The sequence below is a fragment of the Chryseobacterium sp. GP-SGM7 genome, assembly GCF_049166575.1.
GTDB lineage: Bacteria > Bacteroidota > Bacteroidia > Flavobacteriales > Weeksellaceae > Chryseobacterium.
On sequence record NZ_JBMHFF010000005.1, the window covers coordinates 115,344 to 164,760 of the forward strand.

General features: G+C 34.0%; 42 protein-coding genes (1 of these 42 running past the window's edge). 28 read left to right on the forward strand and 14 right to left on the reverse strand.

What is annotated here, in order from left to right:
• The 7 genes from ACOOWA_RS17290 to ACOOWA_RS17320 all read left to right on the forward strand — a co-directional run.
• Window positions 1-810, forward strand: partial view of a gliding motility-associated C-terminal domain-containing protein gene (locus tag ACOOWA_RS17290; protein ID WP_421377085.1) — the 3' portion only. The gene continues 2,007 nt to the left of window position 1, outside the view; the window shows 810 of its 2,817 coding nt (coding positions 2,008-2,817); the start codon falls outside the window, past its left edge; its stop codon occupies window positions 808-810.
• Between the two features lie 129 nt (window positions 811-939).
• Window positions 940-3,765 (forward strand): T9SS type B sorting domain-containing protein, encoded by a 2,826-nt coding sequence (locus tag ACOOWA_RS17295; RefSeq protein ID WP_421377086.1) that lies wholly within the window; start codon window positions 940-942, stop codon window positions 3,763-3,765.
• Between the two features lie 113 nt (window positions 3,766-3,878).
• Window positions 3,879-7,298, forward strand: a complete 3,420-nt coding sequence (locus ACOOWA_RS17300; protein WP_421377088.1) for a T9SS type B sorting domain-containing protein — start codon at window positions 3,879-3,881, stop codon at window positions 7,296-7,298.
• Between the two features lie 136 nt (window positions 7,299-7,434).
• Window positions 7,435-8,223 (forward strand): hypothetical protein, encoded by a 789-nt coding sequence (locus tag ACOOWA_RS17305; RefSeq protein WP_421377089.1) that lies wholly within the window; start codon window positions 7,435-7,437, stop codon window positions 8,221-8,223.
• 166 nt (window positions 8,224-8,389) lie between these two features.
• The gene (locus tag ACOOWA_RS17310) at window positions 8,390-9,169 is read left to right on the forward strand and encodes a DUF6759 domain-containing protein (RefSeq protein ID WP_421377091.1); all 780 of its coding nucleotides are present in this window, start codon (window positions 8,390-8,392) and stop codon (window positions 9,167-9,169) included.
• Between the two features lie 86 nt (window positions 9,170-9,255).
• On the forward strand, window positions 9,256-9,933 hold the full coding sequence (gene trmB / locus ACOOWA_RS17315; RefSeq protein ID WP_421377093.1) for a tRNA (guanosine(46)-N7)-methyltransferase TrmB: 678 nt from the start codon (window positions 9,256-9,258) through the stop codon (window positions 9,931-9,933).
• Between the two features lie 111 nt (window positions 9,934-10,044).
• The gene (locus ACOOWA_RS17320; protein ID WP_421377094.1) at window positions 10,045-10,503 is read left to right on the forward strand and encodes a DUF6759 domain-containing protein; all 459 of its coding nucleotides are present in this window, start codon (window positions 10,045-10,047) and stop codon (window positions 10,501-10,503) included.
• Window positions 10,504-10,603: 100 nt separating this feature from the next.
• Here the strand turns inward: ACOOWA_RS17320 and rpsB are convergent, their stop codons facing one another.
• From rpsB to ACOOWA_RS17340, 4 genes are all read right to left on the reverse strand, one after another.
• Complete coding sequence (rpsB, locus tag ACOOWA_RS17325) at window positions 10,604-11,368, reverse strand: 30S ribosomal protein S2 (RefSeq protein WP_421377096.1); 765 nt, start codon at window positions 11,366-11,368, stop codon at window positions 10,604-10,606.
• 208 nt (window positions 11,369-11,576) lie between these two features.
• Complete coding sequence (rpsI, locus tag ACOOWA_RS17330; protein ID WP_079465666.1) at window positions 11,577-11,963, reverse strand: 30S ribosomal protein S9; 387 nt, start codon at window positions 11,961-11,963, stop codon at window positions 11,577-11,579.
• Between the two features lie 7 nt (window positions 11,964-11,970).
• Window positions 11,971-12,426, reverse strand: a complete 456-nt coding sequence (gene rplM, locus ACOOWA_RS17335; protein ID WP_066674809.1) for a 50S ribosomal protein L13 — start codon at window positions 12,424-12,426, stop codon at window positions 11,971-11,973.
• Window positions 12,427-12,648: 222 nt separating this feature from the next.
• Window positions 12,649-12,981 (reverse strand): hypothetical protein, encoded by a 333-nt coding sequence (locus ACOOWA_RS17340; protein ID WP_421377098.1) that lies wholly within the window; start codon window positions 12,979-12,981, stop codon window positions 12,649-12,651.
• Window positions 12,982-13,250: 269 nt separating this feature from the next.
• Between ACOOWA_RS17340 and ACOOWA_RS17345 the strand changes: the two genes are divergently transcribed.
• The 3 genes from ACOOWA_RS17345 (at window position 13,251) to ACOOWA_RS17355 (ending at window position 18,289) form a co-directional block, all read left to right on the forward strand.
• A complete protein-coding gene (locus tag ACOOWA_RS17345; RefSeq protein WP_421377099.1) occupies window positions 13,251-16,598 on the forward strand; it encodes a methylmalonyl-CoA mutase family protein in 3,348 nt (1,115 codons plus the stop codon).
• A gap of 75 nt (window positions 16,599-16,673) precedes the next feature.
• A complete protein-coding gene (locus tag ACOOWA_RS17350) occupies window positions 16,674-17,288 on the forward strand; it encodes a transposase (protein WP_421377100.1) in 615 nt (204 codons plus the stop codon).
• Window positions 17,289-17,419: 131 nt separating this feature from the next.
• Window positions 17,420-18,289, forward strand: a complete 870-nt coding sequence (locus ACOOWA_RS17355; RefSeq protein WP_421377102.1) for a carboxypeptidase-like regulatory domain-containing protein — start codon at window positions 17,420-17,422, stop codon at window positions 18,287-18,289.
• 44 nt (window positions 18,290-18,333) lie between these two features.
• On the opposite strand, the gene ACOOWA_RS17360 is transcribed toward ACOOWA_RS17355, so the two are convergent.
• A complete protein-coding gene (locus ACOOWA_RS17360; RefSeq protein WP_421377103.1) occupies window positions 18,334-19,083 on the reverse strand; it encodes a hypothetical protein in 750 nt (249 codons plus the stop codon).
• Window positions 19,084-19,331: 248 nt separating this feature from the next.
• The gene (locus ACOOWA_RS17365) at window positions 19,332-22,064 is read right to left on the reverse strand and encodes a M16 family metallopeptidase (protein WP_421377104.1); all 2,733 of its coding nucleotides are present in this window, start codon (window positions 22,062-22,064) and stop codon (window positions 19,332-19,334) included.
• Window positions 22,065-22,164: 100 nt separating this feature from the next.
• Here ACOOWA_RS17365 and ACOOWA_RS17370 point away from each other — a divergent pair, with 100 nt between their 5' ends.
• The 4 genes from ACOOWA_RS17370 (at window position 22,165) to ruvC (ending at window position 25,179) form a co-directional block, all read left to right on the forward strand.
• The gene (locus ACOOWA_RS17370; protein ID WP_421377106.1) at window positions 22,165-22,875 is read left to right on the forward strand and encodes a diphthine--ammonia ligase; all 711 of its coding nucleotides are present in this window, start codon (window positions 22,165-22,167) and stop codon (window positions 22,873-22,875) included.
• An 85-nt stretch (window positions 22,876-22,960) separates the two neighbouring features.
• Window positions 22,961-24,046, forward strand: a complete 1,086-nt coding sequence (locus tag ACOOWA_RS17375; protein ID WP_421377108.1) for a serine hydrolase domain-containing protein — start codon at window positions 22,961-22,963, stop codon at window positions 24,044-24,046.
• An 18-nt stretch (window positions 24,047-24,064) separates the two neighbouring features.
• Entirely contained in the window at window positions 24,065-24,583 is a 519-nt protein-coding gene (locus tag ACOOWA_RS17380) for a 2'-5' RNA ligase family protein (RefSeq protein WP_421377109.1), read from the forward strand.
• Between the two features lie 38 nt (window positions 24,584-24,621).
• The gene (ruvC, locus tag ACOOWA_RS17385; protein ID WP_421377110.1) at window positions 24,622-25,179 is read left to right on the forward strand and encodes a crossover junction endodeoxyribonuclease RuvC; all 558 of its coding nucleotides are present in this window, start codon (window positions 24,622-24,624) and stop codon (window positions 25,177-25,179) included.
• Window positions 25,180-25,435: 256 nt separating this feature from the next.
• Here ruvC and ACOOWA_RS17390 read toward each other — a convergent pair whose 3' ends face one another.
• The gene (locus tag ACOOWA_RS17390) at window positions 25,436-25,846 is read right to left on the reverse strand and encodes a hypothetical protein (protein ID WP_421377112.1); all 411 of its coding nucleotides are present in this window, start codon (window positions 25,844-25,846) and stop codon (window positions 25,436-25,438) included.
• Window positions 25,847-26,011: 165 nt separating this feature from the next.
• Here ACOOWA_RS17390 and ACOOWA_RS17395 point away from each other — a divergent pair, with 165 nt between their 5' ends.
• Window positions 26,012-27,079 (forward strand): DUF4407 domain-containing protein, encoded by a 1,068-nt coding sequence (locus ACOOWA_RS17395; RefSeq protein ID WP_421377113.1) that lies wholly within the window; start codon window positions 26,012-26,014, stop codon window positions 27,077-27,079.
• A 54-nt stretch (window positions 27,080-27,133) separates the two neighbouring features.
• Here the strand turns inward: ACOOWA_RS17395 and guaB are convergent, their stop codons facing one another.
• From guaB to ACOOWA_RS17430, 7 genes are all read right to left on the reverse strand, one after another.
• The gene (gene guaB, locus ACOOWA_RS17400; RefSeq protein ID WP_421377114.1) at window positions 27,134-28,594 is read right to left on the reverse strand and encodes an IMP dehydrogenase; all 1,461 of its coding nucleotides are present in this window, start codon (window positions 28,592-28,594) and stop codon (window positions 27,134-27,136) included.
• 147 nt (window positions 28,595-28,741) lie between these two features.
• The gene (locus ACOOWA_RS17405; RefSeq protein ID WP_421377115.1) at window positions 28,742-29,242 is read right to left on the reverse strand and encodes a DUF4252 domain-containing protein; all 501 of its coding nucleotides are present in this window, start codon (window positions 29,240-29,242) and stop codon (window positions 28,742-28,744) included.
• 12 nt (window positions 29,243-29,254) lie between these two features.
• Window positions 29,255-30,508 (reverse strand): DUF4252 domain-containing protein, encoded by a 1,254-nt coding sequence (locus ACOOWA_RS17410; RefSeq protein WP_421377116.1) that lies wholly within the window; start codon window positions 30,506-30,508, stop codon window positions 29,255-29,257.
• A gap of 67 nt (window positions 30,509-30,575) precedes the next feature.
• The gene (locus ACOOWA_RS17415) at window positions 30,576-31,235 is read right to left on the reverse strand and encodes a hypothetical protein (RefSeq protein ID WP_421377118.1); all 660 of its coding nucleotides are present in this window, start codon (window positions 31,233-31,235) and stop codon (window positions 30,576-30,578) included.
• Window positions 31,210-31,719: an RNA polymerase sigma factor gene (locus ACOOWA_RS17420; protein WP_421377120.1), complete on the reverse strand. Its 510-nt coding sequence runs from the start codon at window positions 31,717-31,719 to the stop codon at window positions 31,210-31,212. Before ACOOWA_RS17420 ends, ACOOWA_RS17415 begins: the two co-directional genes overlap by 26 nt.
• A gap of 419 nt (window positions 31,720-32,138) precedes the next feature.
• The gene (locus ACOOWA_RS17425) at window positions 32,139-33,299 is read right to left on the reverse strand and encodes a GlmU family protein (protein WP_421377122.1); all 1,161 of its coding nucleotides are present in this window, start codon (window positions 33,297-33,299) and stop codon (window positions 32,139-32,141) included.
• A gap of 200 nt (window positions 33,300-33,499) precedes the next feature.
• Window positions 33,500-33,751: a type B 50S ribosomal protein L31 gene (locus ACOOWA_RS17430; RefSeq protein ID WP_056075185.1), complete on the reverse strand. Its 252-nt coding sequence runs from the start codon at window positions 33,749-33,751 to the stop codon at window positions 33,500-33,502.
• 257 nt (window positions 33,752-34,008) lie between these two features.
• Between ACOOWA_RS17430 and ACOOWA_RS17435 the strand changes: the two genes are divergently transcribed.
• The 13 genes from ACOOWA_RS17435 to ACOOWA_RS17495 all read left to right on the forward strand — a co-directional run bounded on the left by ACOOWA_RS17435 (window position 34,009) and on the right by ACOOWA_RS17495 (window position 48,985).
• Window positions 34,009-35,424, forward strand: a complete 1,416-nt coding sequence (locus ACOOWA_RS17435; protein ID WP_421377124.1) for a hypothetical protein — start codon at window positions 34,009-34,011, stop codon at window positions 35,422-35,424.
• Between the two features lie 99 nt (window positions 35,425-35,523).
• The gene (locus tag ACOOWA_RS17440) at window positions 35,524-35,850 is read left to right on the forward strand and encodes a nucleotide pyrophosphohydrolase (protein WP_089795508.1); all 327 of its coding nucleotides are present in this window, start codon (window positions 35,524-35,526) and stop codon (window positions 35,848-35,850) included.
• A 90-nt stretch (window positions 35,851-35,940) separates the two neighbouring features.
• Window positions 35,941-37,161 (forward strand): 3-phosphoshikimate 1-carboxyvinyltransferase, encoded by a 1,221-nt coding sequence (locus tag ACOOWA_RS17445; RefSeq protein WP_421377126.1) that lies wholly within the window; start codon window positions 35,941-35,943, stop codon window positions 37,159-37,161.
• 35 nt (window positions 37,162-37,196) lie between these two features.
• Entirely contained in the window at window positions 37,197-37,778 is a 582-nt protein-coding gene (locus tag ACOOWA_RS17450) for a Uma2 family endonuclease (protein ID WP_421377128.1), read from the forward strand.
• A gap of 9 nt (window positions 37,779-37,787) precedes the next feature.
• Window positions 37,788-38,366, forward strand: coding sequence for a Uma2 family endonuclease (locus ACOOWA_RS17455; RefSeq protein ID WP_421377129.1), 579 nt, complete (start codon window positions 37,788-37,790; stop codon window positions 38,364-38,366).
• Between the two features lie 86 nt (window positions 38,367-38,452).
• Window positions 38,453-39,247 (forward strand): SDR family oxidoreductase, encoded by a 795-nt coding sequence (locus ACOOWA_RS17460; RefSeq protein ID WP_421377131.1) that lies wholly within the window; start codon window positions 38,453-38,455, stop codon window positions 39,245-39,247.
• Window positions 39,248-39,531: 284 nt separating this feature from the next.
• Window positions 39,532-41,010: a hypothetical protein gene (locus ACOOWA_RS17465; RefSeq protein ID WP_421377133.1), complete on the forward strand. Its 1,479-nt coding sequence runs from the start codon at window positions 39,532-39,534 to the stop codon at window positions 41,008-41,010.
• A gap of 141 nt (window positions 41,011-41,151) precedes the next feature.
• Window positions 41,152-43,497, forward strand: a complete 2,346-nt coding sequence (locus tag ACOOWA_RS17470) for a phosphocholine-specific phospholipase C (protein ID WP_421377134.1) — start codon at window positions 41,152-41,154, stop codon at window positions 43,495-43,497.
• A gap of 238 nt (window positions 43,498-43,735) precedes the next feature.
• A complete protein-coding gene (locus ACOOWA_RS17475) occupies window positions 43,736-44,305 on the forward strand; it encodes a hypothetical protein (protein WP_421377136.1) in 570 nt (189 codons plus the stop codon).
• 99 nt (window positions 44,306-44,404) lie between these two features.
• Window positions 44,405-45,205 carry a WxL protein host-binding domain-containing protein gene (locus ACOOWA_RS17480; RefSeq protein WP_421377137.1) on the forward strand — a complete coding sequence of 267 codons (801 nt, stop codon included), beginning with the start codon at window positions 44,405-44,407 and terminating at the stop codon, window positions 45,203-45,205.
• Window positions 45,198-47,924, forward strand: a complete 2,727-nt coding sequence (locus ACOOWA_RS17485; protein WP_421377138.1) for a hypothetical protein — start codon at window positions 45,198-45,200, stop codon at window positions 47,922-47,924. Before ACOOWA_RS17480 ends, ACOOWA_RS17485 begins: the two co-directional genes overlap by 8 nt.
• Window positions 47,921-48,454: a hypothetical protein gene (locus ACOOWA_RS17490; protein ID WP_421377139.1), complete on the forward strand. Its 534-nt coding sequence runs from the start codon at window positions 47,921-47,923 to the stop codon at window positions 48,452-48,454. Before ACOOWA_RS17485 ends, ACOOWA_RS17490 begins: the two co-directional genes overlap by 4 nt.
• 60 nt (window positions 48,455-48,514) lie before the next feature.
• Window positions 48,515-48,985 (forward strand): hypothetical protein, encoded by a 471-nt coding sequence (locus ACOOWA_RS17495; protein WP_421377141.1) that lies wholly within the window; start codon window positions 48,515-48,517, stop codon window positions 48,983-48,985.
• Window positions 48,986-49,417: the final 432 nt, after the last annotated feature.

The following is a 49,417-nucleotide window of genomic DNA, read 5'->3' on the forward strand; positions in this document are numbered from 1 at the left end:
AATCCCATCGCAGATCCAACACAATACCAGTCTGCGGGAGGTATTGTTTATGTAAAAATTACAACAGAAGACGGATGTTTGACTACAGCAAAAATCACATTAATTACCAAGCCAATAAAAAAATCACCCCTTCTGGTTGACAAATTTATCTGCATAGATGCGAGAACGAGCCTTAATGCAGGATCAGGATATGATTCTTATCAATGGAATACAGGTGCTACAACGTCTTCCATTTCAGGAGTCGGAGTTGGAGAATATACCGTAATTCTTGAAAAAAACGGATGTTTCATCTTACAGAGCGTAAAAGTGGGTAAAGCAGAAGATCCTGTTATCAGTGAAATTCAAATTACTAATAATACGGCAACTGTTATCGTTTCGGGAGGCACTCCGCCATACAAATATGCGGTTGATGGAACGGGAGTTTGGCAGGATTCTAATATTTTCACTGGTCTTTCAAGAGGTCAACACACGTTTCAGGTAAAAGATTTTTATAACTGTAATCCTACTACAGTAGAAGTTACAGTTCCTAATTTACTCAATGCCATTACTCCAAACGGAGATAATAAAAATGACTATATCGATTACAGCGAATTAGCTTATAAGGATAATCTTTCATTTATGATCTATGACCGATATGGAAACAAAACATTTACCGGCGATAAATTCAATAATTATAAATGGGACGGTACTCATTCGAATAAAAAAATCGTTACCGGCACATACTGGTATCATATTAACTGGAATGAACCTAATGCAGCAAAAACTCCAATTAAATATACAGGATGGATTCTTGTAAAAAACAGAGAATAAGCAAAATACTGATAATACTTAACCACAACATAATGTTGTGGTTTTTTTAATAGTTTAGATTATTTTAGCATATTTTAACAATGTATTTGAATTTTTCTTCTATTTTTGCATAATCCTTAATTCCGAACTATGAAAAAACTTCTACTTATTTTTCTGCTGATTTTTATCAATAGTAATTTACTTTTTGCCCAGAGAGATACTGAACACTGGTTTGCTCCTTATTACGATTCTTCGTCAAGTAGCTATATCCATACCCTGTATTTTTCTACCGACTCTACAACACCGTTTCCTGTCACTATTTATAACAACAATGTTGTCATTGGAACAGTAACTATAAGCAAAAGTGCTCCACAGCCTTTTACCGTACCTACAAATTTCATTAGAACAAACAGCGCAGGAATGAGTTCAAGCGTTATTAATTTAGGTCTTTATACTAAAGCAGAAAGACCATATTTTGCATCATTAAGAGCCGCCGTAAGTGCACATGGTGAAATTATAACGTCTAAAGGTAAAGCTGGTATAGGAACACAGTTTTATGCTGCCGCCGCACCTATAACGTACAGCTCTTCTGGTATGAATTTCTCAACAGGAATTTTAGCGACAGAAAACAATACCACAGTAACGGTAAGTGGCTATGATCCTAACATACAATTTATAAATAATACTACTCCGCCCTTAACGACAACTTTTACCTTAAACAAAGGGCAATCATATATTTTTGCAGGTCTGGGAAATATTCTTGCTAACAGAGAAGGTTTTATTGGGGCAAAAATTGTTGCCAACAAACCTATTTCAGTAACAAATGGAAATTCTAATGCCATGTATGCTACTGGTAACCTTACGGCAGGATCCGACCTTGTGATGGATCAATCAGTTCCTTTAGACCGTTTAGGGAATGAGTTTGCAATGGTGCGAAGTACCTCACCTATACCGTCAGACAATACGGAAGGAGGTATTATCATTGCAACCGAAAACAATACTGAAGTATATCTGAATGATGGTCTTGTCCCTGTAGCAACATTGGGAGAGGGCGATTATTATAGAATATTAGAAAACAGATATGTTTCTCAAGGTAATGGTCATTATAACATCTATGTACGTACTACAAAAAATGTTTATCTGTATCAACTTATTGGTGCAAACACAACATCACCTACCAATACAGGCGGATACAACTATATACCACCGTTGAATTGCTTTTTACCTAGAAAAATTGACGAAATCGGTTTAGTTAATGCAATGCCGGGCTCAACAGGTAACATTACTTTGAAACTTAATATTTTAACTGAAGCCGGAGCTGTGGTAACTGTTAATAATGTTACTCCTACCGCAGCTCAAGGCCCGTATCCGCTTACAGGAAATTCTAGCTGGGTAACTTATGCAATCACAGGTGTTACAGGAAATCTGACAATAACTTCCACTAAAGCTGTGACCGCCGGGATAAACGGAGGTTACAGTTCAGCAGGATACGGAGGTTATTTTGCAGGATTTTCTTCAATTCCTCTTATTGCTAAAAAAACAGGAGATTGTATTCCGGGGATGATTCTGGAAGTTGATGACAGCTACGAAACCTACCAGTGGTTTAGAAACAATGTTGTAATACCAGGAGCAAATGCTAATACTTATACCCCGACAACTGCCGGAAATTATACCGTAAGAATAACCATTGGATCTTGTCCGCCGGAAGTAACGCCGGTTTTCAAAGTATTTACATGTTTACAGGAAACTGCACAAACAAAAACAGTTTGTGAAGGCTTTTTAAATATAACTCCACAGTTCACAACCTCTTCACAAACCTACACACCGGGAAGTGTACAGATCATCACGCCTCCTGTAAACGGTGTAGCAATCATTAATCCTGTTTCAGGAGTTATAGGCTACACTCCAACGTCTGGTTTTATCGGAACCGATAAAATTGTATATAAATTCTGTGGAAACGACCCTGAATTTGTAGACTGCGAACAAATAACATTAACGTTAACAGTAGAAGCAGGTCCGAAAGTTTACTCTGCAACATTAAGAAGCTGCTTCTTAGAAGAGAATGTTGCAACCGGATTATTTAATCTGACAACTGCTAATGTAACCTTACAATCTGGTGTTACCAAAAAATATTATCCTTCATTGACGGATGCCAACAACCAGACTAATGAGATATTAAACCCCGGAAATTATATTGCTCCGAATGGTGTAGTGTATGTAAGGGTTAGCAATGCAAATGGATGTTTTAATGTAGCTCAGGTTACACTTGTGGTATTTCCTCCAACCACATCAAGCGTTTTGGTAGATAAGGTAATTTGTATTGAAGACAAAACAGTTTTAGATGCGGGTTCTGGTTTTTCAGGATACGAATGGAGCACAGGAGCTACAACTCAAACGATATCTAATGTGGGAGTGGGTACTTACTGGGTAAAACTTAAAACAGGAGACTGTATCACAAAGCAGGACGTTAAAGTATATGCTTCAGAACAGCCGGTAATTTCAAATATTGACGTTTCAAGCAACAGTATTACTATAGCTGTAGCTGGAGGAGTGGCACCTTATGAATATTCTATCAATAATATTGATTGGCAGCTATCCAATGTATTTACGAATCTTCCGAGAGGAGATGTGAAAGTGTATGTAAGAGACACATTCAATTGTGTGCCAATTGAGGTGACTATTACAATTCCTAATATTATAAATGTAATTACCCCTAACTCAGACGGAGTAAACGATATTTTAGATTACTCGGCTCTTGCCAACAAACAAAATTTAGTATTCGATATTTTTGATAGGTACGGAAACAGAATTCATCAGGGAAATAAAGAAAACCGCTATACCTGGGATGGAACAACCAATGGCAGAAAGAGAGTTCCGACAGGAAATTACTGGTTCAGCATCAGCTGGAATGAAAATGGAAAAGCCAAAACACCAATTAAATTCTCAGGCTGGATTTTAGTTAAAAACAGAGAATAATAATTATTTACTTACATATCATAAAAACCACGATCATAAATCGTGGTTTTTTGTTTATTTTTAAAACTTTTAACGTATTTTATTATTAAATTTGTGATAAAATCAAGTACAAAATGAAGAAAATTATATCTTTTTTTCTTATTTTTTATATATTCTCTACTACGTTCGCTCAATTAGACAGAGATCATTGGTTCGCACCTATGGTAGATCGTACAGGAAACCCCAATCCGTATCAGCGATTATATCTTTCTACAAATCGTACGACTCCATTCGTAGTTACTATTTACAATAACAATGTGGTCATTGGTACAGTGACAATCAGTAAAAATAATCCTCAGAAATTTGATGTACTTCGCGAGTATATTATCACAACCCAACAGACAGATCTCTTCACACCTACTACAAAAGGTTTATATTTAAAAGCAGACTTTCCTTTCTATGCCAATTTAAGATTTTCAGTTTACAACCATGCAGAAATTATTACCTCTAAAGGTATTGCATCCACAGGAACGACTTTTTATGTGGCAACAGCTCCCATTACTGTAAACAATAGCATTCTGAATTTTATGACGAGTGTATTAGCTACAGAAGACAATACAACCGTTACAATTTCGGGATATAAAAATACGGTACAGTTTTCAAACGGAACAAGCGGGGCAACAAGCCCAACTCTTACTTTTACTTTAAATAAAGGGCAATCTTATATTCTTGATGGAATCGGAAATATTACAGGAAATTTTGACGGATTTATCGGTGCTAAAATTGTTGCAACAAAGCCTATAAACGTTACCAACGGAAATTTCAACGGGCAATATGCGGGAAATAATGCTACAAGTTCTGATATATTGATGGATCAATCGATACCTGTAAACCAATTGGGAAATACTTTTGCTCTCGTAAAAGGCAACGGAAATATTGGCAGTAATATGGAAGGCGCTTTGGTTGTCGCGACACAGGATAACACTTTAGTGTATGTAAATAATGAAGGATTACCAATTGCCACTTTGAATACAGGCCAGTATTTTGTAATTCCCGATACAAAATATCAGCTTCAGGGAAGTGGTCATTACAATCTTTATGTGGTAACAAGCAAAAATGCTTATGTTTACCAGTTACTCGCCGGTGCAGCAAGTACAGGAAATGAAGTAGCAACAGGTGGCTTCAATTTTATACCGGGATTAAACTGCTATCTACCAAAACAAATTGATGAACTCGGGTTTATTAATGAAAACTTTGTACATACCAATGCCAATCCTGCAGGAATACTTACAAATCCTACAAAATTAAATCTAATTACAGAAAGGGGTGCATCTGTTCTTGTCAATGGAACTCCTCCTCCCGCAGGAACCGGGCCTTTCGACATGACGGGAAATCTCAATTGGGTAACTTATGGAATTCCCAATACAACAGGAACCATTACAGTAACTTCCACAAAAGCGATCACCGCAGGAATTACAGCAGGAAGTGATGCGGTAGGTTATGGTGGTTTTTTTGCAGGATTTCCAACACAACCCATTATTTTAAAATCCGGAGGTGATTGTGTTCCCGGGATTGTTCTTACCGTAGATCCTATTATCTATGAATCTTATCAATGGTATGTCGGCGGAGTAATTATTACCGGCGCTACTTCCCCCACTTATATTCCTACAGGATCCGGTAACTATACCTGTGCTGTAACAATGGGAACTTGTGCCCCTTTGATTACCGCACCTTTCAAAGTTTTAAATTGTACAAAACAAAGTGCTGCAAGTTATAATATCTGCGACACAAAAGTAATTACTCCGGCTTTCACCACTTCCACTCAGACCCCGGTAGCTTCAACGGTTTCTATCATAACAGCACCAACATTAGGAACAGCAACCGTTAATACTGCAACCGGACTTATAACCTACACAGCCACCAATCCTAATACGGCAGGAACGGATACTTTTGTTTATACATTCTGTGGTAACAACATAGAGTTTCCGGATTGTGAAACAATTACAGTGACGATCAACATTCAACCTGTAACGACAAACAATGCAACATTAAATGCTTGTAATGTAAATGGTCTCGGAACATTCAATCTTACTACGGCTGTTGTGACAAACAATACTCCTGTTACGATAACATACTATCCAACTTTAGCGACTGCACAAAACGAAACTTTAACAGCACTGATCACTGTTCCTACAAACTATTCTGCTCCTAACGGCACTATCGTTTATGCTGTGGTAAAAAATAGTACGGGATGCAAAAGTATAGCACAAATTACTTTAAATCTTTTTCCTCTAGCCATTGTGACACCTGCAAATATGGGAAATCAGTGCGATGAAAATCTTGATGGAACCGTAAATGTTGTTTTATCAGATATTACAGCATTAATTTTAAATAATCCAACCTATTTTACCAATGTAAGATATTATGCTTTGCTGGCAAACGCCAACTTGGGAAACGCCAATACATTACCCAATAACTGGAGCTACAATGCAAATACCACCATTTACATCCGTGTGGAATCTCCTGACGGATGCGCTCCTGTGATTCAACCTGTTAATTTTACTATTGGAACAAAGTTAACGCTGATTAAAAATAATTTTTCCACCATTTTTTGTGATGATGATTTAGATGGAATTAAACCTGTCAACTTATCCACATTTTTGAATGAATTTACTACAGACCCTTTGGTTACAGTAACTTATCATTCAACATTAGCAGATGCTCAGAATGATGTTTCGCCAATAAGCGGAGCGGTAACACTCAGCGGAATTCAGACTTATTATATAAGATTTGAAAAAAATGGTTTTTGCCCTGATGTCGCCACAATCAGAATTACCCTTAAAACTCCGAAAAAATCTGATATTCTTACCAATAAAAACATCTGCCCTAAAACCAAAACCACTTTAGATGCAGGTTCCGGGTTTACAGATTATCTTTGGAGTACAGGAGCTACCACTCCGTCTATTTCTAATGTTTCAGCAGGAAATTATTGGGTTGATCTTACTTTTGACGGTTGTGTCTACAGACAATTCGTTAACGTATCGGAAGCAACGCTACCCGTCATCAACTCAATTGAAATTAACGGAACAACAGTAACAATAGGAGTCACAGGAGGAAACCCTGCCTACGAATATTCGCTTGACGGCTTTATATGGCAATCATCAAATACATTTACCAATCTTGCCATCGGTACATACACAGTTTATGTAAGAGATACTCTCAGCTGTGGTGTTGTAACGGAAGATTTTGTCATTATAAAACTCATTAATACTATTACACCGAACGGAGACGGCAGAAATGATGTAATTAATTACTCATCATTAATGAATAAAAATAATCTTGAATTCAGAATTTTCGACAGGTATGGTGCTGAGGTTTTCAGAGGAAATCCTTCAAATAAATTTTCCTGGGACGGAAATATGAAAGGCAGACCGGTTCCTACAGCTACGTATTGGTATTTCTTGAGCTGGACAGAACTTGGAAATATCACCACTGTAAAATATTCGAGCTGGCTTTTGGTAAAACACAGAAACGACAGTCTTTGGGATAAATAATTCTGAAAATATTATTAAAAAATACTTTCTATAACATACATTAACAGTTTCATTCAAAGTTTAATATAATTTTAACCTGCTGTTGATAAATCTCACATAAAGTTTGACACAATTCTTATGTAATTTTGCACGAGCTATGAAGAAACTTATTATTATAATGCTGTTGGTTTTTATAAGTAAAATTAATGCGCAGAATTTATCGGGAGAGGTATTTTTAAGAGACAATTCTGTTTTGTATCTCAATCAGGTGTATGTCACCAATCTTACTACACTTAAAACCGTTCTTACAACATATAATGGAGATTTCACCATAAAAGCAGATCCGGGAGATATTATCCGTTTTACATCAATTGTTACAGAAAGAAAAGACCTGAAACTTACTCCACAAATGTTTAATTCAAAAAATTTAGTTGAATTAAAAGTGGCCTATCATGATATCCAGGAAGTTGTGATCAGCAGATTCCGTCCTACCGGAAATTTAAGATATGATGTAAACTCTATCCGTAAAGAAGATAAAGCCTATGCTTTAAAAAAAGTAATTGGCTTACCGGAACCAAAAGGTGACGGAACTCCACCCGAACTTCCGGTTGCAGGCTTAAGAGACGGAGGTCTTACTTTCAGCCTTGAAAGTATTTTTGATATTCTTTCTGGTGAGCGCAAGAAAAAACAAAGGTTGGTTGCTTATGAAAGAATGCACACTTCTGTGACCAATATCAAAAATTATTTAGGTAAAGACTATTTCACTAGAATTAAAATCCCTGAAAACCTTATCGACAACTTCTTACAGTTTGTCTACACGTCAGAAAACATCGAAGTTTATTTACAATCCGGAAATATTGATGCCGTAAAATTACCTATCGAAAAATACCTTCCAATTTATCAACGGAGACTTAGAAACTCTCATCTTCAGGAAGTCATCAATTAACCTTTTTGAAGCTTTTTGATTTAAAAATTTAATTAAAAACAAATCTTAACACTTAAATCGGTGATGTTTTTTAAAATTTTCTTTACATTTATTCGAACTAATAATTCACGAAGCTTTAAATAAATTTGAGAAATAGATTCATTACGCATCACCAAATATTTATTCAATGAAAAAGTTAGTTTTACTTTTCACCACATTATTATTCGTATCTTTTTCAGCACAGAAGCAAGGTAAAGATTACAGCAACATCCTTAAAAGCAAAAATATTTACGAAATCAATGCATTCCTGAGAGATGCACACCCAGATGACCCCCGAAGATCCGTACTCAAACCTAGAGTAATGGATTTTATGAAAGACTACATCAAAAATGCCGTTCCCGGAGACAAAAAAGTGCGAGAAATGCAGGATAATCTTGCAAGACTGAGAAGAGGGCCCTCTACAAAAGTTTCTTTTGAAGAAATGAATGCAATGATTAAGCAGAAACAGATTCTAAAATACGAAAAACAGTTACAAGTTGGCCAGTCTGCCGTTGTTTACACACCGAGCTCAGCACAAAATGTTTATGTGACAAACACCACTTCTACCAAAAACACCAAAGCAATAGCTGATACCGAAGCTTCTGAGTTTAATATGCTGATGGGAGACAACCCTACAGAACACAAAAATAAAACCGTAAAAATTTTAAATTCATTATTTGACAATGATCCCAATGCGAAAGAATGCATCGTAATGATTGAAAATAAATCTGACTGTAATATTATCATAAGAATAGAAGGGGTAGGAAATACAAAATACAGGCTTCCGGTTCCTGCTCATGGAGATAATTCAATTGTAGTAGAAAAAGGAGATTATCTTTTGACAAGTATTGTTTGTGGAGCTCAATATGCATCGCAGAAAACAATTCAAAAGCCTTTGATGGTGGCATTGGGAAGCTCTTCAAAATAGATTTTAAAGTATTGCATTTTCGTTTCTGTTTAAAAATTTGAATGCTGCATAATTTTCGTAATTTTGCAGCATTTCATATATATTTCATGGGCAAAAACAAATTAAAAAGATTCGCTGAAAATAAAATACTTCCAAACGTTATTCAACCTTCAAGAGACCAGGCTATAAGCGGTTTTGAACTGAAAGGAAACTGGAGAAAAGATTTCTTTAAAAATGATCAGCCTGTTGTTTTAGAATTAGGTTGCGGAAAAGGAGAATACACAGTAGGACTTGCAAAAACTTTTACCGATAAAAATTTTATAGGAATCGATATTAAAGGTGCCAGATTTTGGTTCGGAGCTAAAGAAGCTGTAGAAAACGGAATGACAAATGTCGGCTTTTTAAGATCTCAAATTGAATTGGTAGATTATTTTTTCGCCGAAAATGAAGTGGATGAAATATGGATTACTTTCCCTGATCCTCAGATAAAATTTAAACGAACAAAACATCGATTAACGCACCCAGATTTTATTGAAAGGTACAAGAAATTTCTAAAACCGGGCGGCATTGTTCACTTAAAAACAGATTCTGAGTTTCTCCACGGTTATACTTTAGGTTATTTACAGGGTGCTGGTTACGAGATTATTTCTGCTCATCACGACATTTACGGAGCTTTGGAATATGATCCGAATACGCCACATTTAAGAGACATTCGAACTCATTATGAAGAGCTGTTTTCAGCAAAAGGAAAAACAATTACTTATATTAAATTTAAGATTAATTAATACTAAAATATTAAGTCTAAAGGCTGCAAAAATGATTTTGCAGCCTTTTTATGGCAATAAAACTAATATTTCAGAGTTTAAAGGTGTAAATTAAGCCTTGAAAAAATCAATATGAAAAGAATTATTTTGCTTTCAGTTTTTATAACTTTATTTATGAAAAGTTGCGGAACGAGCAGCCACAACAACATAAAACAAGCAGTAAAAAAACCCAAGCCTGCCATCTCAAAAACAGGAACAAGCGCAGTCTCTTCGACACAGACAGAAATAGAATATCAGACATTGATAAAGACTTATCAACCGGAAACCGCAGAAGTTTTAAACAGTTTACTGAATGATTCGTCAAACAGCCCCAATGTATCTATTTCAGTAGAAAACAAATCGAACTGTAACATGGTTTTGAGTATTAGCGGAAATAATTATTTCAAAAAAATCCCGATCGGAATCAACAAAACTGGCTCGGTAATGGTTCCAAAAAATCAGAATTATAATCTTTCAGGAATGCTGTGCAATTCAGTTTATCAGAAAGTAAAATTTGTCTCTGGTTCTTTTAGCATTAAGTTATCCAACTAGATAAATATAAACTCTTTGTAAGCTAAAAAAATTAACACATAAAAAACAAAAACCGCCGAATAAATTCAGCGGTTTTAATATTTTAAAGATAATCTTCAGATTATTCAGCAGAATCGAAATCTGCATCTTTATCAGCAGAAACTACTTCACCTTCTTCTTTAGATTTTTCTTTATCAGCTTTTCTCTGAGACTGACCATCTTTGATAGAATCTGAAACTACATTTAAGATCATATCGATAGATTTAGAAGCATCATCGTTTCCTGGGATAACGAAGTCTACTTTTCTTGGGTCAGAGTTTGTATCAACAATACCGAAAACTGGGATACCTAATTTCTTAGCTTCAGTTACAGCGATGTGTTCTCTCATGATATCTACAACGAAGATTGCAGAAGGAAGACGCACCATGTCTGAGATAGAACCTAAGTTTTTCTCTAAGTTAGCTCTTTGTCTGTCAACCTGTAATCTTTCTTTTTTAGATAAAGTTTCGAACGTACCGTCTTTTTTCATTTTGTCGATATGGTTCATTTTCTTTACCGCCTTTCTGATCGTAACGAAATTCGTTAACATACCTCCCGGCCATCTTTCTGTAATATAAGGCATATTAAGTTCAGCAGCGTGCTTAGCAACTACTTCTTTCGCTTGCTTCTTAGTCGCTACGAAAAGAACTTTTTTACCTGCAGAAGTTAATTTTTCTAAAGCACTACAAGCTTCATCCAATTTAACTGCTGTTTTATGTAAGTCTACAATGTGAATACCATTTTTCTCCATAAAAATGTATGGAGCCATATTTGGATTCCACTTTCTAGTCATGTGACCGAAGTGTACACCAGCCTCTAGAAGGTCTTTTACATTTGCTTTTGCCATGTTTTTGTTTTTTGTTAGTTTACTTTCCGCTTTTTAAACAATCAACGTCTTCTTTAGATGGGAGAAGCGTTTGGATGCTAAACGTAACGGGCAAAGTTGCTGTTGGCTGATTGCTTTTGGCAACTGGCTTTCCAGCTGTGGGTTAAAAAATAATTTTTTAAAAATTTTTCTAAAGCTATCTGCCATAAGCCAATAGCCATACGCTTTTTTAACGTTTTGAGAATTGGAATCTCTTTCTTGCTTTTTTCTGACCTGGTTTCTTTCTTTCCACCATTCTTGCATCTCTTGTAAGTAAACCAGCTGGTTTCAATGCTAATCTGAATTCAGCATTGATTTCGCATAGCGCTCTGGAAATACCTAATCTGATAGCTTCTGCCTGACCTGTATTTCCACCACCGAAAACATTTACGGTAACATCATACTGACCAACAGTTTCAGAAAGGATGAACGGTTGGTTTAATTTGTAAACCATCACGTCTGTAGAGAAATAAGTTGCAGCTTCTTTACCGTTTACTGTAATGTTACCAGTTCCTGGCTTTACATAAACTCTAGCTACAGAAGTTTTTCTTCTTCCGATTTTGTGAACTATAGACATAATTTAATTATTTAAATTCGTTAACATTAATTGTTTTCGGCTGTTGAGCTTCATGCTTATGCTCAGTTCCTTCATATAAATAAAGGTTTTTAAGCAATGCAGATCCTAATCTGTTTTTTGGAAGCATACCTTTTACAGATTTTTCCAATACTTTTAAAGAATCTTTTTTCTGAAGTTCAAGAGCTGTCATAGACTTCTGTCCACCAGGATAACCTGTATGCCAGATGTAAGTCTTATCGTTCCACTTGTTTCCGGAAAGAGTAACTTTCCCAGCATTCAAAACAATAACATTATCACCACAATCTACGTGAGGTGTAAAGTTTGCTTTGTGCTTACCTCTCAAAATCTTTGCAACCGTAGAAGCTAGTCTTCCTAATGGTTGTCCTTCAGCGTCTACTACAACCCATTCTTTATTTGCAGTAGCTTTGTTCGCTGAAACAGTTTTGTAACTTAATGTATTCACACGTTTTAGTTAAAGATTAAACATAATTTGCCCCTAAAAGGGTGTGCAAAGGTAAACATATTTTTTTAATCTGGAAATATATTTCAAATTAAAGTCTTGAAAATAATGATTTTAAGGAACTTACCAATTCTGAAACAACTGAAAAAGCAGCAGTTTATAAAAATTACATTCTGATAAAATGAAATATGAAGAAGATTTATGCTAAATAATTACCTATAAAAATTAATTACGTAATGATTTACTTCCCCTGAAACTTGCAAACAAATAATAAGCTACGAAAACTGTGGAAAATTTTATAATAGAAGGAATTGCCAATTCTAAATTAAAAATTAAAGCCCCCACAACAACCAGAAGTGCCATTGTACCAAAAGATAATCCCATTTTTTGAAAAAGAGAAAATTTTACGTCATCTAAAAAATACGCCAATCCCCATGCAAGTCCGAAAGCAATGGAATAATATAATTCCAAACCAAGATCTTTTGTTTCCGTAAACAAATAATTGATTAGAAAAATAATTCCCGTTCCCAACACAAAATAAATCAGCGCTCTTTTCATATCTTAATTATAATGATGCAAAAATAAAGAATTTAATTTTAGACTTTAAAAATCTGATACTCAGAAAATAAAAAAGATTGATCTTCAATTTTAAAGAAATTTCAACCAATGATTTTAGTTGTAATCATCAGAACGAATGTTCGTTAAGTTGGTGAAAACTCAATTCTTTAATAACGTCTAATTACCTGATTTAAAATAAATTAAATATAAAAATCAGGTTGTTATTTTATTATTATATTTGGAAATTCAAGAAATTTTCGAGAACTTATATGGAAAACCCAAAATATACTCCAACAAATAAAGTAAGAATCGTAACCGCTGCATCCTTATTCGACGGTCACGATGCTGCTATTAATATTATGCGCCGTGTCATCCAGGGAACAGGATGCGAAGTCATTCACCTTGGTCACGACAAATCTGCTGAAGAAGTGGTGAATACAGCCATTCAGGAAGATGCGAACGCCATTGCTTTAACATCATATCAAGGCGGTCACAATGAATACTTTAAATACATTTACGATCTTTTAAGAGAAAAAAACTCCCCGCAAATCAAGATTTTTGGTGGCGGTGGTGGTGTAATTCTACCGGAGGAAATTGAAGATATCATGTCTTACGGAATCGACAGAATTTATTCTCCGGACGACGGTCGTGAACTTGGTTTACAGGGAATGATTGATGATTTGGTGAAAAGATCCGATTTCGCAACCGGAAAAGAAGTTGAAGCAAGAGATTTAGATTCAATCTCTTTTGAAAATTCTACAAGCATTGCAAAAATTATTTCTGCAGTTGAAAATTTCTCCGAAGAAAAGCCTGATTTAGTAAAAGCAATCGACGAAAAATCAAAAGATTTAAACATTCCGATCATCGGGATTACAGGAACTGGTGGAGCCGGAAAATCTTCTTTAACGGACGAATTGGTAAGACGTTTTTTACGTTCCAATACTGATAAAAAAATTGCTATCATTTCAATTGACCCTTCTAAAAAGAAAACCGGAGGTGCACTTTTGGGAGACAGAATCCGTATGAACGCAATCAATGATCCAAGAGTTTATATGCGTTCGATGGCAACGAGAGAAAACAACGTTTCGGTTTCTCCGTTCATTCATTCAGCTTTAAATGTATTGAAATTAGCTCAGCCTGACGTTATCATCTTGGAAACTTCGGGTATCGGACAATCAGGTTCGGAAGTTTCGGATTTTGCAGATGTTTCAATGTATGTGATGACTCCTGAATACGGCGCTTCAACGCAGTTGGAAAAAATCGACATGTTGGATTATGCAGACTTAGTAGCTTTAAATAAATCTGATAAAAGAGGCGCTTTAGATGCACTTCAAGCCGTAAGAAAACAGTTTCAGAGAAATCATTTGTTGTGGGAACAGCCATTGGACGAAATGCCGGTTTATGCCACAAAAGCTTCGCAGTTCAACGATCACGGAACGACCGATTTATACAACAGATTGGTTGAAAAAGTGAATGCTAAATTTGAAAATTTAAACTTAAAAGGATTTGTTGAACAGGAAGTTTCGGAAGACATCACGATTATTCCTCCAAAAAGAGTCCGTTATTTATCTGAAATCGTTGAAAACAACAGAATCTACGATGCTAATGTTGAAAAACAGGCAGAATTAGCAAGAAAAATGTATCATATTGAAGGAGTGAAAAACTTCCTTTCCAACGAAACTTTAGACGCTGAATATCAGAAAGCAGAAAAAGAACTTCAACAGGAAAATATCGACTTTCTGAAAACCTGGGATGATACGAAAAAAGCTTTCCACGAAGAATTTTACTCTTATTTTGTAAGAGGAAAAGAAATTAAAGTTGAAACCTCAACAGAATCTTTATCTCATTTAAGAATTCCAAAAATCGCGTTACCAAAATACAATGATTGGGGTGATTTAATTAAATGGAAAGGTCAGGAAAATCTTCCGGGAGGATTTCCTTTTACGGCAGGAATTTATCCCTTCAAAAGAACAGGTGAAGATCCAACGAGAATGTTCGCCGGAGAAGGAGGTCCTGAAAGAACTAACAGAAGATTCCATTATGTTTCTGCGGAAATGCCCGCAAAACGTTTATCAACAGCCTTTGACTCAGTAACTCTTTATGGGCAAGATCCAGCTTTACCACCAGATATTTACGGTAAAATCGGAAATGCGGGAGTTTCTATTGCGACTTTGGATGATGCTAAAAAACTGTATTCCGGTTTTGATTTGGTGAATGCAATGACTTCCGTTTCAATGACGATTAACGGACCAGCTCCGATGTTATTGGCTTTCTTTATGAATGCTGCTATCGACCAAAATGTTGAAAAATATATTGCTGAGAATAAGCTTGAGGCTAAGGTTGAGGAAGTATTAAAAGCAAAATTCGACAATAAAGGTTTGGCAAGACCGAAATATAATGGCGAATTGCCACCTTCTAATAATGGTTTAGGTTTAAAATTATTAGGAATCACGGGAGATGAAGTTATTCCTGCCGAAGCTTATGCTGAAATTAAAGCTAAAACCATCGCAACAGTTCGTGGAACGGTTCAGGCAGATATTTTAAAAGAAGACCAGGCTCAGAATACCTGTATTTTCTCGACTGAATTTGCCTTGAGGTTGATGGGTGACGTTCAGGAATATTTCATTAAAGAAAAAGTAAGAAACTTCTACTCTGTTTCTATTTCAGGATATCATATTGCAGAAGCTGGGGCAAATCCGGTTTCTCAATTGGCATTTACGTTAGCAAATGGTTTCACGTATGTGGAATATTATTTTTCAAGAGGAATGGACATCAACGATTTTGCACCCAACTTATCTTTCTTCTTTTCCAATGGTATCGATCCTGAATATTCAGTAATCGGACGTGTGGCAAGAAGAATCTGGGCAAAAGCAATGAAACTGAAATATGGCGCTGACGAAAGAAGCCAGATGCTGAAATATCACATCCAGACTTCAGGACGTTCGCTTCACGCTCAGGAAATTGATTTCAACGACATCAGAACGACTTTACAAGCGCTTTACGCAATTTATGATAACTGTAATTCATTGCACACGAATGCTTATGACGAAGCAATTACAACTCCAACTGAGCAATCTGTAAGAAGAGCGATGGCGATCCAGTTGATCATTAATAAAGAATTAGGATTGGCGAAAAACGAAAATCCACTACAAGGTTCATTTATTATTGAAGAATTGACAGATTTGGTGGAAGAAGCCGTTTACGCAGAATTCGACAGAATTACGGAAAGAGGTGGCGTTTTGGGTGCGATGGAAACGATGTACCAACGTTCGAAAATTCAGGAAGAATCGATGCATTATGAATGGTTAAAACATACTGGAGAATATCCAATCATCGGAGTAAATACTTTCCTTGGAAAAGACGGTTCGCCAACGGTTCGTCCGGGAGAAGTTATCCGTTCAACTGAGGAAGAAAAACAGTTCCAAATCGAAATGCTTCATAATTTCCAGAATTCTAATGAAGATAAGTCTGAAGAAGCTCTGAAGACTTTACAACACGCCGCTATCAACCAGCAAAATTTATTTGCAGTGATGATGGATGCTGTGAAATATTGTTCGCTTGGTCAGATTACCAATGCTTTGTTTGAAGTGGGTGGTAAGTACAGGAGAAATATGTAATAAAAAACAAACCTTCAAGGTTTTGAAAACCTTGAAGGTTTAATTTGATATAACAAAACACACAAATGATCAAAAATGAACAACAAACCACTTCTCGAAACTGGCAAATACTACCACATCTACAATAGGGGAAATAATGGTCAAAATATTTTCTTTGACACAAAAAATTACAACTTTTTCCTAAATCGGTATGACCAATACATGTCTCCGTTTTGCAACACCATCGCTTGGGTCTTATTAAGAAATCATTTTCATATTTTGGTTTATATCAAACCTTTTGAAGAGATTGATATTGAAAAATTAGAATATACTGCCACTGAAGTTCCGAAAAAGATAGACGTCCATTTACAGTTTGGTCATTTCTTTAATTCTTATGCAAAAGCGATTAACAAACATTATAACCGAACAGGAAGTTTGTTTGAGAAAAATTTCGAAAGAAAAGAAGTTCATTCTTTAGATTATTTTAAAAAACTTATTCATTATATTCACTACAATCCTGTGAAACATAATTTCTCGGAAGAAATATGGGATTATCCATGGAGTTCTTATGGAAGTATCATTTCTCATCAATCAACAAAATTAAATCGGAAATTTGTACTTGAATTATTTAAAAACCAAGAAGAATTCAAACTATATCACTCAGAACATAAAGATTATGATGATATTAGTGAATTTACAATAGAATTCTAACGAATATTTTAAACCTTCAAGGTTTTTGAAACCTTGAAGGTTTGTATAAAAATAAATTTGTATATGTAAATCAAACCTCAGGATTTTCTTTGAGGTTTTTTCGTAACTTGGATTTAAATAAAGCTTTAGTGATGAAAATTATTCAGATAGAAAATCCTTGTGAAGAAAAATGGGACAATATGCAAAATATTCCGGATGGGAAATTTTGTGATTTATGTTCTAAAACTGTTTTGGATTTAACTCAGAAATCAGATGAAGAAATCCTTAAAATCTTAGATGAATCGAATGGAAAAATCTGTGGAAGAACTTTCAAATATCAATCTAGTAGAAACTCCATAGTTTCTGAAAAAAAAATTATTAGTCACGAAAAAAGAAAAGGATATTCCAAACTTGTTGCAGGATTTGTAATTGCAGCAAGCTTAACCGGAATTCAGACTCACGCTGTGACTTTTGAAAAACCTTTAATTCAAATTTCAGAAAATAAGAATTATGAAGAAAGTGATTTAGAAAAAGAAAAAACAGATGATCCTGGCTTTATCATTTCCGGCAAGCTGATTAATTCTGACACAGGAAAACCTTTACCAAATATTGAAGTCACTTTTATCACAAAAGAAAAAATTTTCAAAACAAAAACCAATCAAGATGGAATATACAAACTGAGTGTTTCTGATTTTCACATCCGTAAAAATAATAATGTGTTACACTTTGATTTTGGTGGTTATAATGATAAAGATTTCATCCTCCTCACAAAGGAGGAATTGAAAAATAAGGAATTTTCTTTTGAAAGCTCTGAAATTGATGAGATGGTAGTAATCACCGGAGGTATTTCATCAAGAAAGTTAGAACCTACTTTACTATTAGACGGAGAAGAAATTACTGAAGAAGAATTTCAAGATTTAAATAGAAAAGATTTTAAAATATTTACGTTTTATGGAAAAACAGCAAAAGCTCTGTGTGATGGTTCTTCAAAAGATGGATTATTTTTAATCTTTTCTAAATAACTTTTAAAAAAATGGTTTAAAAAATCTTCCTAAATTTAAGTACTTTAGTTATCTCCCAGCAAAACAATATTAAGCGAAGCATCTGAAACATTTGCCGCTGTTCCGTCAGAATACATGTAAAGCCTTAATACATCATTTCTATTAAAATAAGCAATTCTGTTGTAAAGCATTGTCCATCTGCCTCCTGTATTGGTTTGCCACAATCCTTCAGGTATGTCTGCGTTGGCTGTATTTACTGCCTGAAACACATTCCTACCTGTGCTTCCATCTACCAATCTAATGCTGGATTTTATAAGATAAGTTCCTGAAACCGGTACTGTGTAAGTATTATCTGTTGTTGACCAAACTCCACCACCCGTATTTTTATTAATTGTGGGTAAAGGAACTGTATAGAAAGTTGTGGCAGGAATTGGTGCGTTAGAAGCACCACCATTTCCATTTCCAAGAGAAGCTATAAAAACTACCGAACCTGCTTTTGCAACCACAGATTTCCAGACACTTCCATCAAAATAATAATATCCTGGTGCGCTTACTTTTGCAGTAGATGTTACTGTGGATCCTGAAACGTTTGTTACATAAACCATTGCACCTTCGTGAGTAGAATTATAACCTGTTTTTGCATTAAGCTGAGCCAGCGTTATTCTTGGTGCACGAAGACCATCAACAGCTGAAACTGTTGCAGGTACCCCATTGATGTCAAGAGTTGTCAAAGGAGCCGAAGTATTAATTCCCACATTTTGGGCATTGATAAATCCTGTTAAAAGAACAAGAACCATTAAAAATATATTTTTCATCACTTTAAAATTAGTCGCCGCAAATATATAACATTACCGAATAGTCAACAATAATAATACATTACAAATATCTTAATTATGAAATCAATCACATATTGAAATAATTTCAGCAAAAATAATTAATTATTGTATTAAATATTATAATCTACATTTCTTAACCCGATAACATTAAATACTACCTTCGAAAATAAAAAATCGGTGCAAAATAAATTTTGCGCCGATTTCATTTATAAGTTAATCAATAAAGATTATTTCTTATTAAAATCTCCTGCAAAGATAGACGTCATCTTGTCTTTGCTGATGTATTTTCTAAGAGCATCATTTACCTGGTTGATCTTTAAAGCAGACGCTTTCGCTTCCAAAGTATCATAATCTTCCAAAGCAACGCCGTACTGTAATTTATTATTAACTAAAGACATTAAAGTATTTTCATTTCCCAAGCCAGTTTTTCTTGAAGTCAGCCAGGAATTCAGGTTAGATTTTAATTCATCTTCCGTGAAACCATCTTTTACCGCTTTGTTTATTTCTTCTTTTAAAGCTTTATTCACCGCATCTTTTTTAGTTGGATTGAAATAGGCGTACCAACCCCAAGAAGCAACCGTATTTGAGACAGGAATACTCATATAAGAACCTGCTCCATAACTGATTCCTTCTTTTTCACGAAGTCTCGTAGGAATTCTGGATGTTAAAAAACCTCCGCTTCCCAACATTTCATTAGCAATCAACAAAGCAGGGTAATCCGGACTTTTAGTATCCATTGTGAAACTGATTTTTCCTACCGCTGCTCCGTTTTCTTTATCCGGAGTTATATATTCTTTGTCCTGTTTTTTAGTTGCAAAAAGCTCAGGTTTTATTTGCTCATAAGTTGATTTTGAATTCCATTTAGCAAAAGTATTTTCCATTAAAGACGATGCTGTTTTAGAGTCTAAATCTCCAACCATGGTTCCTACTCCATTATTTCCGCCTAGAATTTTATTATAGAAATCTACCAATTCCTGTCTTTTGATTGATTTGTTTGCTTCAATCTGCTCTTTGAAAGACATCGTGTAAAAAATACTTTCTTTAGGATAATTTTCAGTAATCTTTTCAATTTCTGTGAACGCTAAAGATTCCGGATCGTTAAGTGAACTTTCAAGATAAGTATTGTATTCGTTTACCGTTTTTACGAGTTCAGCTTCAGGGAAATTGGCTTCCGTAAGAATTTCTTTCATTAATCCCATTACTTTCGGCAAATGTTCTTTGTAAGTACTTACACCAATATACAATGCCTGTCCGCCAAAAGAAAAATTGATGCTCGATTTCCATTGATCAAGCATATCCTGAATCTGCTCTTTTGTATGAGATTTTGTACCCGTTTTCATCACCTGAGCCATTAAAGATCCCACCACAGCTTTTCCGCTCAGATCTTTTGCATTACTCACAGGAAAACGAAAGCTTCCCATCACTTTACCTCCTTTTATTTCTTTTTTAATAACGCCGTATTTCATTCCGTTGCTCAGTTTTCCTTCAGAAAGATTCGCTTTCAGATTTTTAATACTTGCTTCAAAAGGTGCTACTTCTTTTTCCAAAGCTTTTCCTTTGTAATCTTTGGTTATAGAAGCAATTTGGTTATCAGAATATTCAATATTTTTTACTCTAACCTCATCTTTTGTCGGAATAAAAACACCTACTGTTCTATTATTTGTTTTAAAATATTTTTCGGCAACTTTTTGCACATCCGCTAGAGTCAGCTTCTCGATATTATCCCGGTAAATCATTCCCAGTTTATAGCTTCCCGCTCCTACAATTTCTGTAAGTCCGATTGCATAATTAATGGTATTGTTTTTTGTGTTTTCAATCTGCTTCAAAATTTTAGCTTTAGCTCTTGAAACATCCTGTTCTGTATATTTTATGGTCGAAACTTTATCTAGTTCTGTTCTGAAATCACTTTCAACAGCTTTTAAATCTTTATCAGCAGGAACTTCAAGCCCAAAATACATAAATGCCGCATCTCTCACCGTCGGCTGATAAGAATAAACCGAAGCCGCTTTGTGAGAATCAATCATCGCTTTATACAGATATCCTGAAGGATCTGAAGTAAGAATTTCCGAAAGCGCATCCAAAGCTGCATAATCTTTATCTGCATAAGGCGCAGTATGATAAAGCGCACCTACAATTTTACTGTCGCCGGAACGTTTCAATTCTACAAAACGCTCACCATCTTGAGCTGGTTCTACAGTATAAGTCTGATCTAAAACTCTCGAAGGTCTCGGAATAACTGAAAAATATTGTGAAATATAATTCAAAGCCTGTTTTTCATCAAATTTTCCGGCTACAACAAGCGTTGCATTATCGGGCTGATAAAATTTTTCATAGAAAGTTCTTAATGTTGGAGCTTTCACTCTTTCCACATCTTCTTTGCTTCCTATTGTGCTGTTTCCGTAATTGTGCCACAAATACGCTGTTGAAACAATACGTTCCATCAATACACTTCCCGGTCTGTTTTCACCGATTTCAAACTCATTTCGTACCACAGAAAATTCTTTATCAAGATCAGTCTGCAAAATAGTTGCATTAATCATTCTGTCGGCTTCCATTTCGAGTGCCCATTTCAGATTTTCGTCACTTGAAGGGAAAATTTCGTAATAATTTGTGCGGTCGTACCAAGTTGTTCCGTTTGCATCACCACCTTTATCCGACAATTGTTTCTTGATATCACCTAGTTTTTTAGTACTTTTAAAAAGCATGTGTTCCAGCAAATGTGCCATTCCTTTTTCACCGTAACCTTCATGTTTAGAACCTACGTTATAAATGATATTAACAACCATATTACTTTGCGAACTATCGGGAATTAATAGAACCTTCATCCCGTTGTTCAGGTTGTATTCTTTTACACCTTCTGTGTTGCTGATAAATTTGGGAGCATCAGTTTTCTGTGCTGAAACAGGATTGGCAACTCCAATAAAGAAAAGGACAGCTGTACCTAATAAAAAGTTTTTCATCGTAATTTGATTTAATTCGTATAAATTTAAAAAGTTTATCGAAAACTTCATCACTTAAATAATACAAGTTGAATAAAATATTTATTACATCCCACTTTTTATGAAACCAAAAGCCATCTTCAACTGGAGCAGCGGAAAAGATTCTGCACTTTCACTATATAAAACTTTAAAAGAAGACCAATTTGAAATCACTTCTTTGCTAACAAGCATTAATCAGGAATTTCAGAGAATTTCTATGCACGGAGTTCATGTATCTTTATTGGAAAAGCAGGCACAAAGTTTAGGCTTAAATTTAATTAAAATGGAACTTCCCAAAGAACCATCAATGGAAGAATACCGTGAAATGATCAGTAAAACAATGACCGAAATTAAATCTCAAGGCGTTACTCATTCTATTTTCGGGGATATTTTTCTGGAAGATTTAAGAAAATACAGAGAAAATCAACTAGAAACCATCGGAATAAAAGCCGTTTTTCCACTTTGGAAACAAAACACAACAGACCTCATCCACGAATTTTTAGATTTAGGCTTTAAAACTATTGTAACCTGCGTGAACGAAACTTATCTTGATAAAAGTTTCGCAGGAAGAATGATTGATAAGGATTTCATTAAAGATTTACCGAAAAATATTGATCCTTGTGGAGAAAACGGAGAATTCCATACTTTTACCTTTGACGGACCCTTTTTTAAAAATCCAATTGATTTTAAAGTTGGAGAAATTGTGAAAAAGACTTATCCCAAACCAAAAACTGATGATAATGATGAAGACGGGGAATATGTTTTTTGGTTTTGTGATTTGATTTCAAAATAGTTTTTCGTAATTGGTTTAAATTAATATATTCTAAAGTTTGATCAAAAAGTCTTTTTTCTTACATTAGAGAAACCAAAAGCACATTATGAAATTTTTGCTAACTATAACTTCTATTTTTCTATTTTTATTTTCCTGCCAAAAAGTTGAAATACCAAAACCAGTTGATAAAAAAGCGATTGTAGATTCTGCCGTAATTGTATTTCAAAAAAAACTGTACAAAACTCAGATCGATTCAGTTTTTAATCAATATCATTTTAACGGGAGCGTTGCTGTTTTTAAAGACAATATTGAAATTTATCGAAGAAATAACGGCTATTCTGATTTTGAGAACAAGACTGAAATCAATAATTCAACTGTTTTTTCTATAGCCTCAATCAGCAAACAGTTTACTGCCGTTTTAATTTTACTTCAAGTGGAGCAAGGAAAATTAAATCTAAATGATAGGGCTTCCAAATATTTTAAAGAATTTCAAAAAAAAGAGTATGAAAACATTACCATTCAACAGTTTCTAAATCACAGTTCAGGTCTAAATAATTTCGGAGAAAAACTGATGTTTGAAAGTGGAAGTGGATTTAATTATTCAAATGATGGTTTTAATGCTCTAGGAAAAATTGTTGAGGCTATTTCAGGAAAATCTTTTGATGAAAATATGCTTGAATTATTCAAAAAAGCAGGAATGAAAAATTCATTGACAGGAACTTCATTTCAAGGCGAAAATTTTGCCAAAACATACGTTGGAAATTCTAAAAGCCAAAAAGCAGTTGAAAATATGCCGAAAAGATTAGGGAACAAGGAAATAGGAATTCCAGCCGGTGGAGTTTTGTCTACTATTAACGATTTACACATCTGGAATAATGCTTTATACAACGGAAAAATCATTAAACCTGAAACCTTAAAAAAATTCATGGCAAAAAGCACTGAAAGGCAGCATCCCGTTCTCGGAACGATGGGTTATGGATTGGGAATCATGATGAATAACAACAAACCCGTTTCTTATTTTCACAGCGGCTATGTGAAAGGTGCGCCTTCGCTTAATATTTATTATCCAAAAACTAAAACTTCGGTCATTATTTTATCAAATATTGCCGATGAAGAGAAAGGCAAATCTGCGTCTTTCCGACCTCATCTGACAATTAAAAAAATTTCAGATTTTTTGGAAAATATTGACTAAGATTACAAAATGAAAAAAATGTATTTCATTGCTATTTACCCGGATCAGAAAATCATTGATGAAGTAAGAGCTTTTAAGGAAGATTTAGCATTAAATTTTGAGAATTCAAAGGCATTGAATAATGATGCACACATTACACTATTTCCGCCTTTTGAACGAGAACTTGAACTGGAAGAAGACATCCACAATGCATTTCAGAAAATCAATACCAATATTTCTCCTTTTGAAATTACTTTAAATGGTTTTGGAAGTTTTCCTAATCCGAAAAATCCGGTACTTTTTATTCATCCCGAAGAAAATGAAAATCTGAAGCAACTTTATTTTAATGTAACAGAAAAATTTAGTTTTGGAAAATATTCCTTTAACCCTCACATGACGGTGGGTTTCAGAAATCTTACTTACAGAAACTTCCTAAAAGCATGGGAAATTTATAAAGATAAAAGCTACAAAACTAAATTTACCGTTGATAAGATTTTACTTTTAAGACACGACGGAAAATGGATTCCGATTAATGAAAAAAAACTGTTTGAAGAATAAATCAAATCTAAAATAAAGAAAGCTGTATCTTTGCCAAGATGGTTTCAGCAGAGAAAATAATTTTAGGAATTGACCCCGGAACATCCGTGATGGGATTTGGTTTACTATCTATAAAAAAAGGAAAAATGGAAATGATTTCCATTCACGAATTGATTTTAAAAAAATATCCGAACCATGAAACCAAACTTAAATATATTTTCGACAAAACTTTAGCTTTAATTGACGAATTTCATCCTGACGAAGTGGCTCTCGAAGCTCCTTTTTTCGGAAAAAACGTACAATCCATGTTGAAATTGGGAAGAGCTCAAGGTGTAGCCATGGCGGCAAGCCTGTACCGGAATATTCCCATTTCAGAATATTCTCCAAAATCAGTAAAAATGGCAATCACCGGAAACGGAAATGCCAGTAAAGAGCAAGTTGCGGGAATGCTCCAAAATCTTTTAAATCTCAAAGAATTTCCCACAAAATATCTTGATGCTTCCGACGGATTGGCGGTTGCAGTTTGTCATTATTTTAATTCAGGTACAATTTCAAATGCAAAATCTTTTTCCGGATGGGAAAGTTTTTTGAAACAGAATCCTGACCGTTTAAAATAAAATTTAGTTACCTGTCGTGCATTTACAAATTTGTTTTACTTCAGTAAGTGAAATACCTTTGTTTATCTTTAAAAAGCTTTTTTGATTAAAATTCTTTGTTTTCCTTTGTGATAAAATAAGCGCAAGGTTAAGCGAAAGAAACTCCAAAACTATACTGAAATAAGTAAAAAAAGGGCACTTCGTTTATCAAAGAAATACAAGTGATTGATTTTTACTTTATTTAACATTTCCCCCTTAAATGCACAACAGGTTTTAGTTATTTTTCTTTATATTCAGAAGGCGCAACTGAAAAATCTGTAGTTGGTTTTCCGTTTTTATCATAATACACATAGTTTAATGTAACTTCATTTTCTCTGAAGTTTTTCATATCGGGAGAAGTTTTTATACTTTTCAAAGCTTCTTCCTTCGCTGCAGATTTATAATTATTAATCTCTTCTGGTTTCAGCTCTTCTTTCACATCATCAGTTAAAGTATAATTGTATTGCAAGGTTTTATTAGCCTTTGCTGAAACACTATCTAATCTCACTCCTTCACCCAAAACCTGCGGCATCATTTTATTCATTGTTACCGCAGCTTCTTTTAATTCATCATCTACCGTTTTTTCTTTAGAGCAAGAAAAAAGAAATAAAATGGCAGAAGCGAAAGAAAGTTTTAATACATTTTTCATAATATTATTTTATTTGATTGATTCTAAAGATAAGCAATTTTAATTAAAGAAATTAAGCCACAAATAACTCCTAGTTTAAGCTAATTTAAAATTACTTGGTAAAACATATTACTATTTGTAACATTGGTATGTTTTTTAATACTAATTTTGTATAAATTTTCAATAATGAAAAACGCACAAGCAACTATAAATCACACCAATCATAGTATAAACTGGTTTCAGAAATTCCTCTTAGTCTGTTCGGGAGGAAATATTCATATTTTAAGAAAAACCCCAAGCGAATGGAATAAATTTGCAGGAATAGGCGGAATTGTACTTTTCACAGCTATTTTTGCAACATTATCTGCGGCATATGCGATGTATACGATTTTCGATGACATTTGGGCTTCAATAGGTTTTGGAATTCTCTGGGGTTTAATGATTTTCAATTTAGACCGATACATAGTTTCTTCAATTAAAAAAACAGGAACGTGGTGGAATCAGATTTTGATGTCGATTCCGAGATTAATTTTGGCAACTTTTTTAGGAATTATTATTTCTAAACCTTTAGAGCTTAAAATTTTTGAAAAAGAAGTCAACAAACAACTGAATACAATTATTCAACGAAACAAAACAGAACTGCAAAAGAAGATGAGCGGCAGAATTCTTCAGCAAAGCGGGCCATTTGATACCGAAAAAAAACAAATTTCTGATAAAATTGCTCAATACCAAAAGTCATATGATTCAGCAGCTGTAGAACTGGAAAAGGAAATTTTAGGAAAACAGTCGGGATTAACAAGCGGTAAAGTTGGATTTGGTACGAATGCCAAAAGAAAACAGGAATTAAAAGAGCAGAGAAGACAAGATCTTCAAAATTACCAAAAACAAATGGCTCCAAGACTGGAATATTTAGACAAAGAAATCTCAAAAGTTTACACCAATCTTGAAACAGAAAGAAAATCGACGGAAACATTTGAAGATAAATTCAACGGATTTGCAGCAAGATTACAGGCTTTGGATGAATTAGGGAAAAACTCAGCCATTATTGCAACTGCAGCAGCTTTCATTATGGGACTTTTTATCTGTCTGGAAATTTCACCGGTATTGGTTAAACTAATTTCTTCGGTCGGACCTTATGATTATCTTTTAGAAAAAACTGAAAATGATTTCAGGCTTTATTCTAAAGAAAAAACTGAAAAAGGAAATGCTCTTACAGATTTCAGAATTGATGATTTTAAAGATAAGCTTAAATAAAACAAAACGGCGGTCAAAAATTGACCGCCGTTTTCAATGTCTTAAAATATATTCTTACAAAGAATAATTCGGAGCTTCCTGAGTTATAATTACATCATGCGGATGAGATTCTTTCAAACCGCTTCCTGTAATCATCACCATTTTGGCATCATTTTGTAAAACTTCAATATTTTTAGCTCCACAATATCCCATTCCTGCTCTCAAACCTCCTGTCAACTGGAAAATCACATCTTCCAACTTTCCTTTACTTGGAACTCTTCCTTCAATTCCTTCCGGAACGAATTTTTTAGCCTCACTTTGAAAATATCTTTCTTTTCCACCCCTTTTCATGGCTGAAAGACTTCCCATTCCCTGATATGTTTTGAATTTTCTTCCCTGGAAAATAATTTCTTCACCCGGAGCTTCATCAGTACCGGCTAAAAGTGAACCCAACATTACTGCTCCTGCTCCACTTGCGATAGCTTTTACGATGTCTCCGGAAAGTTTAATTCCACCATCAGCAATGACTGCAACATTTTTAGTCTTTGCAAATTCGTAAACATTGTAAATCGCAGATAACTGAGGAACCCCAACTCCCGCTACAACCCTCGTTGTACAGATAGAACCGGGACCGACACCTACTTTAAGAACATTTGCTCCTGCTTTTATTAAATCTTCTGCAGCTTCTGCCGTTACGATATTTCCACCAACGATATCCAAATCAGGATATGCTCTTCTGATTTCAGAAATTTTATCTAAAACACCTTTTGAATGACCGTGAGCAGAATCAATACCGATAATATCAACTCCGGCTTCCACCAAAGCAGCAATTCTGTCTAAAGTATCTTCACCTACTCCAACTCCTGCTCCAACAATTAAACGACCTTTTTCGTCTTTATTGGCATTTGGATATTCTAATTGATTGTCGATATCCTTAATGGTAATTAAACCGACCAATTTATTTTCGGCGTCAACAATAGGAAGTTTTTCAACTCTGCTCTTCAGAAGAATTTCTTTTGCTTTTTCTAAGTTGGTATTTTTATCAGACGTGATAAGGTTATCTTTCGTCATGAATTCCTCCACTTTTACGTCAAGGTTTTCCTGGTATTTTACATCTCTGTTGGTGATAATTCCGATTAAAACATTTTCTGCATCTACAACCGGTAAACCTGAGATTTTATATTTAGCCATTAAACCTTTCGCTTCACCTAAAGTATGATCTTTGGAAAGTGTTACAGGATCAGAGATCATTCCGTTTTCAGAACGCTTTACTCGGTTTACCTGAGCTGCCTGTTCGGCAATCGTCATATTTTTGTGAATAAAACCTAAACCACCAACTCTCGCCAAAGCAATCGCTAGATCAGCTTCTGTAACGGTGTCCATTGCAGCGGAAACAATCGGTACATTAAGCGTAATTTTGTCGGTAAGTCTTGATTTTAATGAAACCTGATTAGGTAAAACTTCAGAATAAGCAGGGACTAGAAGCACGTCATCGAAAGTGATGGCTGTCTCTACAATTTTGTTATGAATAGACATCTTTACTTTCTTGCAAAATTAAGACTTTTAAACGGAATATGAAAATCGGTTGCAATAGTTTAAACAAAACTTAATCATTCACTCTATAAATCGCAAAAAAGCCACTCACAGAGTGACTTTTAAATGTTAAATATATTAAATATGAAGTTATTTATCTGCTGCAATATTGATCATCCTGGAAATATCATCTGCCGTAAAACTGCCTCGAACATCTAAAAATACCAAATCTTTTTTAGAATTTACAGTGATGAGCATATTTTTAATTACGTCTCCTTTTTGCTTTACTCTGATGTTGACATTATCACCATCATGCCTTATCGTTGCCCAATCTTCATAATTTTCATTCTTAAGATATTTGGCGTAATCTTTCAGCATTTTCTCACTTCCGTTAGCGACAGTCATCATTTTAATTTTTGAAACTTTCTTTACCATTGCAATGGCTGCTTCACTTTCACCGTCTTCTCTTAAAGCTTTTTTAATAAAAGGTTTTGCTAAAAACAAAGGAACGTTAAAACTCGCAAATTGTGCATTTTCATAATCATAATCTGAATTTGAAAAAAAAGCAATATTTGGCTTACTGGAAACAATACACGATTGCAATAAAAATAAAGTACAACAAACTAGAAATACATTTTTGATAATTTTCATGGCTTTAGGTTTTTAGTTGATTTGTTTTAAACTTCCCGCAGAGGATTTGCTGATGCTGGATTCAATTTTAGGATTTCCTTTATATCTTACAGAACCTGCAGAAGAGGCTTTTACAGTTAACTTATCTTTTGCGTTCACAGAAGTGCTGCTTCCTGAAGTAGATTCTACAACTCCAATGTTTGCTTTCAGTTCTTCTGTTTTGCAAGAAGAACCACTACTTGCTTCTATTGACACATAATCAGCATTTCCTTCTACCGTAATACTTGAACCACTTGAACTTTTTATTAAAACTTTATCTGAAATAATAGACGCTTTCACATTCGAACCTGAGCTAGCCTCAACATTTGATGTTCCTGAGATTTGAAACTTCCCTGTCACTGCGGAACCTGAAGATGCATCCAGTGTCATTTCTTTTCCATTAATCCCATTCACTGTAGTAAAATTCGAACCTGAAGAGGCTTTAATTCTGTCCAATTTTGGAGAAGAAACATTTACACTTAGATTTTTAAACCTTAAATTTTTCGCTCCTTTGTTATCAATAGAAATTTTTAAAATTCCGTTTTCTACTTTTGTGATAATGTTGTGAAGTTTATCCGCATCTGCAAAAACTTTTACGCTTGTATTATTTTCCTGTGTAAAAACTACTTTTACACCTGAACTGACTTCAACTCCTGAGAATTGCCCCACATTTCTGTTTTCACCATTCAAATAAGAAGAGGTATTATCTGAAGTGAAGCTGTTGGTAATGGTAGTCCTGGTCGTATTTGTTTTAGCTTCGCTGGAATTAATAATTTTATTTACGTCATCCATTGATAATTTTCCATCGAGCATCACAAGAATATTTTCTCCGCCACCGCTGTCTATACTTAAAAGCATATTTTCGAGCGTTCCATCATTTTTAGCTTCCGATGAAAGAAACTTAATTTTACTTCCTGCATTTTTCACCGACATAATTTCATTGTAATTCAGCTTACTTAAATACGATGAAATTTCCTTATTAACATTTGCTAATTCCCCTCTTGTATTTTCTGTAATCAAAACTTTAAGACCATCGATTTTTGAAAGCAAAGGTTTAATTTGGTCTAATTCTGAGTCTGCAATATTAAGATTACTGAGCATTCCAAACATCGGTTTTGCAATTTTTATGGAGGTCACTCCTTCAACTTCCTGATATTTATCAAAAAGTTGGTCCAGTTTATTTTTCTGTCCGTAAACATTAAAGAAATGTGAAAGAACAAGTGTGCATATAATGAGTATCTTTTTCATGAGTTAAATTTAATTTTAGTTGATTACAAGCCTGATCAGTTGCATAATCTTATTGTTAATAATCTGTTTATTGTTCTACATTATCCATTACTCTGGTGTTCAGCGCCTGATTAACATTTGTTGCCATTACCTGAAATGAATATTTTGTAACGTTTATAGCTTCCTCCATATTTTCGATTCTTTTACCGTTCACGATAACGTATGAATCTTTATACCCTGTGGAATCTTTTAAGCTATTATTTTTAAAAACTGAGTTTTGTACATATCTCGGTTTTGTTTCTTTTTTAATTCTGCTTTTTTTAGAAAGAATTTCATCTAAAACATCTTTCTCGGCAATAGAATTTTCTATAAAAATAGAATCCTTTTTTACTCCCGAAACTGAATCTACAGTATGAACGGCAACCTGCACTTCGTGATTATGATTTTCATTGATGAATGCAGATTTTTGTTTCTGAATTTCGTTTTCAACTAATTTTGCTTTATTTCGTACTTCTCCATTTTGATTATAATTAAATATAAAACCAAGACTTAAAAGTATCACAACACTTGCCGCCATCCAAAACCACTTCGGTAACGAAGGTTTTTTATCTTGAATAGGAATTTCAGAAACTTCATTTTCGTTTCCTTCAGCTTTTTTAAGGAAATCTTCAAAATCCCAGCTCATTTTTTCTTCCTTTAAACTTTGGAAGACTTCGTTATATTTATCTTGAAATTTGTCGTTGCTCATAGCTCATCAATTGTGAGATTTGTTCTTTTACTTTTTGTCTTGCGCGCATCAGATTTACTCTTACTGCGTTTTCTTCCATTTCCAGCATTTCAGAAATTTCAGACACATCATACTCTTCTACATCTTTCAAATGGATGACCATTTTTTGTTTTTCCGGAAGCAGATTGATAAAACCAATGATCTGTTCCTTCAAATTATTCACATCCATACTGTAGAGTTCCGAACGATGAAGTTGTAAATCTGCGAAACCTAATTTCACATCATGATGCTTCAACCGGTTTAAACATTCATTTCTTACAGATTTCAACGCATAGGATTTAAAATTCCCAAACTGGTCCAACTCATCTTTTTTCTGCCAGAATTTAATCATCAAATCCTGAACAATATCTTCGGCTTCATCGCTGCTCATCACAAATCTTTTCGCAAAACGGAACATCTCATCTCTGAGAATAAATACCGTATTCTTAAAAATTTCGTGGGTCATAAGTTTTGTTTCTATTAATAAGACAATCTGAAATCGAAATATATTACACTAAAATTAAAAAAACTTCAAAAAAGTTTGAAGTTTCATTGTTATTATACAAAAAAAATTAATTTTATGTATGTCCATTTTAATCATAATACTAAAACAGACAGTCTTTTTTGTCTTTCCGAAGGAATCTAAATCATTCTATTTCAGTGTATTGAAATTCTTTCAGAATGACAAAAATGGAGCTAAAAATTAAATAATTACAAATTACGGACATACATTTAATTTTAAACCATTAAGATCTATTACGTTTTTTAGAATTATTAAGTTGAGCTTAGCTTTAAGAAACCAGCTTAATGAATATCTTCAGATATTTACTTAAAATCTTAACAAATTAAATCATCTTAAAGATTCAATTTTTCTCAGTAATATTTTTAATAGTTTTCAAAAATATGTTTAAAAATTGCCTTGTCATCATCTGTTAAAGGTAATTTTCTTCTCGCCATTACTTTTTCAGCAACTTCGTAGGCTTTGTCTAATTTAAAACGTTCATCATCTTTAAATCCGCCCCAGGAAAAGTTTTCAATCAGATTCGGAGGGAAACCTTCTCTAAAAATATTAGAAGCCACACCAATTACTGTTCCTGTATTTAGTTGAGTATTGATCGCTGTTTTAGAATGATCTCCCATAATTACACCGGCAAATTGTAAACCTGTGTCCTTGAAATCTTTTGTTCTGTAATTCCACAATTTCACATTTCCGTAATTGTTTTTTAGGTTGGAAGAATTGGTATCTGCTCCGAGATTACACCATTCGCCAATTACAGAATTTCCTACAAAACCGTCGTGACCTTTATTTGAATATCCAAAAATAACGATGTTGCTCACTTCACCACCCACTTTGGAATGTGGGCCAACCGTAGTTGCACCGTAGATTTTTGCTCCTAAATTAAATTTTGAACTTTCACAAAGCGCAATCGGACCACGAAGATTGCAACCTTCCATTACTTCAGCATTTTTGCCTATATAAATTTTTCCGGTTTTGGTATTGATGGTAGAAAATTCAACTTCTGCACCTTCTTCAATGAATAAATCTTCCTTATTTCCTAAAAAACCGTTGGTGGAAGATAATTTTTGCGAAGATTTTCCTTTTGTTAATAGTTTAAAATCAAAATCAATCGCCTCTTTATTGTATGTAAATAAATCTGTCGGTTTTTTATAGAAAACAAGTTCTTCTTTAATATCAGTCATTTTTTCAATCTGATTTAAAGAAAAACCGTCCATATTAATTTTTGCAGCGACTAATTCGTCTTCATAAACCAAAGCTTCACCTTGCTTTAAATCTTTAATTTGCTGAATAACTGTTTCCGTTGGCAAAAAATTAGAAACCAAAAACAGACTTTCCTTTTTTTCCGGCTCTCTGAATTTTTGCTGAAGATACATTTCTGTAAACCAGGAAATTTCAGTTGAATCTAAAAGTTTCTGCCATCTTTCGGAGAAAGTAAGAATTCCGCAACGCATTTCTGCAATCGGTCGGGTAAAAGTAAGCGGAAGAAAATCTTCCCAATATTGTGCATCGGAGAATACGAGTTGCATTTCTGTAAAAATTTTTTAGGTTGGGAGCTGAATGATGGAAGATGGAGGTTTACAATCACTCTTTATTTCCAAAATCTGCTTATTGACAAAAATACAAATCCTTTGAGGATTTTTTGGTATTCAAATTTTAAATCTGATTAAAGTGCAAAAAAAAGTCTTCCGGAAAACCGAAAGACTTTAAATATTGTAAAATCAAAAAATTACTTAGCGAATTTTTTGTATTTGTTCATGAATTTATCTACTCTACCTGCAGTATCAACTAATTTAGTTTTTCCTGTGTAGAAAGGGTGAGAAGTAGAAGAGATCTCCATTTTGATCAATGGGTACTCAGTTCCTTCATACTCGATTGTGTCTTTTGTATCTGCAGTAGACTTACATAAAAATACCTCGTCGTTACTCATATCTTTGAAAACAACAAGTCTATAATTTTCTGGGTGAATTCCGTTTTTCATAATAAATTTTTAAAAAATTAAAGTTTGCTTTCGAAATAGTAATGGTATTTCTTCTGCTAAATTTTAGGTTGCAAAAATACAATAATTTTTAAAATATACAAATACAACATCAACATTTTTTAAAAGATAAGAATTTTAAAGTATTTTCGTTAAATTTGAAACTTATATCAGTTTTAATTTCTATGAAAACCGCTAAGACTATATTTAATCAGGTAAGCGATAGCATACGATCTTAAAAAAACAAAAATATTTACATAATGAAACTCAAATCATTACTCTTTTTATCTTTTTGGATGCTGTTTTTAGCAATTTCGTGTGATAAAGATGACATTACCTTTGATGCACCTTCTCAGGAACTGAGATTTTCAAGGGACACTGTATTTTGTGATACTGTTTATCACCAGGTAAGATCTGAAACATACGTTGTGAAAGTATTCAATAACGAAGATAAAGATGTAATGATCCCGAGAATAAACCTTGAAAAAGGCGCTGCTTCTTTATATAGAATCAATGTTGACGGAAAACCAGGTCACGATTTCCAGAACGTGCCTTTGAGAAAAAAAGACAGTCTATATATTTTTGTTGAAATTGCTCCTCAAGCTTCAGGACCGGAAGCAATTGCTGAAGACCGGGTTTTGTTTACAACGGGAGCAGGGCAACAGCACGTTACATTGTTTTCTGTTGTTCAGGATGCAGAATTCTTCATCAAAACGCCAACAAACCCGAATGTAATCGGTTCGAATACCACCTGGTCTAATAATAAAGCGAAAATTATTTATGGCGATTTGACAGTTGAACCGGGAATTAATCTTAATATCCAGCCGGGAACAAAAGTTTATTTCCATAAAAACAGCGGAATGAAGGTTTCCACAGGAGCAACACTAAATATTAACGGAACAAAAGATGATCAGGTAATTTTCCGCGGAGACAGAAATGACACGTATTATGATACGATTCCGAGAAACTGGAATTCTATCAGAATGGCTGAAAATTCTAATGTATTGATGAATCACACGAGACTTTTCGGAGGAACAAGAGGTTTAGACATGAGAAAAGCGAATGCAACAATTAAAAATTCTTTCATTCATACTTTCCAGGAATACGGAATTTACGCAGTTGCATCTACAGTAAATGCAGAAAATTTAGTAATGAATAACTGTGGAGAATCTGCCATAGGAATTTTCTTAGGCGGAAATCATTCTTACACCCATTCAACCATTGCCAACTATTCTGAAACCATGCAGAATCTTAAACGTATGGGAATTTTTGCAACCAATGAATGGACCAATGACAACGGGCAGAAAGAATACGGAGCTCTTCAGAATTTGAATATCCTCAACAGTATTGTTTATTCAGATAAAGATAATTCTGTAAATTTAGAACAAGTGGGTACGAACCAATTTAATTATTTAATTAAAAACTCTTCCATAAAATACAGCAATCTTTCCGGCGCCGGTTTTTTGTTTGAGAACAACCCTACAAACAGTGTGATTCAAAGCTTTAAAAATATAGACCCGAAGTTTGTAAACTATTTTACCGCCAAACTTAATTTGCGTGTAAAAGCAGATTCTCCGGCAAGAGGGAAAGGTGATCTCACCATTGCTAATTCGGTTCCTACAGATATTGTGAATGCTTCAAGAATTACCAATCCAACTTTAGGTGCGTATCAATAAATATTTGATATTTGATATTTGATATTTGATTCTAAATCTAAATTACATTTAATTTAAAACCTTGATTATTTTAATTTTTGTCTTGGTAATTTACAAATTATGGAAATCACAAACCTACAACAGCAAGTCGATGAATGGATAAAAACAATTGGTGTTCGTTATTTCAATGAATTGACCAATATGGCAATGTTGACGGAAGAAGTTGGCGAAGTTGCAAGAATTATCGCACGAAGATATGGTGAACAAAGCGAAAAAGAAAGCGATAAAAGCAAAGATCTTGGCGAAGAATTGGCAGATGTGCTGTTTGTGACATTATGTTTAGCCAACCAGACCGGAGTGAATTTACAAGAGGCTTTCGATAAAAAAATGAAAGTGAAGACAGATCGCGATAAAGATCGTCATCAGAATAATGAGAAATTGAAATAATGAAGAAAGCCGGATGATGGAAGCCGGAAGTTTAATAAGGTACTACATTAGACATCTAGCTTCCATCATCCAGCTTCCATCTCAAAGAATATGAAGCTAGAAAAATCAAAATTAAAAAAAAACAAAACCGTACAGATCAGCGGTTCGAAAAGTATTTCGAATCGTTTGTTGATTTTAGAAAGTCTGTTTAAAAATATAAAAATCGGGAATTTATCTAATTCTCAGGATACGCAGTTGCTGAAAAAAGCACTTTCGGAAAATTCTGAAACCGTCGACATTCATCATGCGGGAACGGCCATGCGTTTTTTGACCTCATATTATTCGATGAAGGAAGGAAAAACTACAATTTTGACAGGTTCTGGAAGAATGAAAGAACGACCAATTAAAAACCTGGTCACTGCTTTGCAAAACTTGGGTGTTGAAATTGAATATTTAGAAAATGAAGGTTTTCCGCCTTTGAAAATTACGGGTAGAAAAATTACTCAGCCCAAAGTTGACGTTCCTGCCAATATTTCAAGCCAGTTTATCACTTCTCTCCTGTTGATTGCTGGAAAACTTGAAAATGGATTGGAAATTAATTTGGTTGGTGAAGTTACTTCAAGGTCTTACATTGAAATGACTTTGGATATTTTAACCCAATTCGGAATTCAAAACAGTTTCGTTGGCAACACCATAAAAGTAGAATCAACCAACCATCAACCATCAACCATCAACTATGAAGTAGAAAGCGATTGGAGTTCAGCATCCTACTTTTACTCTTTTGCGGCATTAGGAAGAGAAACAATTCATCTGAAAAGTTTTTACAAAGAATCAACCCAGGGAGATTCTGCGATTGCAAAAATTTATGAAGATTTTTTTGGAATTAAAACCATTTTTACAGAAAACAAACATCAATTAACGCTTGAACCGATTGAAGATTTCCAATTTCCTGAAAAAATTATCCTGGATATGAATAATTGTCCGGATATTGCTCAGACTCTTTGCGTAACGGCTTCAGCTTTGAAAATTTCCTTTGAAATTTCAGGACTGGGAACTTTGAGAGTAAAAGAAACCGACAGATTATCAGCTTTATATAATGAATTGCAAAAACTGGGAACAGAAACAGAAATTTCTGATTCTACAATAAAATCAGTGAGTTTTAATAAACCGCAGGAAAATATTTCCATTAAAACCTACCAGGATCACAGAATGGCGATGAGTTTTGCACCGTTTTGTCTGATTAAAGATTTAAATATTGAAGATGAAAATGTGGTAGAAAAATCGTACCCGATGTTTTGGGAAGATTTGTCTGAATCGCTAATTTTAAAATGATTAAATTTGTTTGATCATTTGTCAATCTTAAACCCATGGAAATCACCAGTCTAAGCCAGCTCGATATGAATGCAACGTATACGTATGCAGATTATCTTATGTGGGAACTTAAGGAAAGAGTAGAGCTGTTCAAAGGTAAAATTCTGAAAATGAGTCCGGCTCCGTCTCCTGTTCACCAGAAAATATCTTTTCGTTTCACCGGAATTTTTTACAACTTTTTTAAAAACCGCCAATGTGATGTTTTTTCGGCGCCATTTGACGTAAGATTTCAAAATAAAAATGGCGATACAAAAAATGTCTTTCAGCCTGATTTATGTGTGATTTGTGATTCTTCAAAAATTGACGACAAAGGTTGTTTGGGAGCACCAGATTTAATTATAGAAATTATTTCACCGGGAAACTCAAAGAAAGAACTTAGCCTAAAATATAGCATTTACGAAGAATTTGGTGTACAGGAATATTGGGTTGTGCATCCTCTAGAAAAAACAATACAGATTTTTGTTTTGGAGAAGGATATTTTCATCGGAAAAAAACCGATCACAGAAGACGAAATGATGAAATCATACATTTTCCCGGAACTAACTTTTCCGGCAAAAGAAATTTTTGAAAATCTTTAATTAAATCCCATGGAAATCACCAGTCTAAGCCAGCTCGACATGAATGCAACGTATACGTATGCAGATTATCTTATGTGGAAACTTAAGGAAAGAGTAGAGCTTTTCAAAGGTAAAATTCTGAAAATGAGTCCGTCTCCATCTCCTGTTCACCAGAAAATATCACAAAAAATAAATCAAGCTCTATATTCTTATTTTGAAAATAAATCGTGTGAATTATTTTATGCTCCCTTTGACGTGCGTCTGCCAAACAAAACGGGAGAAATTTCAACAGTTGTTCAGCCCGATTTATATGTGATTTGTGACAGAAGTAAAATTGACGACAAAGGTTGCCTTGGTGCACCGGATTTGGTTGTTGAAATTTTATCACCCGGAAATTCAAAAAAAGAGATGAATTTAAAATTCAGTTTGTATGAGGAATCAGGCATTTCTGAATATTGGGTCGTCGATCCAAGTGAGAAATTCATTTTAATTTACAGCCTCGAAAATGGCGAATACATAAGCAGAAAACCTTTTGCAGACGGTGAAATTTTAACGTCAATAAATTTTCCAGAGCTTACATTTTCTACTCAAGATTTGTATGAATTTTAGTAAAAACAATTTACGATAACTAAAAACTTTGTCAAATTTCATGGCAAAGTTTTATTTTGAAAACTCATTAATTTAAACTAAAAAAATTGAATAAAACCATAATCATCACAGGAACTTCATCAGGAATAGGTTTCGTATTAGCAGAATATTTCGGAAAAAAAGGTCATAGAGTTTATGGCTTGAGCAGAAAACAAACCGAAAGTCAGTATTTCAAATCAATCCCAACGGATGTTACAGATAATGACGCTGTACAAAATGCAATTGCAGAAGTTTTAAAAACAGAAACAAAAATCGACGTTCTGATCAACAATGCAGGAATGGGAATGGTGGGTTCTGTAGAAGATTCTTCCAAGGAAGATATTTTAAAATTATTTAATCTAAATCTTGTCGGAGCTGTACAAATGATGAGCGCAGTAATGCCGAAAATGCGTGAAAATAAATTCGGTCAAATTATCAATGTTTCAAGTATCGGAAGTGAAATGGGATTACCTTTCCGTGGATTTTATTCTGCCTCAAAATCGGCTTTAGACAAAGTTACCGAAGCGATGAGGTACGAAGTTTATCCTTGGAATGTGAATGTTTGTTCACTTCATTTAGGAGATATCAAAACCAATATCGCTGAAAACAGAGTTAAAACAAAAGTTTCCGAACCCTATAAAAGCGTGTTCAATAAAGTGTACAATTTGATGAATTCTCACGTCGGCGACGGAACCGAACCTTTGGAAGTTGCAGAATATGTAGATTCACTTTTAAACAAAAATAAATGGAAGGCTCATTATTATTTCGGTAAATTCGGGCAGAAAATCGGCGTTCCTTTGAAGTGGATTCTTCCGCAGGGAACGTATGAAAACTTAATGAAGAAGTATAATAAACTGGCTTAAATTCAGTTATTTTAAAAATTAAATATATTTTTGAACCTTTAAGAAGAATTTAGCAGTTAAGTTTTATTAAATAATCAAATAGATTATGAACCAGCAAAGCTGAACTTAAAAATCTTAACTTCTTAAATAAAACTGAATGGTTTAAAATTTAAATAAAGTTGAAGTTATTTTTAAAAATATTTTTTCTGCTACTCTGCGTTTTTTTACAAGCGCAGAAGAAACATTATTTTCTGATTGATACGGAAACAAAAGTCAAAAAAAAGGTAAAAGATTCAATTTCAGCAGTGAAATTTCTAGATTCTTTGGCACAAAGCAATTATTTTTTCACCGACTTAAAGGAAGTAAAAGTAAAAGGCGATTCTACAGAGATTTTCTATGATAAAGGAAAAAACTTCAATGAAACCTATGTGAATCTTTCCGATTCTATTGTTGACCGATTCAAACTGGAAAAAGAATTCTTCACTAAAAATTTAGATTCTGTAAAGAAAAAAATAAATAAAAGATATATTGATGATGGTTTTGCTTTCAGCAGAATAAAATCTCAGTTTAAAGGTCAGAAAAATGGCTATCCGATTGTAGAACTCGATATTAATAAAAACAATAAACGAACGATCGACGGTTTTGTAGCGAAAGGTTACACGAGAATTCCGAAAAGATTTATCAAAAATTTAGAAAAAGAATTTAAAGGAAAAACTTACGATGACAAAAACCTGATTGCCATTAATAAAAATTTCCAGAGCCATCCTTTTATCACTTTAGAAAGGCAGCCACAAACACTTTTCACTAAAGATTCCACACAGATTTATCTCTTTATGGAAAAGAAAAAAACCAATACTTTCGACGGGGTAATCGGTTTTGGAAACGATAAAACAGATAAATTCACCTTAAACGGAACTTTAAATGTGAATTTTAAAAATATGTTTAACGGTTTTGAAGCCGTGAATTTATATTGGCAAAGAAACCCGGACAAAGGCCAGACTTTTGATTTGCAGACCGATATTCCCTATCTATTTAACTCGAACGTAGGTTTAAATATGAAAGTAAATATCTTCAGACAAGATTCTACTTTTGCCAACGTAAAAGCTTTGCCTGCGTTTTATTATCATCTCAACAACCGACAAAAAATAGGTTTGAGAGGAACTTTTGAAAATTCTACGATCATTGACAGCCTTTATATTCAAGGGAAAGATTATAACAAAAAAGGGATTGGTATTTTCTTTGACATGACCGAACCTACTGATATCGATCTTTTTCTTTACAAGTCTAAGATAAATGTTGGGTACGACTTTTTAGCAACCAATTACACCAAAGAAAATATAAAAGCCAATCAGAATCAGTTTTATTTTTTTGGCGAATACAATTATCATATCAACGGAAATCATTTTCTGAATATCAAAGGAGAAGGTGCAATGATGGATTCTAAAATTGATTTCTCCGCCAACGAATTGTATCGTTTTGGAGGCTGGAATTCTCTCCGGGGTTTCAATGAAAACTCACTCGCCGCCGATTTCTATTACTATGGCGGATTAGAATATCGCTATCTCATCGGGAGTCAGGCGTTTTTCGACGTTTTCGGGCAATACGGACAGCTCAATAACAAATCGCTCAATGTAAAACCAAAGCTTTACAGTGTCGGTCTTGGATTTAATTTCTTTATTCCCATTGGTTTGATGAGTTTCCAGCTCTCGAATGGTAACGAGTTTGGAAATCCTTTTAAATTTAATGACATAAAAATTCACTGGGGAATTCTGAGCAGATTTTAGTTTATACGTAAAATCTTTTCAAAAACAATTTGTGTAAATTTCCACAGTACCTGAAATCTAATAATTTCTTAACATTTCTATAATCAGAGCCTAGAAATTTCTTGATATATTGCCCTTCTTTTCTAACGCAGAATAACTGGAATGAACAGAAGAGAATTTTTAGAAAAATCGGGTATTTTAATGGCAGGTTTGGGCACATCAAACATGCTGCATCCTGCTATTTTAAAGGCTTTAACGATTGAAGCAACATCGGGATCTACATTTTATGATGCAGAACATGTAGTTATTTTAATGCAGGAAAACAGATCATTTGATCATACTTTCGGAGCTCTGAAAGGGGTTCGCGGATTTTTAGACCAGACTGCATTTGTGAAAGAAGATGGTCTGTCTGTATTTTTCCAGAAAGATGATGAAGGAAAATATGCAGCTCCAGGAAGATTAGATTTAAAAAACACAAAATCAACATGGATGAGTTCGCTTCCACATTCATGGCATGATCAGCAATATGCTTTGAATGGAATGAAGTGTGATAAATGGCTTCAGGCAAAAGCTTCCGGAAACAAAGAGTATAAAAAAATACCTTTAACTTTGGGCTATTACAACCGTGAAGATTTACCTTTTTATTATCAATTGGCAGATTCATTTACGATTTTCGATCAATATTTTTGTTCATCTTTAACAGGAACTACCCCAAACCGGCTTTTCCATTGGTCAGGAACCATTCGGGAACAGCAGAATGGTAAAGCAAAAGCCAATGTTTATAATGATAATATTGATTACGATAAAAACAGACAGGCAAAATGGAAAAGTTTTCCTGAGATTTTAGAAGATCAGAATATTTCCTGGAAAATTTATCAGAACGAAATAAGCCTTCCAAAAGGAATGCAGGGTGAAGAAGAATCATGGTTGGGGAATTTTACCGATAATCCGATTGAATGGTTTTCTAATTTTAATGTGAAATTCTCTAAAGGGTATCACAAAAACATTCCGAATCTTATACATAGTTTAAAATCTGAAATTGAAAAAAATCCGCAGCAAAAAGATCATTTTGAAAATATAATCAAAGATCTTGAAGAAGATTTAATAAAATATCACCCTGATAATTTCGCAAAGCTCTCAAAAAAAGAAAAAAATCTTCACGAAAAAGCATTTACAATCAATTCCGACGATCCCGATTATTGGAATGTAGAAATTGAAACCGATGAAAATGGCGAAAGACTGGTCGTTCCAAAAGGAGATATTCTACATCAGTTCAGAAAAGATGTTGAAGAAAAAAAGCTTCCTTTGGTTTCCTGGCTGGTTGCTCCGGAGCGTTTTTCTGATCATCCAAGTTCGCCATGGTACGGAGCGTGGTATATTTCTGAAGTTTTAAATATTTTAACTAAAGATCCTGAAACGTGGAAAAAAACCATTTTCATTATTAATTATGATGAAAACGACGGTTATTTTGATCATGTTGTACCTTTCGCACCACCTGTGAATCCGAATCAGCCAGTAGATATGAATGGGAAAGAAGGAGCTGAATATGTAAATAAAGACCAGGAATATATGTCACTTCATACCCTTGATGATAACGAAAGAATTGAGGGAACGGTTGGTTTAGGATTCCGAGTTCCGATGATTATTGCTTCACCGTGGACGAAGGGTGGCTTTGTAAATTCTCAGGTTTCGGATCATACTTCGGTTTTACAGTTTTTAGAAAAATTCATTCATAAAAAATATAATAAAGATGTAATCGTTGAAAATATCAGCGATTGGCGAAGAGCCATCTGCAGTGATTTGACATCTGCCTTTAACACATCTGAAAGCAAAATCCCAAAAATGGATTATCTGGATCAAAAAGAGTACTTAAAGACCATTAATTCAGCAAAAAATAAACCTACACCCAATCTCAAATGGTATTCTGAAAAAAATCTCAATAATAAATTACTTGAAATTCAGGAAAGAGGCATGAAACCATCAAACCCATTACCGTATGACTATAACGTCAATTTTGAAAATGATGAGATTACGATGACTAATCTCAGAGACACTGCAGTTCCGTTGATAATTTATGACAAAAATAAATTTAATACGCCTGATTATTATTTCTCTTATGCGCTTTATTCGGATAAGAAACTTTCTCATAAGATCGTTTCTGAGAATTACAACTATGAGATAATTGGCCCAAACGGATTTATCCGAAAATTTAAAGGAAGTAAAAAACCTCTCATTGAAGTTACTTTGTTCAATAATGTTTCTAAAAATGAAGTTGAGGTGAGAATAAACCGTTTAGTCAAAGAAAATCTTACCGTAGGCCTGGAAAATCTGTACGAAAGAAAGAAACGAGACATAACCCTGGATTCTTCTGAGGAAAAAATAATTTTTAACCTCGACAAAACCAAAGGCTGGTATGACATTAAAATAAAAAACGAAGACAACAGTTGGCATTTTGCCGGGAGATTAGAATCCGGAAAACCTACAGTAACTGATCCGCACTGGGAATAATTCTAATAATTTTAATAAAAAAATATAAAAAGGTCTTATGTAAATTTTTATGTAAGATTTTTTTTGTTTTTGATTTTAGTCATAAAATTTTTCTATAAAAAATTAATAATTATGCATAATAATAAGTTAATATTATTTTAAAGCATTGGAAATGAACAGGTAATAACAAAAATTTATCTCAAATATTTCCTTTTATTTTGAATTTTTTATTACCTTCACAAAAACTTAAATTAACACTATGAGAAAAACAACATTTAGTTTAGCTATGTTATTAGCAGCATTTGCTTTCTCTGCAAATCTAAACGCTCAGGATTCCAATGCAGATAATCATAATATTACGATTTCCGTTCCCGAAGTTGCACTAGTGGATATAGAACCCGCCGCAAGCAAAAACATCACTTTAGGCTTTACAGCTCCAACGGAAGCAGGCCTTCCTGTAACTCCGACCGGATCTGATAATACACTCTGGCTGAATTATTCTTCCATAAAATCTGTTACCGATGCTACCCGTACTGTTTCGGTGAAATTGGATGCTTTGATACCGGGAGTGAACATTAATGTAACAGCGGCTACAGCAACCGGAGCCGGTGGAGGTACTCTAGGATCTCCGTCTCCTCTTTTGACTTTGAGCGCAGCAGACCAAACAATTATTTCAGGAATCGGAAGCGCTTACACAGGAGATGGTGCAAACAACGGTCACAATTTAACCTATGCATTGGCTGCAGTGGGCGGAATTGCAAACTATGCAGATCTACAGGCAACTACAACTGCCGTTGCAAAGGTTACATACACAATTTCGGATAACTAAAATCTGAAAATACTTATCTTCTAATCAAGGAGAAATTTTAATAAAAGTTTCTCCCTGGTTTTACTTACTCTTTTATTACAACTTAAACTTACATCAAAAATGATAAGTCGCATCCCCTTACTTCTTATTCTCCTTCTTCCTTTTTGGCTTCTGAAGGCTAATATTGTTATTTTAAACGGTCTTTCCCACAGTTATAAAGTAGAGAACGGGAAAGTCTACAAAGGAAAAATATCCATTGAAAATATTAGCAGTCAGCCTCAAAGTGTAAAACTTTTTCTACAGGATTTTACTTATCAATCTGATCGATCTATACATTATACAACAACCAATACCAATGTAAAAACGAATTCCAACTGGATTAAACTCAATACAAATCTTATCAGTTTAAAGGCAAAGGAGAAGACTGAAGTATTCTATGAAATTACAATCCCTGCAAAGACGGAAGATGCAGGAAGCTATTGGAGTGTCGTGATTGTGGAACCCGTAGAAAATATTAAACCCAATAACGAAAAACAGGGAATAAGTATCACTTCAGTAGTACGGTATGCCATACAGATCATTACCGATGTAGATGCTGAAAGAGCAAAACCCGATTTGAAATTTGAAGAGGTAAAAATAGAAAAGGAAGCCACAAAACAAATTTTAAAAATTGCCATTTCGAATAAAGGAAACCTGTACTGTAAACCTACGGCAACTATTGAAATTTACAATAAGAAAAATGGTCAGAAATTAGGAACTTTTTCAAGTCTTGCGATGGGACTATTACCGCAGACTTCAAAATCATTCCATATAGATATCAGCAAAATGCCACCTGATCACTACAATGCCGTACTGATTGCAACCGACGAAGAGGAAAATGCTTTTGCGATGAATGTTGAACTAGAAATAAAGAATGACTAAGAAATGGATTATTTATTTTACACTATTTTTCTCGGTTCTTACTTTTTCGCAGAAAAAAGATAGTTTACAGCCGGGAACATTCACTTCTATTTCTTTTACAGTAGAAAATAAAACGTCTGAGACCAAAATGTATGATTTGAAAGTTGAAACTTCAAATACTCATATTATCCCGATTCTAAAAAATGGAAAATTAACCATCTCTCCTCATGAGAGCAAAACATATATTGTTCCGCTAAAAATAGCCCCTGAAACACCACAAGGAAAATATTCTGTTTTATTAGAAAGTATTGAAAAGAATACTGGTGAAAAATACAGCCAAAGTTCAGATTTTTTCATTTCAGGGAACAGAAAATTATCTCTTACTTCTTTAGAATCGCCAGAATTTGTAAAAGCGGGAGAAAAGATCATTTCTACCTTCCTATTAAAAAATAACGGAAATATTTCTGAAAATTTAATATTGGAAAGTCAAAATGCTGTAATAAATGAAGCTGCAACTTTAATTTTAGCTCCCGGAGAAGGTAAAATTATTACCATTACCAAAAATACTTCATCCAGCTTAGGAAAAAACGAATATCAAAATCTAAGTCTTACAGTTTATTCGAAAGACAAACCACAGGAAAACAAAACAGCATATTCTGTGGTGAAAATTATTTCTGTACACCAGATTGAGGACGATATTTTTCACAGATTTCCGGTTTCTGCGTCGTTTTCTTTTCTAGGAATGAAAAACCGGGGGAAATATGATGACGGTTTTCAGGGTGAGATTTATGGAAAAGGAAGTCTGGATGAAGAAAATAAAAATCTTTTGGAATTTCGTGCTGTGAACAAAAATCCTGTAGAATTTAATTCTTTTACATTTTATGAAGAATATTTTGTGAACTATAAACGTGATAATCTATTTATTCATCTTGGCGATAAAAATTATTCTTCTTCCTATTTAACGGAGTTTGCAAGATACGGAAGAGGAGCCGAAATTCGTTTTGACTTAAAAAATATAAGTTTAGGCGGATTTTATAATCATCCCAGATTTTTTAAAGATATTAAAGATGAATTTAACATTTATTCTAAACTAAAGATTGCAAAAGAATCTGAAATCACTGCAGGATATTTGTATAAAATACCAAGAACAGACAATGAAAATATTGGTTTTACGAATATTCGTCTAGATTCTAATGCCCATTTGCCTTATCTCACCGGAAAATTTAAACTCAATAAAAATATTGAAATATCCGGAGAAACATCGTACAGCAAAACCGAAAAAACAAACGGCACGGCTTATATGATCCAAACAATTGCCAACTTTGAAAGACTACGCGGAAATGCTATATTTATGAAAGCAAGCCCAGAATATGCAGGATATTTTAATAATACAAGTACATTTAACGGCAGTTTTCAGTACCAATTAACCAAGCAGATTCACCTCACTGCCAATTATGTGCAGGATGCAAAAAATTTTCAGAGAGATACTTTATTTCTGGCAGCACCTTACCGCAAATTTTTGCAATACGGGATTCAGTATAAATATTCTAAAACCGGAAACTTAATCATTAATAATGGTTCACAACGGTACGAAGACAGATTGATGCCAAAAGAATTTGATTATGGTGAGCGTTTTTTTAAATTATCAATAGATCAGCAAATCGGAATTTTTCAATTGAATCTTGAAGGTCAATTCGGGAAAACAGATAATTATTTAACAGGCTTTTCGGGAAAATCAAGTTTTTATACAGCAAATATCGCTTTCGAAAAATTTAAAACTTCATTCAATTTATATGGAAGTTATGCGCACACTTCACGTTACCAGTTGCAAAATCAAAGACAATTTTACTATGGCACAAGAATTTTAAGCCGGTTTTCAGAAAAAACATTTTTCAGCATTTTTTACCAGAATAATTATATGCCTGAAGATTATTATACAGACAGGAATCTTTTTGAATTGCTTTTTCATCAGCAGTTTCTTCGCAGTCATGAATTTGATTTTTCTGCGAGATACAATATACAGAGGGGAGAATTGGGGAATAGAGACTTTATTTTTTCGTTACGCTATACTCTAAAAATGAATATCCCAACCCAAAAAATTGCAGAATATACGACCCTATCGGGAAATATAGAAAATTTGGGGGTAAAGAAAGTGAGTGGAATCAAATTAATTTTAGGTAATCATCTTTCTATTACCGATAAAAACGGAAATTTTATATTTAAAAATATTAATCCCGGAGAGTATGTCTTAGAAATTGACAGGTCAACAACAGAAATGAATGATATTACAAATCGAAATATACCTGTTTCGTTAATCTTAACGAATAAAGAAAATATATTCAACTTCGGATTAACCAGTGCAGCAAAAATTCAGGGAAAAATTGATTATACCGAGCAGGAAAACAGACTGAGTTTTGCCCAAATTCCATCAAAAAAAACAAAGAAAAGCAAAGAGAATCTCATTATAGAAACTACGAACGGGCAACAGACTTTCAGAAAAATAGCTGTTATTGGCGAATCTTTCGATTTTACTTATCTGCGTCCCGGAGACTGGAAAGTGAAAATTTACCGTAACGGTTTAGATAAAAGATATAAAATACCTATTGATCAATTTGAATTTAATTTAAAATCAGCAGAAATAAAAAATATGACCGTCAATGTTGTTAAGCAATCATCAGAAATAAAATATCAGCAGGAATCAATAAAGGTAAGCTATAACGATAACAAAAATCAAAGATGAGTGGCCTAAAAATATCTTTTTTTATCAGTTTTATTATTCCTTGCAGTCTATTTTCACAAACTACAGGAAACCGAACTGTAGGAATAACCCTGCCTGTAGTAACTTTGATGGATATTGAGCCAGCCGGAACTGTAATAATGAATTTTACTGCACCTACGGAAGCAGGAAAACCTGTCTTAGCTCCTGCTGCAAATACAACAAAATGGATCAATTATACATCCGCAATTTCATTGGGAGGATTAGCAAGACGAATTACTGCATCTGTCAATCAGGTTTTACCGGGTATTGATATAAAAATTCAGGCTGCATCAGCTTCCGGAACCGGCGGAGGTACACTCGGAATACCTGCGGCACAAATAACTTTAAATACAACTTCAAAAACATTAATAAGTGGAATTGGCGGAGCTTTTACAGGAAACGGATCAAACAACGGACATAGACTTACGATAAGTATTTCTTCAAATACATACGGTAATTTATCTGCAACTACAAATACTCCGATTGTTATCACTTTTACAATCACTGAATAAAAATTAATACTCATGAAATTTTATTATAGCTCCCCACGGTTAGTATTATTTAAAATTATAGTGATTCTGTATATTCTATTCTCAAATAATTTATTTGCACAAAGCTTAACACTAGCCGGAAATAACTGGGTTGTAACCATTCCTTCGATCACAGAAGCAGGAACAGATTATGCAGGAACTTATGAAAGTTCCAGTAATCAAATATTAATGAATGCAAGCGTTCCTTTACTACTTGGAAATGCAAAAGTTTCGGTTCGTTATGAGCCTAATCCTATATGGAATTCAAATTTGGTTTTGCATGCAAGGAGAACAGGGAACGGCTCTACAATTTGCGTTTTATGCACAATTACAGGAGGAACAGCGTATCAAACGGTCACCACAACAGATTTAGAATTATTCAGAATTACTGCAGTATTAGCATTGGCCTCTTACTCTAATATACCAATTCAATTACAATTAACAGGAGTTTCAGTAACAATTCCCGCAGCAAATTACAACAGCAGAATCATCTTTACAATAGGTCCTCCTTAAGATTTTGATGCTCCAGGAAATTTATACAAAATGTATATCTTTTGAAATTATTGAAAGACATTCTCCTATCAAGAGTGTATGTAAAACTGTTGGTAATTATAAATAATTGAATTAAATACAGATCAAAACATTGAGATCAATCTTAAATTCACAACAGAGAATTTAGAATTTTCATGTTGAGCTCTGAAGTTTTAATTTTAATATTGGTGTTTCAGTTTTGAACTATAAATATTGAACTAAGAATATTAAAACTTGCATGTTGTTTTGCTTTCTTTTTGCATTTGCCTTTTGCTTTTTGTTTTAAATTTGCCTTTTGCATTTGAATTTGCCCTTTGCCTTTTTAAATTGTTAATTTGAATTCTTTTTGCATATCCTTTAGTTTATATCCAAAAAAGTCTGATACAAAGATGTATAAGACTGTATGAAACTTTA

What these genes read in the sequence shown, in the direction of transcription:
- ACOOWA_RS17295 (WP_421377086.1), top strand. Translation starts at nt 940, where the DNA reads ATGAAAAAACTTCTACTTATTTTTCTGCTGATTTTTATCAATAGTAAT.
- ACOOWA_RS17300 (WP_421377088.1), top strand. Translation starts at nt 3,879, where the DNA reads ATGAAGAAAATTATATCTTTTTTTCTTATTTTTTATATATTCTCTACT.
- ACOOWA_RS17305 (WP_421377089.1), top strand. Translation starts at nt 7,435, where the DNA reads ATGAAGAAACTTATTATTATAATGCTGTTGGTTTTTATAAGTAAAATT.
- ACOOWA_RS17310 (WP_421377091.1), top strand. Translation starts at nt 8,390, where the DNA reads ATGAAAAAGTTAGTTTTACTTTTCACCACATTATTATTCGTATCTTTT.
- trmB (WP_421377093.1), top strand. Translation starts at nt 9,256, where the DNA reads ATGGGCAAAAACAAATTAAAAAGATTCGCTGAAAATAAAATACTTCCA.
- ACOOWA_RS17320 (WP_421377094.1), top strand. Translation starts at nt 10,045, where the DNA reads ATGAAAAGAATTATTTTGCTTTCAGTTTTTATAACTTTATTTATGAAA.
- rpsB (WP_421377096.1), bottom strand. Translation starts at nt 11,368, where the DNA reads ATGGCAAAAGCAAATGTAAAAGACCTTCTAGAGGCTGGTGTACACTTC.
- rpsI (WP_079465666.1), bottom strand. Translation starts at nt 11,963, where the DNA reads ATGTCTATAGTTCACAAAATCGGAAGAAGAAAAACTTCTGTAGCTAGA.
- ACOOWA_RS17340 (WP_421377098.1), bottom strand. Translation starts at nt 12,981, where the DNA reads ATGAAAAGAGCGCTGATTTATTTTGTGTTGGGAACGGGAATTATTTTT.
- ACOOWA_RS17345 (WP_421377099.1), top strand. Translation starts at nt 13,251, where the DNA reads ATGGAAAACCCAAAATATACTCCAACAAATAAAGTAAGAATCGTAACC.
- ACOOWA_RS17350 (WP_421377100.1), top strand. Translation starts at nt 16,674, where the DNA reads ATGAACAACAAACCACTTCTCGAAACTGGCAAATACTACCACATCTAC.
- ACOOWA_RS17355 (WP_421377102.1), top strand. Translation starts at nt 17,420, where the DNA reads ATGAAAATTATTCAGATAGAAAATCCTTGTGAAGAAAAATGGGACAAT.
- ACOOWA_RS17360 (WP_421377103.1), bottom strand. Translation starts at nt 19,083, where the DNA reads ATGAAAAATATATTTTTAATGGTTCTTGTTCTTTTAACAGGATTTATC.
- ACOOWA_RS17365 (WP_421377104.1), bottom strand. Translation starts at nt 22,064, where the DNA reads ATGAAAAACTTTTTATTAGGTACAGCTGTCCTTTTCTTTATTGGAGTT.
- ACOOWA_RS17370 (WP_421377106.1), top strand. Translation starts at nt 22,165, where the DNA reads ATGAAACCAAAAGCCATCTTCAACTGGAGCAGCGGAAAAGATTCTGCA.
- ACOOWA_RS17375 (WP_421377108.1), top strand. Translation starts at nt 22,961, where the DNA reads ATGAAATTTTTGCTAACTATAACTTCTATTTTTCTATTTTTATTTTCC.
- ACOOWA_RS17380 (WP_421377109.1), top strand. Translation starts at nt 24,065, where the DNA reads ATGTATTTCATTGCTATTTACCCGGATCAGAAAATCATTGATGAAGTA.
- ruvC (WP_421377110.1), top strand. Translation starts at nt 24,622, where the DNA reads ATGGTTTCAGCAGAGAAAATAATTTTAGGAATTGACCCCGGAACATCC.
- ACOOWA_RS17390 (WP_421377112.1), bottom strand. Translation starts at nt 25,846, where the DNA reads ATGAAAAATGTATTAAAACTTTCTTTCGCTTCTGCCATTTTATTTCTT.
- ACOOWA_RS17395 (WP_421377113.1), top strand. Translation starts at nt 26,012, where the DNA reads ATGAAAAACGCACAAGCAACTATAAATCACACCAATCATAGTATAAAC.
- guaB (WP_421377114.1), bottom strand. Translation starts at nt 28,594, where the DNA reads ATGTCTATTCATAACAAAATTGTAGAGACAGCCATCACTTTCGATGAC.
- ACOOWA_RS17405 (WP_421377115.1), bottom strand. Translation starts at nt 29,242, where the DNA reads ATGAAAATTATCAAAAATGTATTTCTAGTTTGTTGTACTTTATTTTTA.
- ACOOWA_RS17410 (WP_421377116.1), bottom strand. Translation starts at nt 30,508, where the DNA reads ATGAAAAAGATACTCATTATATGCACACTTGTTCTTTCACATTTCTTT.
- ACOOWA_RS17415 (WP_421377118.1), bottom strand. Translation starts at nt 31,235, where the DNA reads ATGAGCAACGACAAATTTCAAGATAAATATAACGAAGTCTTCCAAAGT.
- ACOOWA_RS17420 (WP_421377120.1), bottom strand. Translation starts at nt 31,719, where the DNA reads ATGACCCACGAAATTTTTAAGAATACGGTATTTATTCTCAGAGATGAG.
- ACOOWA_RS17425 (WP_421377122.1), bottom strand. Translation starts at nt 33,299, where the DNA reads ATGCAACTCGTATTCTCCGATGCACAATATTGGGAAGATTTTCTTCCG.
- ACOOWA_RS17430 (WP_056075185.1), bottom strand. Translation starts at nt 33,751, where the DNA reads ATGAAAAACGGAATTCACCCAGAAAATTATAGACTTGTTGTTTTCAAA.
- ACOOWA_RS17435 (WP_421377124.1), top strand. Translation starts at nt 34,009, where the DNA reads ATGAAACTCAAATCATTACTCTTTTTATCTTTTTGGATGCTGTTTTTA.
- ACOOWA_RS17440 (WP_089795508.1), top strand. Translation starts at nt 35,524, where the DNA reads ATGGAAATCACAAACCTACAACAGCAAGTCGATGAATGGATAAAAACA.
- ACOOWA_RS17445 (WP_421377126.1), top strand. Translation starts at nt 35,941, where the DNA reads ATGAAGCTAGAAAAATCAAAATTAAAAAAAAACAAAACCGTACAGATC.
- ACOOWA_RS17450 (WP_421377128.1), top strand. Translation starts at nt 37,197, where the DNA reads ATGGAAATCACCAGTCTAAGCCAGCTCGATATGAATGCAACGTATACG.
- ACOOWA_RS17455 (WP_421377129.1), top strand. Translation starts at nt 37,788, where the DNA reads ATGGAAATCACCAGTCTAAGCCAGCTCGACATGAATGCAACGTATACG.
- ACOOWA_RS17470 (WP_421377134.1), top strand. Translation starts at nt 41,152, where the DNA reads ATGAACAGAAGAGAATTTTTAGAAAAATCGGGTATTTTAATGGCAGGT.
- ACOOWA_RS17475 (WP_421377136.1), top strand. Translation starts at nt 43,736, where the DNA reads ATGAGAAAAACAACATTTAGTTTAGCTATGTTATTAGCAGCATTTGCT.
- ACOOWA_RS17480 (WP_421377137.1), top strand. Translation starts at nt 44,405, where the DNA reads ATGATAAGTCGCATCCCCTTACTTCTTATTCTCCTTCTTCCTTTTTGG.
- ACOOWA_RS17485 (WP_421377138.1), top strand. Translation starts at nt 45,198, where the DNA reads ATGACTAAGAAATGGATTATTTATTTTACACTATTTTTCTCGGTTCTT.
- ACOOWA_RS17490 (WP_421377139.1), top strand. Translation starts at nt 47,921, where the DNA reads ATGAGTGGCCTAAAAATATCTTTTTTTATCAGTTTTATTATTCCTTGC.